Below are 56,443 nucleotides of genomic sequence, written 5' to 3' on the forward strand. Positions count from 1 at the left end.
CCCCCCCCCCCCCCCCCCCCCCCCCCCCCCCCCCCCCCCCCCCCCCCCCCCCCCCCCCCCCCCCCCCCCCCCCCCCCCCCCCCCCCCCCCCCCCCCCCCCCCCCCCCCCCCCCCCCCCCCCCCCGAAGCAGTGGTTCAGGCGGTGACGGTGCCGTCGGCGGCGACCGTCAGGCGCCCGGCCGCCACGGCCGCCTGCAGGGCAGCGTCGAGCGGCGGTTGGGCCGCCGGGGTGAGTCGGCGGTGCCCGAAGACCTCCGCGGTGCGGACCCGCAGCTCGTCGACGGCCAGGCTGCCGGCGGCCCGGGTGAGGGCGACCATCGCGTTGCCGACCTCACGCGGGGCGACCTGCTCCAGCGGCCGCTCCGCAGCGGTGGCCTGCCGGCGGAACCAGGTCCACTCGGCCGGGTCGGTGCCCTTGGGCCACAGGTGCTCGCCCTGCAGCGCGCTGGGTGGCAGCAGGTCCATCAGGGCGTCCCGGCGGGCGGCGCCGACCCGGGTGAGCCCGAAGGCGCCGGCGGTCAGCCGGGCCAGCCGGTCGCGGTGCACCGGCCCCTCGGCCTTGATGCCGGCGTTGAGCACCCGCCGCACGACCCGCTGGACCGCCGGGTCGCCCAGCTGGTCGAGCTGCTTCCTGTCCCCGGCCGGCTTGGGTGCCCAGGCGATGAACGGCAGCTCCTCGTCCAGCGGTGCGCCCGGCTCCGCCGGCCGCGGGCTCGCCGACCGGGTGGTCGCCGGTCGGGTGCCCGCCGGAGTCGCAGCGGCCGGCGTCCCGGTCGCGGTCTCGACCCCGGGTTCCGCGACCGCGACGACGGGCTCGGGGGCGGCGACGACGGGCTCGGAGGCGGTGGGCTCGGGAACGGTGGGCTCGGGAACGGTGGTCGGCTGGGCAACGCGCGCCACCGGGCGGATCGGGATCACGTCGGCCAGCGGGCCCTCGTGCTCGGCCACCTCGTGCTCGGCCGTCTCGATCCCGGTCTCGGCGGTGGTCGCGGCGTCCTCGACCGGTCGGGGCTCCAGAGCCGGCGCGGCCACCGCAGCCGGGGGCTCCGCCGGGACGGCCGGGCGGGGCGGGGGAGTGGCGTCGACCGCGGCGACCAGCCGGTCGACGACGGCACCGGCGTCGACCAGCCATGTCGGCAGCCACACTCGTTCGACCGCGGGCCAGCCGAGCAGGCCGGAGAGCACCTCCACCGGCAGCCCGTCCCGGTCACCGACCGTCCTCCGGCGCGCCCAGGCCGGCCCGTCCAGCAGCACCGCCAGCACCGGGGCATCCGGGGCGGCCGCGCGGGCGACGGTCAGGTCGACCCGGAAGTCCGACAGCCCGACGTCGGTGCGCACCACCAGCCCCCGCTCGCGCAGCGCGGCGGCGATCTCGTCGCGGTGCCGGTCCGGCGCCCCGGCCGGGCGGGCGCCGCGCGGCAGCGCGTCGGTGCCCAGCGCCGCCAGGTCCAGGTAGGCGCGCAGGTGCTGCACGCCCAGCGAGGCGGTCTGCTCGGCGCGCAGCTGCTCCGGGGCGAAGGAGGTGAAGACGACGACCTGGTGACGGGCCCGGGTGACGGCCACGTTGAGCCGCCGCTCGCCCCCGGCACGGTTCAGCGGGCCGAAGTTCAGCGGCAGGTTCCCGCGCTCGTCGGGGCTGAAGCCGGTGGAGAAGAAGACGACGTCGCGCTCGTCGCCCTGCACGTTCTCCAGGTTCTTCACGAACAGGCCCTCGCCGTCGGTGCGGTCGAGGGCGTCGACCACCCGCTGGTCGCCGCTGTCGCGCAGCTGAGCCTCGATCAGCGACCGCTGCGGCGCGTTGAAGGTGACCACCCCGATCGAGGGCACCGCGGGCGCGGCCACCTCAAACCGGCGCAGCACCTCGGCGACCACGGCCGCCGCCTCCACCGGGTTGGTCCGCAGCAGCTTCCCGCCCCCGGTGCGGTGGAAGGTGCCCGCGACCCGCACCAGCGACACCCCACGGCCCCCGGCCCCCGAGGACGCGCGCCCGTGCGCCGGCGCCGGGAAGGTGGCCAGCCGGTTGTCGTAGTACTGGGCGTTGCTGAAGGCGATCAGCGTCTCGTCCTGGCTGCGGTAGTGCCAGGACAGCCACTGCCGCGGCACCCGGGCCTGCACGCACTCAGAGAGGATCGACTCCTCGTCGGCGACGGTGTCCTCGGCCGGCTCGTCGTCGGCCGCGGACGGCTCACCGAACGTCGTCGGCGGCAGCTGCTTGCTGTCCCCGACGACGACCGCGGTGCGGGCCCGGCCCAGCGCGCCGATGGCGTCGGCGACCCGGATCTGCGAGGCCTCGTCGAAGACGACCAGGTCGAACAGGTCGGCGTCGGCGGGGAAGAACCGGGCCACCGAGTCGGGGCTGACCAGCACGCAGGGCAGCACCGAGGTGATCAGGTCGCCGTGCGCGGCCAGCAGGCCCCGCACGCCCAGCCCCCGACGCTGCTTGGCCAGCTCGCGCTGCAGCGCGCCCACCCGGCTGTCCCCGGTCGCCGGGTCGAACGGGCGGGCGGCCAGCACCCCGGCGGGCACGGCGCAGGTCAGGTGCGACCGGACCGCCCGGGACGCCGCGGCGAACCGGGTGATCGTCGCCTCGTGCCGGCCGGCGTCGAAGGCGCTGAGCCCGGTGGCGTCCCGGCGCTCGGCCAGCGACGCCTCGGCCAGCCCGCGGTCGAAGGCGCGCACCGCGTCCTCGGCGGGCAGTTCACCGTGCACCAGCAGCCGGCGGGCCTCGGTGAGCCCGGTCAGCCGCAGCGGCTCGAGGGTGTCCAGCAGGCTCACCCAGCGCCGCAGCGACATCGGGTGGATGTACTCCACGCCCCGCTCGGGGCGGGTCATCGTCCAGTGCAGCACCAGCCCCTGCTCCCCGCTCCACGCCGCGAGCTGCGCCGAGGAGCTGCCGCAGGCGGTCAGCAGCGCGGTCACCGCGTCGCGCAGCCGGAGCACCAGGCGCGCGGCGGCGGGGTCGGAGGCCGGCCCCGCGACCAGGAGCCGGCGCACCGCGCCGGCCAGCCCCACGGAACCGTCGGCGGTCGCCGCGGCCCGCCGCAGCCAGCGGGCCTCGGCTGCCAGCAGGGTGCGCCCGGCGTCGGTGAAGGGGTTCCAGCCGGCGGGCACCTGCAGCCCCGGGACGGCGGTCGCGCGCGCCGCCAGGGCCTGCACGGCCGACTGCACGGTGCGCAGCGACGCGGTCAGCTCCGGCACGTCCTTGGTCCGCACCGTCGCGCCGTCGGCCAGCACACCGGCGAACCGGGCGCGCACCTCGGCGAGCTTGCCGCGCCGGCCCAGGAAGGAGCCGGCGGCCGCCTCCTGCGCCTGCACGAACAGCTCACCCAGCGGCAGGCCGAGCGCATCGGGGGTGACGACGTCGAAGGCGGGGGAACCGGCCTCGGCCAGCGCCTCCACGTCGGCGAGCAGGTCGTCGAGCGCGGCCGCCCAGCGGGGGCTGCGCACCTGGTCGAGCACGTCGAGGCCCAGCGGCGGCCCGGCCAGCAGGTGCGCCAGGTCGTCCAGGTCCTCCGGCGTGCGGACCGCCCGCAGCACCGCGGCCAGGGCGCCCTCGCCGGGCAGCTCGCGGATGGCGCTGTCGACGGCGACCGCCGCCCGCTGCACGGCCTCGATGTCGATGTCGACGGTGTCCAGGAAGGCCCACGCGTGGCCGGCCGAGGGGCGGGCCAGGTCGGCGATGTCCGGCAGCAGCGCCAGCGCCCGGCGCACCCCGGTGACCGTCTCGGCGTCCGCCTGGCCGGCGAAGGCCGGTGGCACCGGCAGCGGCGGGACCGCGTCCCCGGCGGCCAGCACCGCCGTGCGGGCCGAGTAGTACGACAACCCGGCCGGGTTGGGGGCGTGCAGGCGCTCGGCGTAGCGGTCCAGGCTCCGGCGGGCCGAGCGCAGGTCCTCCGCGTCGGCGGCCAGACCCTGCTCGTCGACCTCGACCGCGTGGTCCAGCGCCGCCCGGATCTGCGCCCGGACGACGGCCGGACGGCTGCCCTTGTCGTGCAGGTCGAGCGCGAACGGGCCCATGCCGACGGCGTCCAGCCGGCGGGCCACGACGTCGAGCGCGGCGCGCTTCTCGGCGACGAACAGCACCCGCTTGCCCTCGGCGACCGCCCGGGTGAGCAGGTTGGTGATCGTCTGCGACTTGCCGGTGCCGGGCGGGCCCTCCAGCACGAAGGTGCGCCCGGCGACCGCCTCGGCGACCGCGCGCAGCTGCGAGGCATCGGCGGGCAGCGGGCAGCCGGCGGCCAGCTCGTCCAGGTCGACCGTGCCGGCGGTGTCCGGCGCCGGGTCGGTGAACGGGGCGTTCGGGTCGTGGATCAGGTGGGCGACCAGGGGGTTGCGGGCGAGGTCGGCCCAGTGCTGGTCCAGGTCCTGCCAGAGCCGGTGCTTGGCGAACTGGAGCACCGCGAGGTCGGCCGTCGGCTCCACCCGCCACGGCAGGCCGCGCTCGGCCAGCGCCTCGCGCACCGCCTGCACGGCAGCGCCCAGCCGAACGCCGTCGGCCCCCTCGGCCAGGCCGGGCACGGTCAGCCCGTGCAGCTGGCGCAGCTTCTCCAGCAGGCACCAGTTCGGAGTGGCGGCACCGGCCTCGTCGGCGGTCAGCCGGTAGGCGCCGGTGCGCGAGGCCGGGCTCAGCAGCACCGGCAGCAGCACCAGCGGGGAGCGCAGCGGGCGGCCGTCGGCCTCCCAGACCAGGCTGCCCAGCGCGAGGTACAGGTTGTCCGCCCCGGTCTCCTCGACCACGGTGCGGGCCCGGTGCGCCAGGCCGCGCAGCCGGGAGAGGTACCCGGCCTCGGGCACGTCGGCGTGCACGGCGCGGCGTTCGGCCAGGGTCTCGGTGAGCAGCTCGGCCGGCAGCTCGCGCGCCGACCGCACCCCGCGCTCGCGCTGCACCTCGGAGAGGGCGTCGCCCGGCAGCAGGGTGAGCGTGGTGCCGCCGGTGAGCAGCTCCTCGAGCAGTGGCAGCACGTCGTGCGGCACGGTCAGCGGCACGCCGGCGCGCTCGCCGTAGGAGATGAGCCGGTTGCGCGGGCTCAGGTCCAGCAGGGCGTTCTTCCACTGCTGGACGCGCGCGGGCACCTCGGGGCGGGCGTCGGGTGCCGACGGCGCCGGTTCCGATCCGGCGGCGGCCTCGACGGCCTCCTCGGCGGGACCCGCGGCGGCCCGGTGCTCCAGCACGACGTCGCCGGCGGTGTGCACCGGCAGCGCGCGCACGCCCTCGCGCCGGGCGCGGACGACGTCGGTGACCCCCAGCAGCCGGCCGAGGTCGCCGGTGAGCCAGGCGGCGTAGGCCGGGCGGTGCAGGTCGGCGACGTTGCTCCCGCCGGCGGCCAGCAGCGTCGTCTCCACCAGCCGGATGACGCCGAGGTCGACCAGGTTCACCAGTCCGGCCACGTCGGTGGTGGCCGCGGTCTCGGTGCCGCGCTCCTCGCGCCAGTAGCCGCAGAAGGCGTGGCCGTCGGCCACCCAGACCAGCGGCCGGAGGCCGGCCCGCTCGCAGGCGGCGGCGAGGGTGAGCGTGGTGTCCAGGCTGGTGCCGACACCGCCGTCGAGCACCTCGTCCGGGGTGCGCACCACCTGGCCGACCTCGGTCCAGCTCACCGGCGGCAACGTGGGCCGCACGCTGCGCCGGCGCATCGCCCACACCAGCGCGTCGACCACCTCGTCGACCCGCTCCGGGCCCTCGTCGTAGCCGGAGAGCGCGCGGCTGCCGGTGCCCTCCTCCAGCAGGTCGCAGGCGTCGTCGAGCAGCCGGCCGACCGCCGGGTCGTGCGGCAGCACGTGCGCGGCCAGCAGCTCCAGCGCCAGCGGTGACGGGGTGGCCAGCCACTGGCCCGGGGCCAGCACGTGCACCGGGAGGCGGCGGGACGCCAGCGTGCGGTCGCCGGCGGTCAGCTCGACGCGGACCCAGCCGGACCGGCGCTCGGGCACCTGCAGCAGGGCCCCGGCGTCCAGGGTGAGCCCGACGTCACCGACGACCGTGGTGCGCCCGGCCTCCAGGTCGACCAGCCGCTCGACCGGGGGGCCGACCGGCCCGACGTCGTCGGCCACCGACAGCCGCACGGTCGCGCCGCGGACGGTGGTGGTGGCGCTGTGCACCGCCAGCCGGGAGACGACCGGCACCTCGTTGTACGCCAGAGCCTGGCTGAGCACCGGGGTGGCGGTGAGCTCGAGGGAGACCGGCTGCTCGGTGGGCGGCGGAACGGGCCCCTCGGCCTCGTGGTGCAGGTCGGCGACGTTCCCCATGGGGTCTGTCTACCGGTTCGGACGGACCGGTCCGGCGCACCCGGCCGACAGGTGGTGCGGGTGTGACGACAGGGGTCTGGTGGGGACGGATGGCACCCGTGTCAGAGCAGGGCGAGCTGGCTGCAGGCGGGGCAGAGCGAGTCGCAGACCTCGGGCTGCGGAGGCCAGGGGACCTCCTCGTCCCGGGCGACGTAGACACCGCACAGCGCGGTGCGGCCGCGGGCGCCGCTGAGCCCCAGGGTCGCGTGGGCGGGGCCGATGAGGCGGGCCTGCTGGCCGGCCGGGTCCGACATGGACCCGACCATCATCACGGCGCGCGCCGTGCGGTAGGTGAATCCCATGCCCGCCACCATGTGAGACGGCGACGCCGATCCGCCGATCAACACGCGGACGGTCGGGGGCGGGCCGTCCCAGCCACCCCAGGCGCCTCACCGGACCGGTCCGGACGCGCCACCGCCGCCGGCCCGGTGCGGGCCGACGGCGGGGGAGACGTGCTCGGAGGTGCTGATCAGCCGGTGAAACCGGCCCGGTCGACCTTGCGGTGGAAGCGCTCGCCGAGCTTGCCGCCCAGGATCGCGCCGACCAGCGTGACCACCAGGACGGCGACCAGGGCGATGATGCCGGCGGTGGTGGCGGTGCCCTCGTCGACGGGGATGCGCGGCAGGTTCAGCTGGGACAGCACGTTGTACTGCGAGCCGAGCACCGCGCCGGCGACCGCGAGCGCGATGACCACGAGCAGCCCGACGACCCAGACGGCGATGCCCTGGCGGATGCCGTCGAAGCGCGCCATCCGGCCGGCCACGTAGCCGCCGGCGAGGTAGGCCAGGAACAGCACCACCAGCAGCGCGATGCCACCGCCGATGCCCACGGTGCCGGGCTGGTCGGCGGCCTCGGCGACGTCGGGGTTCTCGGTGAGACCGAGGGCGACGCCGGCGGCGGAGACGAGCGCGATCAGCAGCACGGCCAGGCCGTTGGCGGACAGCCAGCCGAAGAAGGCCGCGCCCCACTTGATCCCGCCGAAGCGGGCGTGCTGGGCGTCGACCGCGTCGCGGGCGGTGCCCCGCGTGGCGCGGGCGCCGGCGGCGGAGTTGTTGCGGAACTCCGTGTCCCGGGCGCTGGTGGCGGCGCCGGTGGGGTCGGGGGACGAGTTGGTGGCCATGGGATCTCCCGGAGGGGTCGGTGGCTGGAGGGATACCCCGGTCGGCGGGCGCGCACCCGCCGACCGGGGGTGGATCAGCGGGTGCCGCGCCCCTCGGTGCGGCCGTCGGTGTCGGCCTCGATCTGCTCCTTGCGCACCGAGTCGCTGACCGTCTCCTCACCGGTGACGGTCTCGGTGTCCAGCCGGACGCGCTCGACCGGGACGGTCTCCTTGGCGACCACGGGGCGCTCGGCGTGCAGCACGACCTCGTGCTCCTCCTCGGAGATCGCCGGGCCGTCGAGGGCGGCCTCGCGGTTGGCGTCGGTGATCGGCTCGCGCTCGAGCCGGACCTCCTCGTGGGAGACCGGCACGGTGGTGGTCACGTTCTCGGTGACGACGTACTTGCGCAGCCGGGCCTTGCCGGTCTCGACCTGCTGGGTGCCGACCCGGAGCTGCTCCTCCGAGCGGGTCATGGCCTCGTCGGTGGTCGGGCCGGAGGTGTCGTGCCCGGTGGTGCCGTGCCGGTTGGTGTCGTCGAAGCCCCCGGTGCGCCCGGCGGTGGTGTCGGTGCGCCCGGCGGTGGTGTCGGTGCGCCCGGCGGTGGTGTCGGTGTACCCGGCGGTGGTGTCGGTGCCGGTGCCCACGCCGTAGTAGCGGTAGAGCTCGGCCTCCTCGTCGGGGCTGAGGTGCCCGGAGTCGGCGTCCATCCGCGGCGCGTCCTTGACCTTGGCCTTCTGGTAGGGCACGCGCAGGGCGCCGTCGGCGAGCTGGGCATCGGCCAGCGGGACGAAGGTCTCCGAGGTGCCGAACAGGCCGGTGCTCACGGTGGCCCACTCGGGGCGGCCGGTCTGGTCGTCCAGGTAGACCTGGCCGACCTTGCCGAGCTTGTCGCCGTCGGCGTCCACGGCGGTGGTGCCGATGACGGTCTGGATGTCCTGCTCGGTGATCACGAGTGCTCCTCAGCAAAGGGGGTGGATGGGCCCGGGCGGCCTCGCGCCGTGCGCGCCGGCCGGACTGGCGGACCTCAGGTAGCCCACCCGTTTACGCCGTAAACAACCCCGGACGTCCGGGGGCGTAGCGGAGCGCGGCGGTCACGCTCCGGCACCACCTCGTGCCCGGATGCGCAGCGGCGCCGCCCCGGAGCGAACCGGGACGGCGCCGCTGGTGGTGACCTGCCGGCGCGTCAGAGGTCCAGCACCGAGCCGTCGTCGGAGTTCTTCGCCTCGTGCAGCACCCGCTCCAGCCGGTCGAGCAGGTTCTCCAAGGCCTCCTCGAACTCCGCGGCCGACTTGTCCTGGGCCAGCAGCGGCTCGGTGCGCATCAGCGCCGGGAAGTCGGTCAGGTCGGTGGTCCGCTGGGCCTGTGCGTCGCCCTCCGGCTGGTCGAGCAGGCTGACCTGCGCGCCGATCTGGGTGACCTCCAGCAGCAGGTGCCCGAGCAGGAAGCTGGAGTAGGCCCGGTAGGCGGCGACGGCGGCCTGGTCGGAGAAGCCGTTGTCGCACAGGGCGCGCAGGAACGACTCGACCATGCGCAGGCTGCGCAGCGGCGGTCGGACCCAGGGCGCAGCCGGCGGGCGGCTGGCCACCAGCGGGAAGACCGCCGGGTGGGCCAGGGCGATCCGCCGCACGCCGTGGGCCAGCCGCATCAGGTAGTCCTGCCACCCGCTGGCGTGCTCCAGGTGGATGTCGTCGGGCTCGTCGTCGTCGTCGAACAGCCGCTCGACCACGCTGTCCACCACGCCGTCGAGCAGGTCCTCGCGGCCGGGCACGTAGCGGTAGAGGGCCATCGCCTCCACCCCCAGCGAGGCGCCCAGCCGGCGCATGGTCAGCGCGGCGAGCCCGTGCTCGTCGATGAAGCTGATCGCCGCCTGCAGGATCCGCTCCCGGTCCAGCCCCGCCGGACGGGTCGTCTCCGTGGCGGCCTCGGTGCCCTCGGTCACCGCCACCAGATCGGGGTCGCGTCCGTCGTCGCTCGTCGTCTCCACCACTGTCCGTCTCCTCGACCTGCCCCCGCGGCCAGTGTCCCCCGTCGGGCGAGGGCACCGGTCGCCTCCCTGGCGGCACTACCCCACCGGGGGGAGCCGATGTGCCCACACGTGCTAGCACGGTGCTTGCAGTTGTTAGCGAGGGAGGGTCTGCGGGTAGCGGTGCCACGTCAGGCCATCCGCCACCCGGGAGTCCTCGTGACCGACCACACCACGCTCATCACCCAGCTACGGGCACTGCTCACCCTCACCCGGACCGAGGAGCAGATCGCCCGGATCCGCACCACCCAGGCGCGCACCGACGCCGTACGCCGTGAGCTGCAGCAGAACGCCGACAACGCCGTGGCGCGCGCCGCGGCGATCACCGAGCAGCTGCGGGCGCTCTCCGGCGTCGGCGACGTCGTCGCCCCCGTCGTCGGCCGGCTGACCGCCCTGGTCAAGGGCACCCTGGAGCAGGCCGAGCCGATCGACGAGGCCCTGCTGCAGGACCTGCAGCTGGAGCACCAGCTGCTCGATCGGGCCACCTACCTGAAGGTGCTGGCCCAGGCCGCCGAGCAGCCGGCCGTGGAGGAGCTCGCCGACCGGCTGGTCACCGCCCACTCCGCGACCGTCGAGTGGCTCACCGTGGTCCTGGCCGAGCAGGCGCTCGGCGGCCCGGCCGCCCTGCAGGCCACCCCGTTTCAGAAGGTGGCCGGCGGTGCCACGAAGCTGGTGAACATGCCGGTCCGGTTCGCGGCCAACACGGTCAACCGGGCCGTGGGCGGCGCTCAGCAGGCCGGCGACTCGGCCGAGGGCAGCCTGGCGGGCGTCGTCGACGACGTGCGTGACCGGGTCACGTCCCTGACCGGTGCGGTGCGGGAGACCCTCACCGTCGGCCGGCTCGCCTCGCTGCGCCGGGCCGAGCGCATCGCCCAGCGCGAGGGCGACATCGAGGCGGCCGAGGCGGTCGCCGCCACCCGGCGCGAGCTCGGCGACGTGACCGCCGACGAGCTGCCGATCAAGGGCTACGACTCGATGTCGGCCGCCGAGATCGCCCGCGCGGTCCAGCAGCTCGACGACCCCGCCGACGTGAACACGGTCATCCGGTACGAGGAGACGCACAAGGCGCGCTCCAGCGTGGTCAGCGCGACCCAGACCCGGCTCGCGGCGCTGGCCAAGGAGGCCATCGGCGTGACCGACTGACCGTCCCGTCCGGGTCGCGCCCGGTCGGTGACCGCGCGCCGGGCGTCCGCGCCCGGTCACCGATCGGAGCGACGGCCCGTGTCGGGGCGGTGTCGCGTGGATCACGGTTATGCAACGGGCGCTCCGGGAAACACAGACCCTCATGAGCACTCCTCCTGAGGTCGCCCTCACCCCCGAGGTGCTGGAGAGCGAGTTCTCGCTCATGACCGCCGTCATCCGGCTGGACTTCCTGAGCCGCCGGGACAACGTCGCCATCGACAAGCCGATCGACGACGCCGACACCGGCGACGACTGGCTGTCGATCAAGGACGTCGGCACCTCCCTGGACGTGGAGGAAGCCCTCGAGCTGCTGGCCCTGGGGGAGGTCGTCGCCCGCAAGGCGCACGGCAGCCGGCACCTGGGCATCCGCGCCGCCCTCCGGGGCGGCGCCGACTGGCAGCAGATCGCCCGGGCGCTGGGCGTCTCCCCGCGGGCTGCGTGGGAGCGTCACATCGCCTGGCTCGACGGGCAGGAGCAGGCCCGGAAGCGTGGCGACGCCGACGCGCTGGACGCCGCGGCGGTCACCGCGGCCCGCGAGCAGGCCGGCCGCCGCCCCGCCTGAGACGCCCGCCTGAGACACCGCGACGACGGCGCCGCCCCGACCGGGGCGGCGCCGTCGTCGCGTCCGGGTGCCGTCGCGCGCCTGGGGAGGTGTCGGGTGCGGACGTGGGCCCGGCAGGTGCGCGGTGGCGGGAGGCGACGGGCCGGACCGGTCAGCGGGGGAGCAGCACCGCGGAGTCGGCGTAGCACCAGGCCCAGTGCTCGGCCCGCTCGGCGGAGGCGACCACCGGGTGCGCGGTGGCGGTGAAGTGCGCCGTCGCGTGCCGGTTGGGTGAGGAGTCGCAGCAGCCGACGTGGTCGCAGCTCAGGCAGCGGCGCAGGTGCACCCAGGTGCCACCGACCGCCTGGCAGTCCTCGCACACCGACGCCGGCCCCGGTGGCTCGGGCAACCCGGTCGCGTGCACGCACGGCACGCCGCCCTGCACCTGCCAGGTCGTCATCGCGCCCTCCTCAGGAGCTCCCGTGCCGGGGGAGGCGCACGCAGAACGTCGTCCCCGCCGGTCCGGTGGTGTAGGTCAGCGAGCCGCCGTGCCGGCGCTCGACGATCCGCTTGGCGTTCTCCAGGCCCAGCCCGCTGCCCTGGCCCGCGGGCTTGCTGGTCACGAACGGCTCGAACAGCCGTGGCTGCAGCTGGGCGGGGATGCCCGGCCCGTCGTCGCCGATCTCCACGAACACCGAGGCGTCGTCGGCGCGGGTGCGCAGCGTGAGCACCCCCGAGCCGTTCATCGCGTCGGCGGCGTTGTCGATCAGGTTGGTCCACACCTGGTTCAGCTCCGCGGGGTAGCCGGGCACGACGGGCAGGTCGGCGGCGTACTCCCGGCGCACCTCGATGCCGGTGAGCTTGCGGGCGAGCATCACCAGCGTGCTCTCGAGGCCGGGCTTGAGGGGCACCTCGGAGTGCTGGGCCTGGTCCATGTGGGAGTACTGCTTGACCGCGCCGACGAGCGCGGAGACCCGGGTGGTGGCCTCCTCGATCTCGCTCATCAGCGCCTCGGTCTCCAGCGTGTAGCGCATCCACCCGAAGGCGGCGTCCCACTTGAGCCCGCCGTCGACCTGCTCGACGACGTCGTCGACCCAGGTCGCGTCCAGCCCGGCGGCGGCGAACACCGGCGCCAGCTCCCAGGCGTGCGCGACGCCGCGCTCCTCCAGCCGGTCGGAGATCTCCTCCTCCAGGTCGCTCTCCTCCAGAGCGGTCAGGTCCGGGCGCGGCTTCGCCGCCCGCTCGACGGACTGCTCCTGGACGGCGACCAGCTTGGCCACCAGCTCCGGTGACAGCCCCTCCTTCGCCAGCAGGCCCAGCTTGCTCCGCATCCCCGAGATCCGGGTGCGCAGCTGCTCGGTCGCGCGCACCGCGGCGGCGGCGGGGTTGTTCAACTCGTGCGCGAGGTTGGCCGACAGCACGCCGAGCTGCACCAGGTGCTCCCGCTGGCGCATCGTCGACTCGGTCGCCCGCACCCCCTCGTAGATGCCGTCGAGCAGGTGCACCGCCATCGGGCACTGCTGCTGGACCAGCTGAGCGAAGTCGGCAGCCGCGATCCGCAGGAACCGGCTGGGCCGGGAGGTGCGCATCGAGGTCTGGTACCGCTCCGGCGGCCCGGCGGTGAAGGCCCGCACGGCGCCGGAGTACGACCCGCGGTGCGACGTCTCGTTGATCACCACGTCCTCGCCGGTGGCGTGCTTGGTCAGCAGGAGCCTGCCCTCCAGCAGCACGAACAGCGCCTCGGCCGGCTCGTCCTCGGCGAAGACCACCGCGTCGGCGTCGAACACGCGCACCTCGGCGCGCTCGGCGAGCCAGGCCAGCACGTCGTCGTCGAGGGACTCGAACAGGAACAGCGACCGCAGCTCGTCGACGCCGATCCGCGGGCTCGTGGTGGTCATCGGGTCCCCTCCAGGTAGCGGTGCACGAGGGTCACGGCCATCGCGCCCTCGCCGACGGCCCCGGCGACCCGCTTGACCGACTCCGACCGGACGTCGCCGGCCGCGAACACCCCGGGCACCGAGCACTCCAGGTGGTAGGGCGCGCGAGGCAGGGGCCAGCCCGCCGGTGGGCGGCCTTCGCCGTCGAGCAGCGCCGGGCCGGTGCGCAGGAAGCCGTGGTCGTCGCGGGAGAAGGCGTCACCGAGCCAGTCGGTGAGCGGCCGGGCGCCGATGAAGACGAACAGCCGGGACGCCGCGACGGTCTCGGTGCCGCCCGTGGAGCTGTCGCTGAGCACCAGCCGCTCGACGTGGTCCGCGCCCTCGACGGCGACGACCTGGGTGCAGGTGCGCACCTCGATGACGTCCGAGGCCTCGATCCGCGACACCAGGTACTCGCTCATCCCGCGGCGGATGTCCGGGCCGCGGCACAGCATCACCACCCGGCGGGCGTACCTGGCGAAGTGCAGCGCCGCCTGGCCGGCGGAGTTCGCCGCGCCCACGACGTAGACCTCCTCGTCCCGGCAGCTCAGCGCCTCGTGGGGGTCGGCGCCGTAGTAGACGCCACGGCCGGCGAACTCCTCCGCGCCGGCGGCCGGCAGCCGCGTCCACTGCACCCCGGTGGCCAGGACGACGGCGTGCGCGGTCACCTCGCTGCCGTCGGCGAACCGCAGCACCCGTCCGTCGCCGTGCGGGGCGATCCCGGTGATCTCGGCGGTGGTGAGCACCTCGACGCCGAACTTCACCGCCTGGTCCCGCGCCCGCATCGCCAGCTCGGCGCCGGAGACCCCGCGCGGGAAACCCAGGTAGTTCTCGATCCGGCTGCTCGTGCCCGCCTGGCCGCCGGTCGCCGTCCGCTCGACCAGCAGGGTGCGCAGCCCCTCGCTGCCGGCGTAGACCGCCGACCCGAGCCCCGCCGGGCCCGCGCCGACGACGACCACGTCGTAGAAGGGGCTGCCGGCGCTGGTCGGCAGGCCGCACCGCTCGGCGACGTCCCGCAGCGCGGGCCGGCTGACCACCGCGCCGTCGGGAAAGACGGTGGCGGGCAGCTGGGCGTCGTCGGCCAGCCCGGCGGCGGAGCGCACCGCGGTCGCGGCGTCGCCCTGCAGGTGCCGGTAGGGCACCTGGTTGCGGGCGAGGAACTCCTTCAGCTCCTGCGTCTCCGCCGACCACTGGTGACCGAGCAGGGTGATGCCCTCGAACGGCGCCGGCGCGGTCCGCCCCCACTGCTCCAGCAGCTCGTCCAGCACCGGGTAGAGCTTCTCCTCCGGCGGGTCCCAGGGCTTGAGCAGGTAGTGGTCGAGGTCGACGTCGTTGATCGCCCGGATCGCGGTGTCGGTGTCGGCGTAGGCGGTGAGCAGCACGCGCTTCGCGGTGGGCACGAGGTCCATCGCGTGCTCGAGGAACTCGACGCCGGTCATCCCCGGCATCCGGTGGTCGGCGAGCAGCAGGGCGGTCACCTCACCCCGCGCGGTCAGCTCGCGGAGCACGGTGAGCGCGTCAGGGCCGCTCTCGGCGCGGACGACGCGGTACTTGTCGCCGTAGCGGCGGCGGAGGTCGCGGGCGACGGCGCGGCTGACGGCGCGGTCGTCGTCGACGGTGAGCAGGACGGGTCGTGCGGGCACGGCACCTCCGGTCGAGGCCGCGAGGGATGGTCGTCCCCGGGTGGGGGCGCCCCCGGTGGCACCGCTCATCCAACCCCTCCGGGCCGTCCACCGGTAGCCGTCCCGGCCTGCTGGCAGGCTGGCCGGGTGGACGGGCTGTGGGGCTGGATCGTGACCGTCGTCGGCGCGCTGGTGGTGCTCTTCGGTCTGCGGGACGTGTTCAAGACGTTGTGGCACCCGACGGGCAGTGGCTGGCTGAGCAGCCACCTGATGGCCGCGGTGTGGCGGCTGACGAGGTCGGGACGCCGGAGCGGGCGGTCCGGCGTGCTGTCCGGGCCGACGGCGATGGTGCTGGTCATCGTCGCGTGGGTGGTGGTGCTCGTGCTGGGGTGTGCGCTGGTCTACGGGCCGCACATGTCCGACGGGTTCCTGCTGGGCAGCTCGCTCGACCCGTCCGAGCGGGGTGGCTGGCTGGACGCGCTGTACACCTCGACGGTCACGCTGGCCACCCTCGGGTTCGGTGACGTCACGCCGGCCGCGGACTGGCTGCGGATCGTCGTCCCGGTCCAGGCGCTGCTGGGCTTCGCGCTGCTCACCGCGTCGGTCACCTGGGTGCTGCAGATCTACCCGGCGCTGGTCCGCCGGCGGGTGCTGGCCCTCCGCCTCGCCGGGCTGCGCCGGGTGGGTGCCGCCCGGTTCACCGGCGACCCGCAGGGGCAGCTCGCCGCACCGGTGCTGGAGGGCCTCGCCGGTGATCTGGTGCACGTCCGGGTGGACCTGACCCAGTACTCCGAGACCTACTACTTCCGCGACGGGGCGGACGAGGCGTCCCTGGCGGCCATGCTCGGCACGGCCGTGGACCTCAGCGAGGCCGCGCGGGACGCGCCCCGCCAGGACGTCCGGGTCGCCGGGGAACTGCTCGGTCTGGCGGTGGAGGACTTCGCCGGAATCCTGGACCAGCAGTTCCTGCACCGCGATGCCCGCGTGGCCGAGGTGATCGAGGCCTACGCCGCCGACCACGGCCACCGGGCGGTCCGGTCGGGCTGACGGTCAGGTCGCGGGGCGCACCGTGCGCGGCATCGCCAGCGCCATCACCAGGCCGAGGCCCAGCACCCCGGTGCTCACCCCGAACGCCCACTGGTAGGACAGGTTGTCGGTCAGCCAGCCGGCGACCAGCGGCCCGCAGACCGCCCCGAGGTCGGAGACCATCTGGAACACCGCGACCACCCGGCCGCTGCGCGCCGGGCTGACGTCGCCCACCACCGCGGCCGGCACGCTGGCCAGCAGCGAGGCGGCCAGGCCGAAGCTGGCCATGGACAGCAGGAACGCACCCGTCGCCGGCGGCAGCACCAGGACGGAGAGAGAGGCGGTGGCCAGCGCCGAGCCGAGGACGAGGGAGGGGCGGCGGCCCCACCGGTCGGCGAGCGTCCCGGCGCGCAGCAGGCCGACCGCCTGGGCGACCGAGCCGGCCAGCAGCCCCGCGCCGGCCCAGGCGACCGTCTTGCCGAGCTCCTCGGTCACGTACAGCGGCACGAGCGAGTTGCGCACCCCGAACAGCACCCAGCCCACGCCGAGGTTGGCCACCAGCGCGGCGAGGTAGGCGCGCGAGCGCAGCGCCGCGCGCAGGCCGCCGCTGGGCGCCTCCGTGCCGGGGTCGGCAGCGGGGTCGGCGCCGCCGCCCTGGTCCAGGCCCGGGGCCACCGGCTCGGCCGGCACCTCGGACGGCGGCTGCCGGGGCACCCGGAGCAGGACCAGGGCGACCGCCCCGGCGACCAGCAGGAAGCCGGCGTAGACGAAGAAGGGCAGCCGCGGCGAGATCTCGGCGAGGAAGCCGCCGGCCCCCGGACCGGCGATGCCGCCGAGGATGAAGCCGCCCTGGTACGTGGCGGCGGCCCGGCCGCGCTGCGCCGGGGGCGCGGTGCGCAGCAGCAGCGACAGGGCGGCGACGGTGAACATCGCGCTGCCCACGCCGCCGGCGGCGCGCAGCGCCACGAACACCGGGTAGCTGCCGGCGAGCCCCGCCGCGCCGGTGGTGAGCGCGACGATCAGCAGCCCGCCGGCCAGCACGATCCGCTCGCCGATCCGCTCGACCAGCGAGCCGCCGGCGAACGCGGAGACGAACCGGAAGAAGGCGAAGGCGCTGATCGCGAAGCCGACCGCCGTCGTGCCGACGCCGTAGGAGCGGGCGAACAGCGGGATCGCCGGCGCGACCACGCCGAAGCCGAGCGCGACGACGAAGGCGACGACGGCGAGCACGCCGACCTCGCGGGGCAGTGCGGTCTCCCCGCGGCGGCGTCGCACGAGGAGCGATCCTGACACGGCCCTCCGACCGCTACGGCGTGAGCACCAGCCGGCCGGCCACGTCACCGGCGCGCAGCCGGTCCAGGGCGTCGTTGACCTGCGCCAGCGGCAGCGTGCCGGCCACCGGGGGAGTGAGCTGGCCGGCCGCGGCCAGGGCCACCGCCTGCTCCAGCTCGGCGAGGGTGTTGCCCACGCTGGAGACCACCCGCTGCTCGGCCACGACCATCGCCAGCGGGCTCACGGTGAGCTGGTCGGCGCTGTACCCGACCAGCGTCAGCCGGCCGCGCCGGCCGAGCACGGCGGTGGACAGCTCCAGCGTGGCGGAGACGCCGGCCAGCTCCACGACGACGTCGGCGCCCTGGCCGCCGGACAGCCGCGCCACGGTGTCGGCCAGGTCGGTGGGGGCCACCGCCGCCGTCGCCCCGGCCGCGCGGGCGGCGGCACGCCGGGCGTCGTCCCGGCTGACCGCGACGACGGTCGCGCCCCGACGGCGGGCCTCCTGCACCGTGGCCAGCCCGACCCCGCCGCTGCCCATGACGACCAGCAGGTCACCGGGTTCGACGGCGGCCTCGGCCAGCGCGTGCACGGCCGTGGTGCCGGCGCAGCACAGCGGTGCGGCCTGCTCGAACGACAGCTCGTCGGGCAGCCGCACCAGGCAGTGCGCGGGGACGACGAGCTGCTCGGCGAAGGCGCCGTCCGCGGCGAAGGCGAGCACACCGCGCGGGGCAAGGCAGAGGTTCTGCCGTCCCCGCAGGCACCAGCGGCACGCGCCGCAGAAGAGGTAGTAGAAGACGGCCACCCGGTCGCCCGGGGCCCAGCCGGTGACCGCGGAGCCGACCGCCTCGACCGTGCCGGCGGCCTCGTGGCCCAGCGTCATCGGCTTCTTCGCCGGCTCGTAGAGCCCGTCGGTGAAGTGCAGCTCGGTGCCGCAGACACCGGCGGCGCCGATGCGCACGCGCACCTCGTCCGGGCCGGGCTCGGGCACCGGGACGTCGTCCAGGGCCAGTGGCTGGTGCGCCGCGTGGAAACGGGCAGCGAGCATCGGGCAGCTCCCTCCGCCGGTGCGAACCGGATCAGGTTGGACGGTCGGCGGGGGTCGTCCGCCGTCTCAGCCCGCGCCCGGGCTCCCGTGTGCAGCGGAGAACCTACCCGGCGTCCTCCAGCGGCTCGACGCGGCGGAGGAACGAGCGGATGGCCAGGTGATGGGAGAGCGGCTCCCGGTGGTCGTCGCACGCCGTCCAGACCTTCTCCCGGTCCGGGGTGTGCAGCTTCGGGTTGTTCCAGACCAGCCGCCAGCGGGCCTGGTTGGTGCAGCCCTTGCCCGAGCAGATCACCGGGTTCGTCGTGTCGGTCACCGGTCGAGTGTGCCGGGCGGCCGGCCGGACGGACCGCCGGTTCCGCGGTCCTCACCGGCCGCTCCCGTGAGCCGCCCCGCGCACGGTTCCGTTCCACGGGACCGGGTACGTGCACGCCCATGACTGAGACCAAGCCGCTCGCCCTGGTCACCGGTGCTTCCAGTGGCATCGGGCTGGAGCTCGCCAAGCAGTTCGCCCAGCACGGCTACGACGTCGTGGTGAACGCCGAGGACCACACCATCGACACCGCCGCTGCGAAGGTGCGCGCCGAGGGCGCCGAGGTGATCCCCGTCCAGGCCGACCTCCGCACCCCGGAGGGCATCGAGCAGCTGTGGGCCCGGGTCCAGGGCCTCGGGCGGCCGCTGCACGCTGCCGCGCTCAACGCCGGCGTCGGCCGTGGTGGCGCCTTCGTCGACACCGACTGGGCCGACGACCTCGAGGTCATGCAGCTCAACGTCGTCTCCACCGCCGCGCTGCTGAAGCTGGTGCTGGTCGAGATGACCGGCCGCAACGAGGGCCGGGTGCTGGTGACCTCCTCGATCGCCTCGACCATGCCCGGGGCCTACCAGCCGGTCTACAACGCGTCGAAGTCCTTCGTGCAGTCGCTGACCGAGGCCGTGCAGCAGGAGCTCAAGGACTCCGCCGTCACCGTCACCTCGCTGATGCCCGGCCCCACGGACACCGACTTCTTCCGTCGGGCCGACCTGGAGGACACCGCGATGGGCAAGGGCCCGAAGGACGGTGCGGCCGAGGTCGCCGAGCAGGGCTTCGAGGCGATGATGAAGGGGGAGAAGCAGGTCGTCGCCGCCTCCCTGATGACCAAGGCGCAGGGCGCGATGAACAAGGTCCTGCCGGATGCCTTCAAGACCTCCGCCCACGAGGCGATGGCGAAGCCGCGCGACTGACCTCCCGCTCGACCGCTCCGCACGACGCCCCTCCCGGTCCGCCGGCAGGGGCGTCGTCCGGTTCGGGCTTCCGCTCAGCGGACGCCACCGCAGCGCCGGAGCGGGGGAGGGCTGGCACAGTGAGTGCATGGACGACGTCGTCATCTGCTCCCCGGTGCGCACGCCCGTCGGCCGCATGGGCGGGGTGTTCGCCGGCCTGAGCGCCAACCAGCTCGCCGCCACCACCCTGCGGGCCCTCGCCGAGCGGACCGGCCTGGCCGAGGGCGAGGTCGACGACGTCGTGCTCGGCCACTGCAACCCCAGCGGCGAGAACCCGGCCATCGGCCGCATCGCCGCCCTCGACGCGGGCCTCGGCGTCCAGGTGCCCGGGCTGCAGATCGACCGGCGCTGCGGCTCCGGGCTCCAGGCGGTCATCTACGCGGCCATGCAGGTGGCCTCGGGCGCCGGGACGGTCGTCATCGCCGGCGGCGTGGAGTCGATGAGCAACGTCGAGCACTACGCACTCGGGCTGCGCACCGGCGCGAAGGGGGACGGCGTGATGCTGCACGACCGCCTGGCCCGCGCCCGCGAGACCGCGGGCGGCGTCGACCACCCGGTGCCCGGCGGCATGCTGGAGACCGCGGAGAACGTGCGCCGCGAGCACGGCATCGACCGGCTCGAGCAGGACGCGTGGGCGCTCCGCTCGCAGCAGGCCGCCGGCGCCGCGATCCGCGAGGGCCGGTTCAAGGACGAGATCATCGGCGTCGAGGTCCCCGGCACGCGGAAGGCCCCCGCCCGCGTGGTCCTCGAGGACGAGCACCCGCGGCCGGACACGACCATGGAGGACCTGGCGAAGCTCCGGCCGGTGATGGGCCGGGTCGACCCCGAGGCGACGGTCACCGCCGGCAACGCCTCCGGGCAGAACGACGGCGCCGCGGCGTGCGTCGTCACCACCCGGGCCGAGGCCGACCGGCGGGGCTGGGAGCCGTTCGTCCGGCTGGTCGGCTGGTCGGTGGCCGGGGTGCCGCCGGAGACGATGGGCATCGGCCCGGTCCCGGCGACCGCCGCCGTCCTGGAGCGCACCGGTCTGACGCTGGCCGATCTGGACCTGATCGAGCTCAACGAGGCGTTCGCCAGCCAGGTGCTGGCCTGCCTGCAGGCCTGGGGGTTGGGTGCCGACGACCGCGAGCGGGTCAACGTCAACGGCTCGGGCATCTCCCTGGGCCACCCGGTCGGCGCCACCGGCGCCCGCATCCTCGCCACCCTGGCCCACGAGATGCGCCGGCGCGAGGCCCGCTACGGCCTGGAGACGATGTGCATCGGCGGCGGCCAGGGGCTGGCCGCCGTCTTCGAGCGGGTGAGCTGAGCCGGACCGGGCCATGAGCCGGGCAGGGAGGGCAGCCGCGTGGCTGTCCGCTCTGCTCGGGCTCGGCTCCGCGGCAGTCAGCGCCTACTGGACCGCCGGGGGCACCGCACTGCTGGACACCGTTGGCGGCTCGATCGAGCAGCTGGCCCGCGAGCGCACCACCCCGGTGGTGCTGGTCAGCGTGGCCGTGGTGGTCGCCAAGCTGGTCGGCGCGGCCCTGGGACCGGCGTTGCTGCGGTGGCGTCCGCGGTGGTTGCGGGGCCTCGCCGTCCTGGCCGGTCTGCTGCTGGCCGGCTGGGGCGGGGCGAACGTGCTCCTGGGCGGCGCCGTGCTCACCGGGGTGCTCGACCTCGGGCCGGTCGCCGACGAGCGTGCCCTGCGCTGGCACGTGCTGTGCTGGGACGCGTGGTTCCTGGTGTGGGGTGCCGCGCTGCTGGTCGCCGTCGTCGCGACGCGCGGTCAGCGGGGCGGTGCCGTGGAGGCCCGCTCGACCAGCACCGGCTCGACGAGCTCCTCCCGGCTCACCGGATAGGCGCTCTCCGTGCCGGTCAGCTGGGCCAGCAGCACGGCCGCCGCCCGCTCCGCGAGCAGGTCGGCCCGGTTGTCGACCGTGGTGATGGGCGGGCTCCACCACGCCCACGAGGGCTCGTCCTCGGTGCAGATCACCGAGAGCTGGTCCGGCACCGGGACGCCAGCGGCGGTGACCGCCTGCAGCACGCCCAGGGACGCCTCGTGGTTGCTGACCAGCAGCGCCGTGGGAGGCGTGGCGAGCCCGAGCAGCGCCGTCGCCGCGTCCTGGCCGAAGTCGGCGACGAACGGCCCGCGCGCGACCAGCTCCGGGTCGACCGGAAGGCCTGCCGCGGCCATCGCCTCCCGGAAGCCGGCGTCGTTGAGCCTCCCGGAGGTGACCTCCGGTTGGCCCTGCACCACCCCGATCCGGACGTGCCCGAGCCCGAGCAGGTGCTCGGTGCCCAGCCGGGCCGAGGTGCGGTAGTCCGACATCACCGACGGGGCCAGCGACCCGGGCACCTCGCGGTTCATGGTCACCGCCGCCCGACCGTCGGCGACCAGTGCGTTGACCAGGTCGGTGTTGGCTCCGGATCCGGCGACGACCACCCCGTCGAAGTGGTGCGCGCGGGCCGTCTGCAGGAACGCCGCCTCGCGGGCCGGATCACCCCCGGTGGTGCAGACCAGCACCTGGTAGCCCTGCCCGGCGGCCCAGTTCTGCAGCGTCTCCGCGATGGTGTGGAACGTCGCGTTGCGGAGGTTGTTGACCACCAGGCCGAGCAGCCCCGAGCGCCGCGTGCGCAGCGCGCTGGCCATCCGGTTCGGCTGGTACTGCAGCGCGGCGGCGGCGGCCTCGACCCGGGCCCGCGTGCTGGGCAGCACCGCGGGGTGACCGGAGAGCGCCCGGCTGGCGGTGCTGGTGCTGACCCCCGCGTAGGCCGCGACGGAGGACAGCGTGGCAGACACGACTCATGACTATAGGTACCGATTCATGATCGTTCCGCAAGTCCCGGAGACGCCCCGGAACCGGGATCGTCGGACCCTGCCCCTAGCGTCGTCGGCAGCTCCTCCGCCGGGGGAGGGAACGGGGGCGCGGTGTACGAGATCGACGGCGGGCTGGTGGTCAGCGCGAGCGACCTGACCGGCTTCCTGGAGTGCGAGCACCTCACCCGGCTCTCGCTGGAGGTGGCGCGCGGCGAGCGCGTCCGGCCTCCCGCCGTCGACCCGATGACCGAGCTGGTCGCCGCCCACGGCATCGAGCACGAGGCCCGGCACCTCCAGCGGCTGCGCGACCGCGGGCTGTCCGTCGCCGAGATCGCCGCCCCCACCGGCAAGGACCCGGCGGCCCTGCGCCGTGCCCAGGCCGAGACGCTCGCCGCCATGCGCGCCGGCGCCGACGTCGTCTACCAGGCCACCTTCACCGACGGCACCTGGCGGGGGCACGCCGACTTCCTGCTCAAGCGCACCGACCGGGTCAGCGACCTGGGCCCCTGGGCCTACGACGTCGCCGACACCAAGCTGGCCCGACGGATCAAGGTGCCCGCCCTCCTGCAGATGGCGCTCTACGGCGATCTGCTGGCGTCCCTGCAGGGCACCCCGCCGGAGCTGCTCACCGTCGTCACCGGCGATCAGCAGGAGCTCGTCTTCCGCTACGCCGACGCGGAGGCGTACACCCGGAGCACCCGGCAGCGCTTCCTCGCCCGGCTGGACGACGGCGAGCTGGCGCCGCCCTACCCGAACGCGCACTGCGGCGTCTGCCCGTGGCGGGAGACGTGCACCGAACGCTGGCGCGGCGAGGACTCCCTGTCGCTGGTGGCTTTCATGCGCCGCGACCACGCCCTCGCCCTGACCGACGCCGGCATCGCCACGGTGCGCGCCCTCGCCGAGCGCGGCCCCGACGAACTGCCCGACGCGATCGGCCGCACCTCCCGGGAGCGGCTCACCCAGCAGGCGCGGCTCCAGGTGGCCGAGCGCGACACCGGCCGGCCCTCCTACGAGTTCCTGCCCCGCGAGCCCGGCCGCGGGTTCGAGCTGCTGCCCCCGCCGAGCAGCGGTGACCTCTTCTTCGACATCGAGGGCGACCCGTTCGCCGGCGACACCGGGCTGGAGTACCTCTGGGGGGTCCTCGACACCGCCGGCGGGTTCACCGCCCACTGGGGCTGCGACCCCACCGGGAACGAGCACGCGGCCGCCGAGCAGCGGGCCTTCGAGGCGCTGGTCGACCAGCTGACCGCGGCGCACGCCGCCGACCCGACGATGCACGTCTACCACTACGCGCCCTACGAGCCGACCCGGCTGAAGACTCTCTCCGCCCGGCTGGGCACCCGGGAGGCCGAGGTCGACCGGCTGCTGCGGGCCGATGTCCTGGTCGACCTCTACGCGGTGGTCCGGCAGGGGCTGCGGCTGAGCAAGGAGTCGTACTCGATCAAGCAGGTGGAGGACTACTACCGCGGCTCCACCCGCGCCCACGGTGCCGAGGTCTCCGACGCCGGGGAGAGCATCGTCGCGTTCGAGCGCTGGCTGGCCACCCGCGACCAGGGGCTGCTGGACCAGATCGAGCACTACAACCGCGACGACTGCGTCTCCACCCGGCAGCTGCGCGACTGGCTGGAGGAGCGCCGCACCGAACTGCTCCGGTCCGGCGCCGAGCTGCACCGGCCCGCCGACGGCGACCCGGACGCGTCCGCGGAGGCCGTCGCGGCCCAGGTGCTGCGCGAGGAGCTCGAGGAGCGGCTGACCGCCGGGTTGCCGCCGGCCGGGCGCACCGCCGAGGAGGAGGCGACCTGGCTGCTCGCCCAGCAGGTGGGCTGGCACGCGCGGGAGGCGCGGTCGGCCTGGTGGGAGTACTTCCGCCTGCGCGACCTCCCCGCCGACGACCTCGAGCGGGAGACCGCCGCGCTCGGGCCGCTGACCGACGCCGAGTTCCTCGGTGCCCAGCGGCGCTCGCAGCACTGGCGGTACGCCTTCCCGCCGCAGGAGACGAAGGTGTCGGCCGGGTCCCGGTTCGAACACCTGCTGCCGGCCGCGGACGGCTCGCGGGTCACCAGCACGGTCGTCGACGTCGACCCGACCGCCGGCTGGGTGGTGCTCGCCCGCGGGACGGCGATGGCTGCCGAGCACCCGACCGGCCTGCTGCCGACCGCCCCGCCCAGCGACGCGCTGTTCCGGTCCGCGCTGGCCGGCCTGGGCGAGCAGGTCGCGGCCACCGGCATCGACGCCGACGGCCCGCACCGGGCCGCCCGTGACCTGCTGCTGCGGCGTCCGCCCCGGCTGGTCACCGGCACCCGGCTGCGCGAGCCGGGGGAGGAGCCGGGTGCCGCGGTGCGCCGGCTGGCCGCGGCCCTCGACGGCGGGGTGCTGGCGGTGCAGGGGCCGCCGGGTGCGGGCAAGACCCACACCGGCGCCCGGGCGGTCGTCGACCTGATCCGGGCCGGCCGGCGGGTGGGGCTGACCGCCTCCAGCCACAAGGTGATCGGCAATCTGCTCGACGCGGTGATGGCCGCCGCCCGGGAGGCCGGGACCCCGGTCCGCGCGCTGCAGAAGGCCGACGACGTGCAGCGCTGCAGCGACCGCGACGTGCAGTGCGTCGGCACCAACGGTCAGGTGGTCGACGCCCTGGACGGCGGCGACGTCGACCTGGTCGCCGGCACCTCGTGGCTGTTCGCCCGCGAGGAGCTCGCCGGCCGGCTCGACGTGCTGGTGGTCGACGAGGCGGGTCAGCTGTCGCTGGCCAACACCCTGGCGGTCAGCCGCGCCGCCCGGAACCTGCTGCTGCTCGGTGACCCGCAGCAGCTGCGGCAGCCCGGCCGGGGCATCCACCCCGACGGCGCCGACGTCTCGGCGCTCGAGCACGTGCTCGGCGCCGACGAGGTGCTCCCGGCCGACCGCGGCGTCTTCCTCGACCGCTCCTGGCGGATGGCGCCCGCCCTGTGCTCGGTGGTGAGCGCCCTCGCCTACGACGGGCAGCTCCAGCCGGCCTGGGTGACCGCCGACAACGAGCTCGACGCGCCACCACGCTGGGCGGCGCCGGCCGGCATCGGCTGGATCCCCGTGGTGCACGAGGGCAACGGCGCCGCCTCGGCCGAGGAGGCCGCGGTCGTCGCGGAGCTGGTCGGTGACCTGATGGGCCGTCCCTGGCGGGCGGGCGGCCGGGAGCGGGTGATGGGCCAGGCCGACGTCCTCGTGGTCACGCCGTACAACGCGCAGGTCAACCAGGTGCGCAGCGCGCTGGCCGCCGCGGGGCTCGGCGGGGTGGAGGTCGGCACCGTCGACAGGTTCCAGGGACGTGAGGCCGCGGTGACGGTGTTCTCGCTGGCGGCGTCCAGCGGTGCCCACGTGCCGCGACGGCTGGAGTTCCTGCTCGACCGGCACCGGCTCAACGTCGCGCTGTCCCGGGCGAAGACCGTCGCCTACCTGGTGGGCAGCCCCGCGCTGCTCACCTCGCCGGTGCACACCCCCGAGCAACTCCGGCTGGTCAACGGTCTGTGCCGGCTGGTGGAGGTCGCCACCGGCACCTCGCCGCCGCGACCTTCGGTGGCCGGGGAGCGCTGAGCGCGAGCGGCCCGGAAGGGGGCCGAGTCGGGCCGTGCGGGTGCAACGGTGGGCAGCGCCGTGGGGGTAGCGGCCGGGGAGCAGCGATTCCGAGCAGACGGTTCCCCCGGCGGGTTGGTTAGGCTAGCCTCACCAACGTCCGGTCGCGGAAGCGCCGGTCTGCCGAACCGGGAGAGCACCATGAGCACGGCGACGACCGAACGTCCCGTCCGCACTGCCTCAGCAGCGGCCTCCGCCCCGGCCGCGGCTCCCGAGTACCGCTTCTTCCCGGTGCGGGTCGCGCGCGTCCAGCGGCTCAGCCCCACCTTCCTGCGGCTCACCCTGGCCGGGCCGGCGCTGACCGGCTTCGGCGTCGGTGGCGCCGACCAGCGGATCAAGCTGGTCATCTCCCGCGACGGCGCCCCCGCCGAGGAGCTGCTCACCGACGGCCCCGGCTGGTACCAGGACTACTGCGCGCTGCCCGACGACCGACGGCCCCACCTGCGCACCTACACGGTGCGCGACGCCCGTCCGGAGCTGGGCGAGGTGGACGTCGACGTCGTGCTGCACGGCATCGACGCCGGCCACGCCGGCCCGGCCGCCTCCTGGGCCGCCGCCGCCGTTCCCGGCGACCGGATCGTCCTCCTCGGCCCCGACCGGCCGGGCACCGGCCGCGCCTGGGGTGTCGAGTGGGCGCCGCCGGCCGACGGCGCGCTCTTCCTGGCCGGTGACGAGACCGCGGTCCCGGCGATCAGCGCGATCGTCGAGGCGCTGCCCGCCGGTCGCCGCACGATCGCGGTGCTGGAGGTCCCGGTCGCCGGCGACGTCCTCTCCCTGACCGTCCCGGCCGGGGTGGAGGTCCGCTGGCTGGTCCGCGGCGGGCGCGCCCGCGGCGAGGCGCTCGGCCCGGCCGTGCACGCCGCGCTGTGCGAGCTGGGCGTCGCCAAGCCCACCGCCGGTCAGGAGCCCGAGGACGTCGACCCGGGGAGCGGGATCCTCTGGGAGGTCCCCGAGACGGGCGCCGACGGCTGCTACGCCTGGCTCGCCGGGGAAGCCGGGATGGTCAAGAAACTGCGCCGCCGGCTCGTGCGCGACCTCGGCGTCCCGCGCACCTCGGTGGCGTTCATGGGCTACTGGCGGATCGGCGCGGCGGAAGGCGGCTGAGCGGAGCCGCTCCGGTGGCTCTACCGTCGGGACGTGCTGCGGACCCTGCTGCTCCTGCTGGCCCTGGTGGTGCTCGTCTGGATCGCGCTGACCGTGGTCGGGTGGGTGCTCAAGGGGTTGTTCTGGCTCGCCGTCGTCGCCCTCGCCGTGGCCGCCGGCACCGCCGTGCTCGGCTCCTCCCGGCGGGGCTGACCCGGTGACCGTGCTGCTGGTCGACGTCGCCAACGTGCTGGGCTCCCGCCCCGACGGCTGGTGGCGGGACCGCGCCGGCGCGACCGCCCGGCTGCTGGACCGGCTCGCCGCGCTGCGGACGGCGACCCTCGACGCGCCGGACGGCGGGCAGGTCACCGTCACCGAGCTGGTCGCCGTCGTCGAGGGACAGGCGCGGGACGTCGAGGCGCCGGGCGGGCTGCGGCTCGTCCGCGCCGCGGGCAGTGGGGACGACGCGCTCGCCGCCACCGCCGGGGGGCTCGCCGACGAGGCCGACGAGCTGCTCGTGGTGACCGCCGACCGGGGCCTGCGCGCGCGGCTGCCGGCGGCGGCCCGGGTCACCGGCCCCGGCTGGCTGCTGGCCGCGGCAGACTCCGCGGCCGGGCAGGACCAGGCGCCGTGACCGACCCCGCCGCCGTTCGATCCGCCGCCGACCTGGCCACCACCGCGCTGGCCGCCGTCCGCCCCGAGCACCTGCCCGCCCGCACCCCGTGCACCGACTTCGACGTCCGCGCGCTGCTGGACCACCTGGCCTGGGCAGCGCTGATCGCCCAGCGGTCGGCCACCCGGATGCCGCTCGACCCGCCGGCCCCCGGCCGGCCGGCGCCCTTCCTCGACGGGCTGCTCCCTGAGCAGTGGGCGGCGGCGATCGCCCCGGAGCTCGACGCCGCCGCCGACGCCTGGGCCGACCCGGCCGCGTGGGAGGGCGACACGGTGCTGGGTGGCGCCCCGCTGCCCGCTGCCGTCGTGGGGTCGCTGATGCTCACCGAGTTCGTGCTGCACGGCTGGGACCTCGCCATGGCCGTGGACGCGCCGCTGGTCGTCCCGGCGGGCCTGGCCCGGAGCACCCTCGCCGCGGTCGAGCAGCTCGCGCCGATGGGCCGGGACGGCGGCTGGTACGGGCCCGCCGTCCCGGTGCCGGCCGACGCCGACCCGCTGGGCCGCGCGCTGGCGCTGACCGGCCGCAACCCCGACCGGCGGGGCTGACCGGCTCAGGCCCAGGTGGGGATGCGCACCTGCCTGAGCCGGGTCGAGCGGCGCCGCCCCGGCAGGCACGCGGCGAGGCCGAGCAGCACGGCCGCGCCGTCCTCGATGGCGGCGGCCTGCCAGTCGGGCATCAGCCGCCCGGCCCACCGCCGCCAGGCGACACCGCCGTAGGAGCCGGCCAGCGCGCCGGCGATCCCGGCGGTCGCCGGCAGGGCGGCGTTCGCCCCGGCCCGCCGGGCCAGCAGCGCCCCGCCGCCGGCGCCGCTGACCAGCCGGGTCGGCAGCGCCTGGGCGCTGGTGCGCGCCGGGATGCCCGGCTGCTTGTCCGCGTAGACCTCCCCGCCCACCGACGCCAGGGAGGCCAGCTTCTTCAGCGCCCCGGTGTCCTGCGCGGTCAGCGTCGGTGCGGCGATCCCGAGCGAGCTGCGGCCTCCGGCGGCCACCCCGAGCAGCAGCGATCGGCACACCAGCCCGGCGCGCGCCCGCTGCCTCGGGAGCACCCGCTCCCGAGGGGTCGGCAGCCCGGACACCACCGCCTGCACGGTCGCCCCGTAGGCCAGGTGCGGCAGCGCGTCGGCGAGCCAGTCCGGGCTGCTCCACGTCGTCGGGTCGTCGACCCCCAGCGCGGCCACCGGGAGGTTCGTGGCCGCGCTGGACGCGGCGCCCTTGACCACCGCGCCCACCGGGAACGACAGCTTCACCCCGGCGGACCGGACGACGCTGGACACGACGCCCAGCGCCATGCCGTTGGCGATCCCGCTGAGGGCACCCAGAGCGGTGCGACGGGACTCCCGCTCGCGGCCGTTGCCGGTGATCGGGGTACCGGCCGCGCGGGCCAGCGCGTCGGCGGTCCGGTCGGGGAGGTCGCTGGCCGGCCGGCCGCGCACGGCCATGTCCAGCCAGGTGACGGCGTTGAGGGCGGTGGTCCCGGCGGCGCCGGCGAGGAGGCCGCGGGTGAAGGTCCCGGTCATGCCCTGACCCTGCGCGGGGATCCGGTGACCGGCAACCGCAGGGCCGGGTGGGCCCGGTGGGGCGGCAGCGTGGGCGCTCTCACCACGCCAGGACCCGCAACGCACCCGTCCGGGTGGCACCGTGGACGACAGCGCCCGAGGTCGTGTGCTCCCCGACCCCCGCCAGCCGTTCCGCGGTGCTGCGCGTCCACTCCCCGAAGGTCTGCCATGGTCCTGCCTGTCCCCACCCGTCTCCGCGATCGGGCCCCTGCTCTGCTGCGCTCGGCGGCGAGCCGGGCCGCGCTGTCCTCCGTCCCGCCCGCGGCACCGCCCACGCTGCGCCGGATGCAGGTCGCCGTCGCCGTCCTGTTCGGCCTCGACGGCTTCGTCTTCGGCAGCTGGGCCGCCCGGGTGCCCGACGTCAGCGCCGCCACCGGCGCGGGCCACACGGCCCTGGGCGTCGCGCTGCTGTGCCTCTCGCTCGGCGCGCTGGCCTGCATGCAGGCCACCGGCGGGCTGTGCGCCCGGTTCGGCACCGGGCGGGTGGCGGCGCTGGCCGGCGTGGCCGCCAGCGTCAGCGCCGTCCTGCCCGGGCTGGCCGGCTCGGTGCCGGCCCTGTGCGCGGGGCTGCTCCTGTTCGGTGCCGTCACCGGTGCGGTGAACGTCGCCGCCAACAGCGTCGGGGTTCAGGTGGAGGGGCGGGCCGGCCGGCCGCTGCTGTCCGGCCTGCACGCGGCCTTCAGCGGTGGCGGGCTGCTCGGTGCGCTGATCGGTGGGCTGGCCTCGGCCGGAACGGGCGTGGCACCGCACCTGGCCGCCGTGGCGATCGCCGGGCTCGTCGCGATGGCGTGGGCCGGACCGGTGCTCGTCCGCGGCGACGTCGTCCAGCCGGTGGCCGACCCGCTCGCCGACGTCGCCGACGTCACGCGCGGGCGCCGGCCGACCGGTGTCCTGGTGCTGCTCGGCGCGGTGGCCGGTGCGACCGCGTACGGCGAGGGCGCGCTGAGCGACTGGGGTGCGCTGCACCTGCGCGAGCAGTTGTCCGCCGCGCCCGCGCTCGCGGCCGCCGGGTATGCCGGCTTCTCCTCCGCGATGGCCGCCGGCCGGTTGGCCGGCGGCCGGCTGGTGCTCGCCCTCGGCGAGCGGCGGCTGCTGGTCGGTGGCTCGCTGCTGGCCGCGGCCGGCGCCCTCGCCGCGGTGACGACGACGTCGCTGCCGGTCGCGCTGGCCGGCTTCGTGGTCGTCGGTCTCGGGCTGGCCAACGTCTTCCCGCTGGCGATCGCCCGGGCGGGTGCGCTCGGCGGCCCCTCGGGCGTGGCGCTGTCCACCACGGTCGGGTACACCGGGCTGCTCGGTGGCCCGCCGGTGATCGGCTTCCTCGCCGAGCACGCCGGGCTGCCCGCGGCGCTGGGCACGGTGGCGCTGGTGGCGGTGCTGGCTGCCGTTCTCGTCCTGGGCATCGAGGGCGAGCAGGTGCGGCGCCCGGTGCTGCCCCGGCGGGGCTGGGCGCAGCCGGTGGCGTTCGGGCGGCGTCCGGTGGCGGTCGTGCTGCGCCCGGTCGGAGGTGTGCTGCGCCCGGCCGCGGTCCGCGCGCACGTCGGTGTCTGCAGCTACGTGCGGGACCTGCAGTTGCTCGAGGTCGGCTGACCGGGGCTCGCCCATCGCGTCCGACCGCGGGTCCGTCGAGCCGTGCGTGAACTCGGTGTTCCGATCTCTCGCACCCCGTTGACCGGCGGGGGCCGGGGGAACACGCTGGCTCCCGCCTCACCCGGGGGCCACGAGCCGGAGGACCGCGATGACCGTCGAACCCGCACCCGCCCGAGCACCGCACGGACCTGGGCGGGGGGTCGAGGCGGAGGCCGTCGACGCCGGCTACCTCGAGCGCAGGCAGCTCCGCGGCGGGACGGCGGGGTGGGTCCTGCTGGCCGGCCTCGGCGTCGCCGCGGTCATCTCCGGTGACTACGCCGGGTGGAACTTCGGGCTGGCCGAGGGCGGCTTCGGCGGGCTGCTGATCGCCGTCGTCCTGATGGCGGTCATGTACTCGGCGATGGTCTTCGGCCTGGCCGAACTGGGCTCCGCGCTGCCGACCGCCGGTGGCGGCTACACCTTCGCCCGCCGGGCGCTGGGCCCCTGGGGTGGCTACGCGACCGGCGTGGCGGTGCTCATCGAGTACGCGATCGCCCCGGCGGCGATCGCCACCTTCATCGGTGCCTACGTGGAGTCGCTGGGGCTGTTCGGCATCACCGACGGCTGGTGGGTCTACCTCGTGGCCTATGCGCTGTTCATCGGCATCCACCTGCTCGGCGTCGGCGAGGCGCTGAAGGTGATGCTGGGGATCGCCGCGATGGCCGTGGCCGGGCTGGTGCTCTACCTGGTCGGGGCGGTGCCCGCCTTCGACGCCGGCAACCTCACCGACATCGCGCCCACCGACGCCGCTGGCGCCTCGGAGTTCCTGCCCTTCGGCCTGATGGGCGTCTGGGCGGCCTTCCCGTTCGCCATCTGGTTCTTCCTCGCGGTCGAGTGCGTGCCGCTGGCCGCCGAGGAGGCTCACGACCCCGCTCGGTCCATGCCGCGCGGCATCGTCGCGGCGATGGGCCTGCTGCTGGTGCTGGCCGTGCTCATGCTGGTGTTCACCGCCGGGGCCGGGGGCGCGCAGACGATGTCGGCCAGCGGCAACCCCCCGGTGGAGGCGCTCGAGGTCGCCGGTGCCTCCAGCGGCCTCACCACGGTGATCAACTACGCCGGCCTGGTCGGCCTGGTCGCCAGCTTCTTCTCGATCATCTACGCCTACTCCCGGCAGACCTTCGCGCTCTCCCGCGCCGGCTACCTGTCCCGTGCCCTGTCGGTGACCAACGGGCGCAAGGCGCCGGTGCTCGCGCTGCTCGTCCCGGGCGTGATCGGCTTCGTGCTCTCGCTGACCGGGCAGGGCGCCATGCTGCTGAACATGGCCGTCTTCGGCGCCACGGTGTCCTACGTGCTGATGATGGTCAGCCACATCGTGCTGCGCCGCCGCGAGCCGCACCTGCCGCGGCCCTACCGCACGCCCGGCGGCACGGTCACCACCGGCGTGGCCCTGGTGCTGGCCGCCGCCGCGGTGATCGCCACCTTCCTCGTCGACCGCACCGCCGCCCTCTGGACCCTCGGCGCGTTCCTCGCCTTCCTGGCCTACTTCGCCCTCTACAGCCGCCACCACCTCGTCGCCTCCGCACCGGAGGAGGAGTTCGAGCTGCTGGCCGCCGCGGAGGAGGAGGTGCGATGACCATCCGCCGGACCACCCTGGGCGGGCACACCTTCGAGTTCCGCTCGCTGGCCGACCTCCTGGCCAAGGCCACTCCGCACCGCTCCGGTGACGTGCTGGCCGGGGTGGCGGCGGAGTCCGCGGCGCAGCGGGTCGCCGCCCAGCACGTGCTGGCCGACCTGCCGCTGACCACCTTCCTCACCGAGCAGGTGGTCGGCTACGACGAGGACGACGTCACCCGGCTGATCCTGGACACCCACGACCCGGCTGCCTTCGCCCCGGTCGCGTCGCTGACCGTGGGGGAGTTCCGCGACTGGCTGCTGGCCCGCGCGGCGGAGCGGGACGAGGCGGCGATCTCCGCCCTGGCCCGCGGCCTCACCCCGGAGATGGTCGCGGCGGTGTCCAAGCTGATGCGCAACGCCGACCTGGTCGCCGTCGCCCGCCGCACCCGGGTGGTCACCGGACTGCGCAGCACGCTGGGGCTGCCGGGCCGGCTCGCCTCCCGGCTGCAGCCCAACCACCCCACCGACGACCCGGTCGGCGTCACCGCCGGCGTGCTCGACGGGCTGCTGCACGGCTGCGGCGACGCGGTCATCGGGATCAACCCGGCCACCGACTCCCCGGCGCAGACGATCGCGCTGCTGGAGCTGCTCGACGCGGTGGTCAGCCGCTACGAGATCCCGACCCAGTCCTGCGTGCTCGCCCACGTGACGACGACGCTGCGGGCGCTGGAGGCCGGCGCCCCGGTCGACCTGGTGTTCCAGTCGGTGGCCGGCACCCAGGCCGGCAACCGCGGGTTCGGCGTCACCCTCGACCTGCTCGCCGAGGCCCGGGCCGGTGCGCTGGAGCTGGGCCGGGGCACCGTCGGGCGCAACGTCACCTACTTCGAGACCGGCCAGGGCTCGGCGCTGTCGGCCGACGCCCACCACGGTGTCGACGGCCCGGTCGACCAGCAGACCCTGGAGTGCCGCGCCTACGGGGTGGCCCGGCACTTCGAGCCGCTGCTGGTCAACACCGTCGTCGGGTTCATCGGCCCGGAGTACCTCTACGACGGCAAGCAGGTGGTGCGCGCCGGGCTGGAGGACCACTTCTGCGGCAAGCTGCTCGGCCTGCCGATGGGCGTGGACGTCTGCTACACGAACCACACCGACGTCGACGGCGACGACACCGACGCCCTCACCCTGCTGCTCGGGGCGGCGGGCTGCGCCTTCGTCATCGCCGTCCCGGGGTCGGACGACGTGATGCTGCACTACCAGTCGCTGTCGTTCCAGGACGTGCTGACCGCCCGCTCGGTGCTGGACCTGCGGCCGGCGCCGGAGTTCGAGGCGTGGCTGGCGCGGATGGACCTGCTCGACGACGCCGGCCGGGTGCGGGAGCTGACCCCCGACGCCCCCGCCGCCCGGGCCCTGCTGGCGGCCGCCCGATGACGACCCCCGAGGCCCGCCAGAATGGCCGTTCTGGCGAACCTGCTGACCGCCAGAACGGCCATTCTGGCGGGGACCCGTGGGGGGTGCTGCGGAATGCGACCCGGGCGCGGGTGGCGCTGGGCCGCGCCGGCGACGCGCTGCCCACCGCCCGGGAGCTGGAGTTCCGCGCCGCGCACGCCGCCGCCCGCGACGCCGTGCACACCCCGCTGGACGGCGGCCGGCTGCGCGCCGCGCTGACCGCGGCCGGCGTCGGCCTGGACGTGCTGGAGGTGCACAGCGCCGCACCCGACCGGACCACCTACCTGCAGCGCCCCGACCTCGGCCGGCAGCTCGCCGCCGACACCCGGCTGCCCGGCGGCGCGCACGACCTGGCGCTGATGATCGCCGACGGGCTCTCGCCGCGGGCGGTGCACGAGCACGCGGCCGGCACGGTGGCGGCGGTGCTGGACCGGCTGCCCGGCTGGTCGGTGGCGCCGCTGGTGGTGGCGTCCCAGGCGCGGGTGGCCCTGGGCGATCCGATCGGCGCGGCGCTCGGCGCGGCGGCCGTGGTCGTGCTGGTGGGGGAGCGGCCCGGGCTCTCCTCCGCCGACAGCCTCGGCCTCTACCTGACCTGGGGCCCGCGGCCGGGCCGGGCCGACGCCGAGCGCAACTGCATCTCCAACGTCCGCCCGCCGCACGGGCTCGGCTACGCGCAGGCGGCCGACACCCTGGCCGGGCTGCTGCACGCCGCCCGCGCGCTGGGCGCCTCGGGCGTCGTCCTCAAGGACGAGGGCGCGGCGCTGCCACCGGAGGCCGGCTGACCGGTCAGTCCGACGGCGTGGCCTCCGGGATCCGGGGGTCCAGCTCGTCGTCCCGCGGCGGGTTCTTCCACTCCACGAGCAGCAGGGACGCGTCGTCGCTCGTCCGCCCGGCGCGGGCGGCCATCAGGGCGTGCGACAGCCGGCGCACGGTCTCCGCGCAGTTCAGCCCGGCCCGGGTGTGCTCCTCCAGCAGCGCCTGCAGCCGGGCCTCACCGAACTGCTCCCCGCCGTCGAGCCGCTCCTCGACCACCCCGTCGGTGAAGAACAGCAGCCGGTCCCCGGGCTCCAGGTGGACCGACCGCGCCTGCGGGCGCCCGGCGCCCAGGCCCACCGGCCGGCTGACCGGACCGGTCAGCTCGCCGATCACCCGCCCGTTGCGCACCCACAGGGCGGCCGGGTGCCCGGCGTTGACCCAGGTGAACTCCCCGGTCCGGGTGTCCAGCCGGCCGAGCTGGGCGGTGGCGAACCGGCCCGGGAACGAGCCGGCGACCACCTCGTCCATCTCGGCGTAGATCCCGTCCAGCGGCGCGTCGGCCCGCCGCCCGTGCCGGTGGGCGCCGACGACGACGGTGGCCATGGTCGCCGCGTCGAGGCCGTGGCCCATGGCGTCGACGACGGCCACCTGCAGCAGGTGCTCGTTCAGGGCGTAGTCGAAGGCGTCCCCACCGACCTCGTAGGCGGGCTCGAGCACCCCGGCCAGGTCGACGTCCGGGGTGGTCATCATCAGCGGGGGCAGGGTCTGCCACTGCAGCTGTGCGGCCAGGGTCATCGGCCGGGTCATGCGCGTCTGGACGAAGGTGTCGGTGTAGTCGGACTTGGTCACCACCAGGTCGGCCACCAGCCCGGCCAGCCGCTGGGTCAGCTGCCGGTCGTGGTCGTCGGGGCGGGGCAGGGTCAGGGACAGCACCCCGACCCGGTCGGAGCCGTCGAGCATCGGGAGGTGCAGCCGCACCGCACCGCCGGGTTGCCGCACCTCGACCGGGGTGTTGGTGGTGAACGCCCGCCCGATGTCGCTGCCGTCGATCCGCACCGGGTCGCCGACCAGGCCCCGGCCGGTCAGCGGCTGGAGCCACACCTGGTCGTAGTCCTGCAGGTGGATGCTCACGTCGCGGGCGCCGGCGACGCCCGCCTCCTGGGCCACGAGCGGGCCCACCAACCGCGGGGGGATGAGGTGCGCCCGGTCGAGCAGCGCGCCCAACAGCCGCTCACCGACGCTCTCGGGGGTCGGGTGCTGCCGTCGGGGTTCGTCGAAGTCGCCGCCGCTCGTCACCCGAAGACCATGATCGCCGGGCAGGCCGGGCAAACACGACCGTCGGTGAAGGCGCGATCACACGCCCGCGGGGTCGGCGGGGGTCGTCCGGGGCAGCCGGCGCAGCGGACCGATGCGCATGACCGAGCTGAGCAGCGCCTCCATCGGGTGCCGCCGGGGCCGCTGCACCTCGGCCGGCCAGTCCGGCACCATGTCCGGGTCGGCCGGTGCGGTCTCCGCCTCGGCCACCCGGCCTTGCAGCCTGGCCCGCACCTCCTCCGCGGTGTACGACCGGCGGTGCCGCTCGTGGCGCAGCAGCACTGCCCCGGTGGCGGCAACCCCGGCGATTCCGGCGACTCCGAGCAGCTTCCCGACCCGCATGACCCCGTACCGTAGTGGTGTGGCTCACAATCGCACCGGGTTCGTGCGTGGCACCTCCGCACGGGCCCTCTCGTTGCACGAGGCCGGCGAGCTGACCCGGACCGGCGACGTGTGGGTGTTCCGCGGTGGCTCGCTGGCCGACCGCGCCGTCCAGACGGTCACCAACGCCCCGGTCAACCACGTCGGCATGGCCGTCGTCCTCGACGACCTGCCGCCGCTGCTGTGGCACGCGGAGCTCGGGCACTCGCTGGCCGACGTCTGGACCGGGCGGCACCAGCGGGGCGTGCAGCTGCACGACCTCGCCGACGCCGTCTGCGTCTGGCGGAAGCGGTACGGGCAGCAGGCCTGGCTGCGCCAGCTGGTCGGCCCCGCCGACGACGGCGGGGTGACCCGGGAGATGGAGGACGCCGTGCTGCGCACCATCGCCCGGCTGGACGGCAAGCCGTTCCCGACCACCCGCGGGCTGGCCCGGGGCTGGGTCAACGGCCGGCTGCGGCGGCACGAGACGAACGACACGGTCTTCTGCGCCGAGCTGGTCGCCGCCACCTACACCGCGATGGGGCTGCTGCCGGCCGACCGGCCGCTGAGCTCCTACGACCCGGGCAGCTTCTGGTCCGGCGACGCCCTGGAGCTCGTCGACGCCCAGCTCGGCCCGGAGATCCGGGTCGACGTCGCGCTCGACGCCCCCTGCCGCTGACGCCGGTCAGTCCGGGAGGCGCCCGGCGACGTCGGCGGGGGTGAGCCGCCCGGCGAGCAGGTCCGCGGCCACCGAGTCCACCGACCGCCCGGAGGCCCACGCGTGCGCCCGAAGCAGGGCCAGCGCCGCGGGCGCGTCGACGTCCCACGCCATCGCGGACCGCCCGACCGCCTCCCAGACCGCCGCTCGCCGGGTGGCCGCCGGGGTGTGCAGCCAGCCCGGGCCGTCCTCCGCCGTCCAGGACGACCACAGCGCCGCGTCACCGAGCGCCGAGGTGATCAGCGCGCCGACCGCGAACGCGTCGAAGACGTCCAGCCGCGGCACGTCCTCGGGCTCGGCGAGGAAGACGTCGAGCACGCCCACGCCGGTCAGCGCGGACCGGAGCGGCAGGCAGACGACGCCGCGGAACGGGGTGCTGGCGAGCACGAGGTCGGCGTAGGCGGGCCAGCGCCGGTGCAGGTCGGCCGGCACCGCGAAGACCGGCTGCCCGGTGCCGTAGACCGCCGCGCACGGCCCCTCACCGGCGGTGAACTGCAGCCGCTCGGCCCGGCCCGCCTCCGGTGAGCTCGCGCCCAGCGGAGTGCGGCCCCGGGCGCCGGCCCGCACGCTGAACCCGACGCCGTCGACGGCCAGCACCCGCGCGGCTGCCCGGGCCAGCCGGTCCGGCAGCAGCTCCAGCTCGCCGGCGCCGGCCGGGTCCGGCGTCTCGGCGGCCACGGCTGCCGAGAAGCGTTCCGCCAGGCTCACCCGGCCAGCCTCCCGGTAGCCGCGCCCCCGGTCCACCCGACCGTGATCGCGCCGTCCCGGGGAGACCCGGGCGGCGCGGCGATGCCGCAGGCGACCCGTCCGGTGTCGGCCCACCGCCGTCAGGCGGCCGCGGGCTCCTCCGGGCGCGCGCCGAGGATCGGCAGCCGCACGGTGAAGGTGCTTCCGGCCCCTGGCTCGGACCGCACGGTCAGCGTGCCGCCGTGCGCCTCCTGGACGACCGCCCGGGCCAGCGGGAGCCCCTGGCCGGTGCCGCGTCCCACGTCCTTCGTGGTGAAGAACGGGTCGAAGATCTTCGCGCGCACGTGGTCGGGGATGCCGGTGCCGGTGTCGCTGATCCGGATCACCACCTGCTCCCCCTCGACGGCGGTGCTGACGGCGATCGTCCCGCGGCGGCCGGTCTCCTCCACAGCGTCGGCGGCGTTGACGATGAGGTTGAGGAAGACCTGGTTCAGGTCGGCGATGTTGCACCGCACCGGCGGGACCGCACCGAGGCCCAGCTGCAGGTCGGCCACGCTGCTCACCTGGTGGCGGGTCACGGTCACCGTCGCGGCGAGCGCCTCGTTCAGGTCCGCCGGCACGTGCTCGGTGTGCCCGGGGTGGCTGAAGGTCTTCATCGCCCGGACGATCGTCGCCACCCGGTCGATCCCGGCCAGCGTCTGGGCGACCGCGCTGGGCACCTCCGCCTGCAGGTAGTCGAACTCGACGCCCTCCTCGGCCGCGTTGATCTGCGCCTGCCGCTCGGACCAGTCCATCGGCTCCGGGTACTCGAGCAACCCGCGGTACACACGCAGCAGCGACATCAGGTCCTGGAAGGCCTCGGCCAGGAACCGGGCGTTGTCACCGACGTACTGGATCGGGGTGTTGATCTCGTGGGCCAGACCCGCCGACAGCCGGCCCAGGGACTCCAGCTTCGACTCCCGGTGGATCTCGGCGTCCCGGGCCTTGCGGTCGGTGATGTCCCGGGTGCACATCTGGATCTCGGCGATCGCCCCGGTCGAGTCGCGCAGCACGGACGAGACGGACTCCACCCACACCCAGTGCCCGTCCCGGTGCCGCAGCCGGAAGGTCAGCTCGCCGCGCCCGGCGTCGGTCCGGAACTGGCCGTCCCGGTGCAGCAGGATGCCGACGTCGTCGGGGTGGACCAGGTCCAGCGCGCGGCAGCCGGTCAGCTCCTCCGGGGTCGTGCCCAGCACGCACTGCACCGACGGCGAGACGTAGCGGATGGTGCTGTCCGGGTCGTGCTGGCTGATCAGGTCGCCACTGTTCTCGGCGAGCAGCCGGTGCAGGGCCTCCGACCGGGCCAGCGAGGACTCGGCCACCCGCCGGCCGGTGATGTCGCGCAGGAAGGCGTGGAACCGCCACTGCCCCGCCCACGGCATCCGCCCGACGGTCAGCTCGATCTCCACCGTCGCGCCGTCCTTGCGCTGGGCGCGCATCTCGACCGGGCCCAGCGGCAGATCGCCGGGCTCGGCGGCGTGCACCCGGGCGATCGCCTCGGCGTACTCGGCGCGCAACGACGCGGGCACGATCGTCGTGAGCAGCGGCCGGCCGATCGCCTCCTGCGCCGTCCAGCCGAGGAGGGTCTCGGCCGCGGCGTTCCAGGCGTTGATGGTGCCGTCGTGGTCGGTGCCGACGAACGCGTCCCCGGCGGTGGCCAGGACTCCGCTGAGCTGGGCGACGCTCTCCCGGTGGCGGCTGACGTCGCTGACCCTGGTGACCGACCCGACGACCGCGCCGTCGAGGAGCACCGGCTGGGTCCGGCGCTCGACGACCAGCCCGGTCCCATCGGCGCGCCAGAGCAGGTCCTCGAGGGCGTCCACCGGGCGGCCGTGGATGACGGCGCGCTGGGGGCAGGCATCCACCGGGAACGGGGACCCGTCGGGCCGGGTGTGGTGCACGAGGCCGTGCAGCTCGACCCCCACCAGCTGCTCCACCGGGTGCCCGAGCAGGGCGGCGGCGGCGGGGTTGGCGTACCGGCAGACGCCGGCCTCGTCGACGGAGTAGATCCCGTCGACGCAGGCGTCCAGCAGCGCGCGGACGTGGTCACGGGGGGCCAGCGCATCGGCCACGGCGGCAGCGTCTGCCGTGCCGACGGTCCCGGTCACGACGCGCCTCCGGTGACCAGCAGCCGGCGGGCGACCGGCTCGTTCCTGAGGAAGTTGGTGAGCCGCTGGATCAGCGGCTCGGTGACGACCGCACCGCGACCGACCAGGAGGACCCCGGTGACGGTGCTGACGTCGTCGAAGACGACCATGCCGGGCTCGAGGTCGCTGACGGCGACCTCCCGAGGGGCCACGGGCGTTGCGTCGTCGTGGAGCTCGTGCGAGCGGGCGAGGGCGTCGAGGACGACCGGGTCGTAGGCCCCCTCGTCAGCGCGCAGGACCGCGATGGTGTCCGCCACCGAGGGCCGCTGCGACAGCCCGCGGTGGAAGTCGACGGCCACCTTCATGATCCGGGACGCGACCGGGAGGGCGGCCCCGGCCGGCACCCCGGGCCCGCTGCCGGCGCCGTCGAACCGGGCCGGCTGCCAGCCGATGGCGTCGGCGACCGACTCCAGGCGTGGGATGGGGGCGACCAGGTCCCGGCTCAGCGCGGGGACGCGGTCCAGCATCGCCTGCTCCTCATCGTCCAGCGGCCGGCCCGACTGTGCCTTGGCGAAGACCGCCGGAGGCACGCTGACGAGCCCCAGGGAGCCCAGCCGGGCGACGATCTCGACCTCCCAGGCGTCCTCCACGCCGAGCGCCTCGGCCAGCTCCGACGCCGTGCCGGTGATCCGGTCGGCGCGGGCGAAGGCCGCCGGCTGGGCGAGGAAGAGGGTGGAGGCGAGCGCCTCGACGGTGCGGCGCAGCGTGGAGGCCATCAGCTCCTTCTCCGCGGTCACCAGCCGGTTGAGCTCCACCGCGCTGCCGAGCTCGTCGAGCAGGACCTCCGGCGGGCAGGGCTTGGTGAGGAAGCGGTAGATGTTCCCCTCGTTGACCGCGGAGATGGCGGCCTGGGTGTCGGCCTGGCCGGTGAGCAGGATGCGCACGACGTCCGGGTGCTCCACGCGCACGCGGGACAGGAAGGTGGCCCCGTCCATCTCCGGCATGCGCATGTCCGACACGACGACGGTCACCGGTTCGACCCGCAGCAGCTCGAGGGCTGCGGCGCCGCCGGTGGCGGTGTGCACGGTGAACTGCCGGCGCAGCTGCCGGCGCAGGCCGTCGAGGATCGCCACCTCGTCGTCGACCAGCAGGATCGATGGGAGTCCCGGCCCGGAGGGGTGGGGGAGGGGTGCGGTCGGTGCGGTCATGGTCCGGCTCCCGTGGGTCGCGTCGGACCGCCGGTGTGTCGGCGGTCACCACGGAGGTCGGCGCGCGGACGTCGTTCGAGGAGCCTGTGGGAGCCGGTCCACTCCTCGGAGTGAGGTGGATCACGTGCGGTCGGCGACCGCCCCCACCCGGGCGAGGTCCACGACGCTGTCGTCGCCGGCGGTCAGCGCCGGGTCGTGGGTCACGCAGACCACCAGCCGGCCGGCCAGCGCGCGGCGCAGGTCGGTGACCAGCGCGGCCGCCGTCGGCGGGTCCAGGTGGGCGGTGGGCTCGTCGAGCAGCACCACCTCCCGGTCGGCCAGCAGCGCGCGGGCGACGGCGAGCCGCCGGCGCTCCCCGCCGGACAGCGACGCCCCACCGGCCCCGACCGGGGTGTCCAGCCCGGCGGGGAGCGAGGCGAGGAGCGGGCCCAGCCCGGCGTCGGTCAGGGCCCGGCGCATCGCCTGCTCGCCGGCCTCGCCGGCGAGCGCTCCGCGCCGCCGGGCCAGGGCGAGGTTGGCGCGCAGCGAGGCGTCGAAGACGTGGGCGTCCTGCGGGCACCAGGCCATCGCCGCCTGCACCTCGGCGCGGGTCAGCCGGGCGACCGGCACCGGACGCCGGCCGTCGCCGAGCACGTACTCACCCGACGACGGGCGCAGCGCGGCCAGCAGCACCGACAGCAGCGTCGACTTCCCCGACCCGGACGGGCCGGTGACCACGAGCCAGCCGCTGCCGGCGGTGGCGACCAGGTCCAGGTCGCGCAGCACGCCCGGGCGCCCGGGCCAGCCGGCCGACAACGACTCGGTGGCCAGCTCGCGGACCGGTCGCGGCGCGGGCAGCCGGTCGGCCGGCGCGGGGTCGGCGGCCACCGGCTCGGCCAGCACCGCCGTGATCCGCGCCCGTGCGTCGGACAGCGCCAGCCGGTGCCGCCGGGCGGCGTTGATCGCGGCCAGCGGCTCCAGCAGCGCCAGCGGCGCGAGCGCCAGGACGGCCGCCACCGGGGCGGACACCTCCCCGGCGCGCACCGCGACCGCGCCGGCGGCGAGCGCCAGGACGGCGGCCGCACCGGTGGCGAACGCCGCGATCGCGTCCCCGACCGCGACGGCGGCGGCGCCGGACCGGGCAGCCCGCCCCTGGCGGCGCCCGAGGGCGTCCAGCCGGTCGACGGAGTCGGGGACCAGGCCGTGCGCGCGCAGGTCGGCGGCCGCCTCGAGGGTGGCGGTGGTCTCCCGGAGGGTCACCGTCTGCAGCTCGGCGGCGGCGCGGGAGGCGCCCCGGTCGGCCCGGCGGTGCACCAGCAGCACGAGGAGCACCGCGGCGGCCAGCACCGCGGCCACCAGTCCGCCGGCCAGCGGGTCCAGCACGGTGAGCACCGCCGTCGTGAGCACGAGCACCGAGCCGGCCACCAGCGGCGGGGTGACCACCCGCACCGAGAGGTCCTGCACCAGGCCGACGTCGCCGACCAGCCGGGCCAGCGCCCGCCCGGGGGTGCGGTCGGCGGCCGGGCCCTGGGCCACCAGCGCCCGCCAGAGCTGCAGCCGGGTGGCCGAGGCCAGCCGGAAGGCGGCGTCGTGGCTGGCAAGCCGCTCCAGCCAGCGCAGCACCGCCCGGCCCAGGCCGGAGGCGCGCACCGCGACGATGGCGACCATCAGGGTGAGGATCGGCGGCTGCTCGGCGGCCCGCACGATCAGCCAGCCGGAGACGGCGGTGAGCGCGACCCCCGCCGCGCTCGAGGCGGCGCCGTAGGCCACCGCCTTCGCCAGCACCCGCCGCGGCCAGCCCGGCCCCGCGACCGCCGTCCCCGGGACCGTTGCGCTTTCCGCGGCGAAAGCAAGGCTCGGCGGTTCGCTTACCGCGCCGAAAGCGGGGGCCGCGGCTGTGCTTTCCGCGCGGAAAGCGGGCGGGGCGGAGGTCAGCGGGGGGAGCGCGGATGGCGCGGGCAGCTCCACGGTGCGGTCGGCGAGCGCGGCCAGCGCCGGCTCGTGCGTGACCAGCACGGTGCACAGCGACCCGCGCAGCCGGTGCAGCACGGCGGCCACCCGGGCGGTGGCGGCGGTGTCCAGCGAGGCGGTCGGCTCGTCGAGCAGCAGCACCCGGGCGCCCCGCTGCACCCGCACCAGGGCCCGGGCCAGGGCCACCCGCTGCAGCTCACCGGGGGAGAGGGTGCGGCAGACCCGGTCGCGCAGGTGCTCACCCTCCACCCACTCCAGAGCGGTCTCCGCCAGCGACGTGGCCCGCTCGGGGGCGAGGTCCCCGGCGTGCCGCCGCAGCTCGTCGACGACGGTCTCGGCGACGGTGCGCGGGAACTGCGGGACGACGGCGACGTCCTCGGGTACCAGCGCGGTGCCGGTGACCTCGCCGCCGGCGCCGTCGAGCAGCTGGCCGGCCAGCACCGCGAGCACGGTGGACTTGCCCGAGCCGCTGGGCCCGCGCAACGCGACCAGCTCCCCGGGCGCGACGGTCAGGACGGCGCCGTCGACCGCGGGGACCCCGCGGCCGGGGAAGCGGACGGTCAGGTCGGTGACGGCGATGCCGCGCGGTTCCCCGGCCGGCGGTGACCCGATGACCGGGCGCGGCAGCGGGGTGGCCAGCACCCCGCGCGCGGCGGCCGCGGCCTCGGCGGCGTCCTCGGCGGCGTGGTGGGCCGAGCCGAGAGCGCGCAGCGGGGCGAACGCCTCCGGGGCCAGCAGCAGCGCGAGCAGCCCGGCCTCCAGGCCGATGCCGCCCTCGACCAGCCGGATGCCGACGGTGACGGCGACCAGCGCGACCGACAGGGTGGCGAGCACCTCGAGCACCAGCGAGGAGAGGAACGCGGTGCGCAGCGTGGCGAGGGTGCGGCGGCGGTGGGTCTCGCCGAGGTCGGCGAGCGCGGTCAGCTGGTCGGCGGCGCGGCCGAGGCCGCTGAGCACCGGCAGCCCGCGGACCAGCTCGGCGACGTGGCCGGCGATCCGGTCCAGCGCGCGGGCGGCCTCGGCGGTCTCGTCGCGGGTGTGCAGCCCGACCAGCGCCATGAACAGCGGCACCAGCGGCAGGGTCACCGCGACCAGCAGGGCGGAGAGCCAGTCGGTCACGCCCAGGACGACCAGCAGCACCGGCGGGACGACGGCGGCCTGCGCCAGCGCCGGCAGGTAGGTGGCCAGCGCCGGGCCAAGGTCGTGCAGCCGGGTGGTGGCCAGCACCGCCGCGGGACCGGTGCCGCCGGCGGCGGTCACCGCCTCGCCCTGCCCGCCCAGCAGCCGCACGAGCAACCGGCGGCGCAGGGTGTCCTCGGCGCGGCGGGCGTCGCGGGTGGCGACGACGGTGCCGAGCCCACCGGCGAGCGCCCGCACGGCGGCACCGAGCAGGGCCACCCCCAGCGCCGGGGCCAGCTCGGTCGTCGCGACCTGACCGGTGAAGACGTCGGCGACCGCCCGGGCGAGCCCGGCGGCCAGCAGCACCACGCCGGTGGTCTGCACCAGCGCCAGGGCGGCGGCGCGGGCGATCGCGCCGGGCAGCCCCGGCACGCCGGCGAGCGCGCCCAACGGCCCCCGTCCTGCGGAACGGCCGCCTGCCCCGGTGACCTGCTCGGTCACCGGGGCCGGAGCCGGCACGGCAGAGCTCACGCGGACACCGGCTCCTCGTGCGGGGTCTGCGGTTCGGCGGTCAGCCGCTTGCGGAACACCCAGTAGGTCCACGCCTGGTAGCCGAGCACGATCGGCAGGCCGAACCCGGCCGCCCAGGTCATGACGGTGAGGGTGTAGTCGCTCACCGACGCGTCGGCGATCGTGACGTCGAACGCGGGGTCAATCGTCGAGGGGACGACGACCGGGTACGCGGCGCCGAAGATCGTCGCGGCCGAGGCGAGCATGACGGCCGCCCACGCGGCGAACGCCGGTCCCTCCCGGTCCACCCGCAGGTAGCTCCAGGTGAGCAGCACCGCGAGCGCGGCGACCAGCCAGAGGGCCGCGGTGACGATCGTGCCCGAGCGCAGCTGGACCAGGCCGGCCCACAGCAGCAGGGGCAGGGCGGCGACCGGGGACCAGCGGGTGGCGAACCGGCGGGCGGCCAGCCGGACCGGGCCGTCGGTCTTCAGGCTGAGGAACACCGCGCCGTGCACCATCGAGAAGGCGAGCACCGCGACGGCGCCGAGCAGCGCCGCCCAGCCGACGCCGGCGAACGCGCCGCCGAGCCGGGTGCCGTCGGCGTCGATGGGCAGGCCGAGGGTGGTGCTGCCCAGCGCTGCGCCGATTCCGAGGGCGGCGATCAGCGACCCGGCGGTGATCACGTGCGTCCAGGTGCTGTCCCACTGAGCGGTGTGGTGCGAGTGGCGCCACTCGAACGCCACCGCCCGGATGATCAGGCCGAACAGCACCAGCACGAAGGGCAGGTACAGCGCGGGCAGCCAGGTGGCGTACCAGCCGGGGAAGGCGGCGAAGACGGCGCCGACGGCGGTGATCAGCCACACCTCGTTGCCGTCCCACAGCGGGCCGATGCTCCGCAGCATCAGGTGGCGGTCGGCCTCGCGGCGGCCGATCACCGGCAGCAGGGCGGCCACGCCGAAGTCGAAGCCCTCCAGCAGCAGGAAGCCGATCCAGAGCACCGCGACGGCGGCGAACCAGACTGTCTGCAGGTCCATCTCGTTCTCTCTCGCGTCTCGGTCAGGTCGTGGGCTGGGTCGGCTCAGTAGGCGAACGAGAGGACGTCGTCCTCGTCGGCGCGGCGGGTGCTGGCGCTGCCCGGCGTGACGTCGGCGCCACCGCTGACGTCGTCGTCCGGGCCGCCCTCGGGGGTGTGCCCAGGGGTGGGGGCGCCGTCGCTGGTGGTCACGCCCCGGCGGACGAAGCGGGTGAGCAGCCACAGCTCCACCACCGCGAGCGCGCCGTAGACCAGGGTCAGCGCGATCAGCGAGGTCCACACCTCGGCGGCGCTGACGCCGGGGGAGACCGCCTGGGCGGTGAAGAAGTAGACCTGGTCCTCGCGCGGGACGTCCGGGTTCGGGTAGACGACGAAGGGCTGCCGGCCCATCTCGGTGAAGATCCAGCCGGCCGCGTTGGCCAGGAACGGCGCGCCCATGGCCAGCAGCGAGCCGTAGACGCCGATCCTCGACGTCGGCACCCGGCCCCGGCGGGTGGCCCACAGGGCGTAGGCGCCGACCGCGGCCGACACCAGGCCCATGCCGATCATGATCCGGAAGTTCCAGTAGGTGACCGCCAGCAGCGGGGTGTAGTCGATCTCCTCGCCGGCCTTGTCGCCGAAGGAGGGGTCGTCGGGGTAGGTGGCGCCGTAGGCGGCGGAGTACTCCTCCTGCAGCTCGTTCACGCCGGGGACGGCGGTGGAGAAGTCGCCGTGGGCGAGGTAGGAGAGCAGGTAGGGGACGGTCCAGGAGTGGACGTCGTCGCACTCGTTGCTGCCCAGCTTGCCGAGGGCGAAGACCGAGAACGGGGCGGGCGCCTCGGTCGTGCAGAGCGCCTCGGCCGAGGACATCTTCAGCGGCTGCTGCTCGTACATCAGCTTGGCCTGGTAATCACCGGTGACCGCGACCAGCACGAAGGCGATCAGCGAGACGGCCCCGCCGAGGCGTGCCGAGCGGCGCCAGACCGAGTGATCGGTCTCCTCCGGGCTCAGCCCGGCCAGCCGGCGCTTGCGCAGGTGGTAGAGGCCGATGCCGACGAGCGCGGCGCCGGCGACCATGAGCGCGCCGGCGATGGTGTGGCTGAAGGCGGCCAGCGCGGTGTTGTTGCTCAGCACCGCGAGGAAGTCGACCTGCTCGGGGCGGCCGGTGGCGTCGTTGGTGACGACGCCGACCGGGTGCTGCATCCAGGAGTTGGCCGCGATGATGAAGTACGCGCTGACGATCGACCCGATCACCGCAGCCCACAGCGACGCCAGGTGCAGCTTCTTCGGGATCCGGCCCCAGCCGAAGATCCACAGGCCGAGGAAGGTCGACTCCAGGAAGAAGGCGAGCAGCGCCTCGAGCGCCAGCAGCGAGCCGAAGACGTCACCGACGAACCGGCTGTACTCGCTCCAGGCGAGGCCGAACTGGAACTCCTGCACCAGCCCGGTCGCGACGCCGAGGACGAAGTTGATCAGGTAGACCCGACCCCAGAAGCGCGTCATCCGCAGCCACTCGGGCTTGTCGGTGCGCACCCACATGGTGTGCATGACCGCCACCAGGATCCCCAGCCCGATGGTCAGCGGGACCATCAGGAAGTGGTAGACGGTGGTGATCCCGAACTGCCAGCGCGCCACGTCCAGGACGTCCACGGGCCTGCCCCTCTTCTCGCGTCGTACGATCGACACGTTCTTCTACGGTTCGTAGAACTCTTTTCTACGCCTCGTAGAACCAAAGTTCTACGACCGGTAGAGACAATCGGCTGTGAGACGCCGGACAGGGGAGGGACCTTTGGCCTCGATGGGAGAGCTGGAACGCACCGTCATGGACTGGCTGTGGGCCGCCGGCGGTCCGGTGAGCGCCGCGCAGGTGCGGGACGGCCTCAATGCGGCCGGTGGCGACCGCGACCTGGCTCTCACCACCGTGCACACGGTCCTCGGCCGGCTGGAGCAGAAGGGCTTCCTCGTGCACGACGACGCGCGTCCCCGCCGGTTCGCCCCGCGGGCCTCGCGCGAGGACCACGCCGCGGAGCTGATGCGCGAGGTCCTCGGGCAGGCCGCCGACCGGCAGGCCGTGCTGGCCCGGTTCGTGGGTGGTGTCGACGCCGAGGAGGCCCGCATGCTGCGTGAGCTGCTGGCCGGCGCCGACCGGCCGGGGCAGGACGCCGGCGCCCGCTGACCGTGCTGCCCGCGACCGCGACCGCGCTCGCCGTCCTCGCCGCGCTGCTGGCCTGGCCGGTGCCCGCGGTGCTGGCCCGGGCCGGCTGGGTGCGGCGCGACCCGCTGGCCGCGCTGGTCTGCTGGCAGGCGATCGGGCTGGCCGGTGGGCTGTCCATCATCGGCGCGCTGCTGGTGCACGGCCTGGCGCCGTGGGGCCACTCGCTGCCCGAGGCGTGGTGGCACTGGGTCACCCGACAGCCGGCCACGGAACCGGTGCGTGGTGACCACTGGGTGGCGCAGACCCTCGCCGCGGTGCTCGCGGTGGAGCTGCTCGGGGTGCTCGCCCTGTCCTGGGTACGCACCGCCCGGACCCGTCGGCGGCACCGGGAGCTGCTGGAGCTCGTCGTCGCCCCCCGCCCGCCCGGCGCGCTCGACCCCGCTGCCGAGACGCTGCTGCTGGACCACCCGGCGCCGGTCGCCTTCTGCATCCCGGGCGCCAAGCCGCTGCTCGTGCTCTCGTCCGGGATGGTCGCCGAGCTGCCGCGGGACCAGCTGGCCGCCGTCGTCGCGCACGAGCGGGCACACCTGCGCGAGCACCACCACCTGCTGCTGCTGCCCTTCGTCGCCTGGCGGGCCGCGCTGCCGGTCCTCCCGGCCGCCGACCGGGCGCACGACGCCGTCCGCGACCTGGTCGAGATGCGGGCCGACGACGTGGCGCTGGACTCGCTGCCCGGCCCGGACCCGCGGCGCACGCTGGCCGCGGCGATCGTCGCCTCGGCGGGCGGCGCCGGCGGCGGGGTGCCGGCCGGCGCCCTGGCGGTCACCGGGGGAGCGGTCGCGGTCCGGGTGCGCCGGCTGCTCGCCCCGGCCGCCCCGCTGCCCCGGACCGGCCGGGTCGCGGCGATCGCCGCCGCGCTCGCGCTGCTCCTGGTGCCGACCGTCCTGCTCCTGCTCCCCGCGCTCGGCTAGCCGTCCTGCTCCGCCGGCATGGCCATGACGGCGACGCACGACGTCGCCATCATGGCCGTTCTGGCGAAGCGGGAGTCAGGACGCGGGGCGGTCGCGCAGCTCCTGGCGGGCGGCGTCGCGCTCGTCGCGGGCCTCGGCGAGCTCGTCCTCCAGGCCGACGATGACCTGGGCGGAGGCCAGCAGGTGACCGTCGTCGAGCAGTCCCCGCACCCGGGCGGCCAGCTGCAGCTGGTGCCGGGAGTAGCGGCGGTGACCACCGGGGGAGCGGTGGGGGTGGAGGACGCCGGAGGTGTCCAGGCTGCGCAGGAACGCGGCCTGCACGCCGAGCAGCTCCGCCGCCTGGCTCATGGTGAGCGCTGGGTGGTCCGGGTCGTCCAGCCGGTCGAGCGGGTCGGCGCTCACGGGTCCTCCAGTGCTCGGGACAGGGGTCGGGACGGCGACGGGGGCGGGGCCGTCGGGCCCCGCCCCCGTCGAGGGTCGGTCGGCGTCAGCTCTGGGCGGGTTCCGCCGACTGCTCCGCCGACTCCATCGCGGGCTGCTCGCCCTCGATGGTGTGCGCCTCCACCGCGGCCGGCGTGTCCGCGCGGGTCACGGTGATCTTGCGGGCCTTCGCCCGCTCGGCGACCGGGATGCTCACGGTGAGCACGCCGTCGTGGTAGCTGGCCTCCAGCCGGTCGGTGTCCAGGCTGCGGCCCAGCACCAGCTGGCGGGTGTAGCTGCCGAACGGACGCTCGGCGACCTGCCACTGCGCCCCCTCGATCTGCGGGACCGAGCGCTCCGCGCTGATGGTCAGCGTGGTGCCCTCGACCTGCAGGTCGATGGAGCCGGGGTCGACGCCGGGGAGGTCGAAGTGGGCGACGAAGTTGTCACCCACCCGGTAGGCGTCCATCGGCATGCCCGCGAGCGGGCGGGCGGTGGTGGTGCCCGATCGACCGGTCAGCTGGTCCAGCGCGCGGAACGCGGCGGACGTGGTCGCGAAGGGGTCGTAGGAGTTCAGCATCATGGCCGAGTACCTCCGGTTCGTGCTGTGTCGCTGTCTGTCGAGGCCGCTGCCCGAGGCGAACCTCCAGCGGCAACTGCAGATTACCTCGGGTGCGCACCTGAGTAAACGTCCCGACGACAGAAATGTTCCAGCCGCCGCTGTAGATCCGGTCAGTTGGCGCCACTCCGGACGCGGCCCCGCACCAGGCCCTCGGCGACCCCGCGGGCCCGGGCCAGCGGGTCCTCGCTCGCGAGCTCCGGCGTCGTCGCGTTCCGGGCGTACCGGGCCAGCGCGCCGTCGTAGAGCAGCAGCAGCTCGCCGGCCAGTGACTCCGGGTCGTCCGCGCCCGCCTCCCGCGCCAGGGTGGACAGCCGCTCGACGAGCAGTCGGGTGTCCGCGGTCAGCCAGGCCTGGCCCGGGTGCGCGCCGGGCAGCTCGGTGGCCGCGGCCAGGAAGCCGCAGCCCCGCCGGTTCCGCTCCCGCGCGCGGTAGCGGGCCACCGCGTCGAACAGTGACAGCAGCCGCGCCTCCGGGTCGCCGCACTCCTCCAGCACCTCGTCCCAGGTCGCACGCCAGTGCTCGTGCCGCTCCTGGAGGTAGGCGGCGACCAGGGCGTCCTTGCCGGCGAAGTGGGCGTACATGGTGGCCGGCGCGACGCCGGCCCGGCGCAGCACCGCGTCCACGCCGGTGGCGGCGATCCCGCCCTCGTAGAAGAGCTCGGCGGCGGCGGCCAGCAGGCGCTCCCGGGCCGGTCGACTGGCGGCGGCGGTGGGCACGGTCCTACTGTAACGGACGTTATGGTGAAACGATCGTTACAGACGATGGGGCGGCCGCGGTCGCTCGTCGGCGCGGGGCTCGCGGTCATCGCGGTCACCTACGGGCTGGCCCGGTACGGCTACGGCCTGTACCTCCCGCAGTTCCGCGCCGAGTTCGGGTTCTCCGCGGGGACGGCGGGCGCCGTCGCCGCGGGCAGCTACCTGGCGTACTGCGCCGCGGCGCTGGCGGCGCCCCGGCTGTCCCGCCGCAGCGGCGGCCGATCGGCGCTGCGGGCCGCCGGGGCCGCGGCGGCGGTGGGGTGCCTGGGCGTGGCCACCGCGAGCTCGGTCCCGGTGCTCGCCGCCGCGGCGCTGGTGGCCGGCAGCGGAGCCGGTGCGGCGACCCCGGCGCTGGTGGCGGCGGTCGCGGCGACGGTGCCGCCGGCGACCGAGCCCCGCGCGCAGGGGGTGGTCAACAGCGGGACGGGCGCGGGCGTGGTGGCCGGCGGCCTGCTCGTCCTCGCCGTTCCCGGAGCCTGGCGGGCGGCCTGGGCGGGGTTCGCCGTCGCCGCGCTGCTGATGACCTGGTGGGCCGACCGGTCCGCGCGCTGGCCGGCGCCGGCCGATCCGGCGCCGGCCGGTCCCGGGTGGGGGCCGGCCGGCGGCCGCCTCGGCCGGCCGCTGCTGGCCGCCCTGCTCGCGGGGGTCGGCTGCGCCGGCGTCTGGACGTTCGGACGGGACCTGCTGACCGGCCCCGGCGACCTCTCGCCCGGGCTGACGGGGGCGCTGTGGTGCGTGCTCGGCGCCGCCGGCCTGGTCGGCGGGGCGAGCGGGGTCCTCGTGCAGCGGGTGGGTCTGCGCGCGGCCTGGGCCGGCACCCTGGTCGTCGCCGCCGGCGCCACCGGACTGCTGGCCGCCGTCCCCGGCGGAGCTGTGGCCGCCGCCGTGGCGCTGGCCCTCTTCGGCAGCGCGTTCGTGGCGATGAGCGGGGTGCTCATCGCCTGGGCCGCGCACCTGCGGCCGGCCTCCGCCGGCCCGGCCGCCGCCCAGCTGTTCGTCGCCCTGACCGTCGGCCAGGCGCTCGGGTCGCTGCTGCTCGGCGCCCTCGCCGACGCGCTCGGCATGCCCGGCGCCTTCCTGGCGGCGGCCGCCGTCGCGCTGGTGGCCGCCACGGTCACCCAGCCCCGGCAGCCGGCGCGCCCCGGCCCGGGCGCGCCGGGATTCCGCGGTCGCTCCGCGGCTGAGGACGCTGCGCCGCCTAGCCTGACCGGGTGACGGCACACTCCCACGGTCACGCACCCGCCGCCGGCGGCGAGCTGCCGCCTCCCGACCCCGCCGCCGTCGCCCGGCGCCGCTGGGCGGTGCGGCTGATGCTGTGGCTGCTCGTCCCCGTCGGGCTGGCCACCGTCGTCGGGCTGGTGGTGTTCTGGCCGGACGACGAGCCGACCGCCGCCGAGCAGGCCGCCGCGGACTACTTCCCACCCGGGCAGACCTACCCGGTGGCCACCGTCTCCTCGTTGCAGCCCTACGACTGCTCCGACGGCACCGGCGAGCCGCTGACCTGCGCCACCGCGGTGATGGTCGTGGGGGAGGGAGAGAGCCGTGGCGACTTCGTCCAGGTCGACCTGCCCCCCGAGGTGGTGGACGCCGGTGTCTCGGCCGGTGACGAGCTGGTGCTCACCCGGGACGAGGTCGACGGCGGGCAGGCCACCTACCAGTTCCAGGACTTCGCCCGGGGCACCCCGATCGTCCTCCTCGCACTGGCCTTCGTCCTGGTCGTGGGCGCGGTGGCCCGGCTGCGCGGGCTTCTCGCGCTGCTGGGGCTGGGGTTCGCGTTCGTCGTGCTGCTGGAGTTCATGCTCCCCGCTCTCCTGCAGGGCGGTTCTCCGCTGTGGGTGAGCCTGATCGGGTCGACGGCGATCATGTTCGTCGTCCTCTACCTCGCCCACGGCTTCAACGCCCGGACGACGACGGCGCTGGTGGGCACCCTGTTCGGGCTCGCGCTCAGCGCGGTGCTCGGCACCGTGGCGGTGGGCGCGGCCCGGCTGACCGGGTTCAACAACGAGGCCAACCTCCAGCTGCTCCAGCTGGACCGGAGCCTGGACTTCAGCGGGCTGGTCATCGCCGCCAGCGTGGTGGCCGGGCTGGGCATCCTCAACGACGTCAGCATCACGCAGGCGTCGGCGGTCTGGCAGCTGAACGAGGTGTCCCCCGAGATGGGCTGGCGTCAGCTGTTCGCCCGGGGGATGCAGATCGGGCGGGACCACATCGCCTCGACCGTCTACACGATCGTCTTCGCCTACGCCGGGGCGGCGCTGCCGCTGCTGATGCTGTTCGAGATCTACGAGCTCCCGTTCTGGAGGACCCTCACCGGTGCCGAGGTGGGCGAGGAGGTCGTCCGCACCCTGGTCGGTGGCATCGCGCTCGTGCTCGCCGTCCCGGTGACCACTCTGGTCGGTGCGCTGGTGGCGGCGACCTCGGCCTCGGCCGCGACGCCGGCGGCCCCCGTGCCGGAGCCCACCCCGGAGGAGCGGGAGGCCGAGCGCCGGCGGGAACGCCTGCGCGCGATGCGCGAGGCCGCGACCGAGCGCGACGGCGGCCGGCCGCCGCAGCCCCGGGACCCACGCTGACCGGGGCCCACGACACCGGGGCCCACGGCACCGGCGATGCTGTGCCGGTGAGCACCGACCTGCTGGCCGCGGCCGCCGCCGCACCCGGCTTCATGCCGCCCGACGAGGGCCGCGCGCTGTACGAGGCCGCCCGTGCGGTCACGGTGCCCGGCCCGCTGCTGGAGATCGGCAGCTGGCTGGGCAAGTCGGCGCTGTACCTGGCCGCCGCGGCCCGGGAGACGCACCGGCACGTGGTCACCGTCGACCACCACCGCGGCTCGGAGGAGCACCAGCCCGGCTGGGAGTACCACGACCCCTCGCTGGTCGACCCCCGGATCGGGCGGATCGACACGCTGCCCGGGTTCCGGCGCACGATCGCCGAGGCCGGCGCGGAGGACGTCGTCGTCGCCGTGGTCGCCCGGTCGGAGGTGCTGGCGCCGCTGTGGTCGACGCCGCTGGCGCTGCTGTTCCTCGACGGCAGCCACACCGAGTCCTCCGCCCGTCGCGACCAGGACGCCTGGGTCGGCAAGCTCGCCGCGGGGGGCACGCTGGCGATCCACGACGTCTTCCCCGACCCGGCCGACGGCGGGCAGGCCCCGTTCGGCGTCTACTCCCGCGTGCTGGCGTCGGGGGAGTTCACCGAGCTGCCCGGCACCGGTTCGCTGCGCCTGCTGCGCCGGGTTGCCTGAGCCCGTGGCCGGGAAGCGGATCACGCCGGGTGTGCGGGCGGCGCCGTCGTCGCGCTGACGCGGGCCGACGGGGAGGATGGAGCGGTGACCGTGCTGGACGAGCTGACCCGCGCCCGGGCGGAGGCGTTCGCCCAGATCGCCGCGCTGACCCGCGAGTTCGACGAGGTGGTGGCGGCCTCGGCCGCCTCGAACGCCGACGACGAGCACGACCCGGAGGGGGCGACGATCGCCTTCGAGCGCCAGCAGGTCGCCGCGTTGCTGGAGTCCGCGCGGCGCCGGCTGGCCGACGTCGACGACGCGCTCGCCCGGGCCGCGGCCGGCGGCTACGGGGTCTGCGAGAGCTGCGGCCAGCCGATCGCGGCCGAGCGGCTGACCGCCCGGCCGCAGGCCCGCACCTGCATCGGCTGCGCGCGCTGAGCCGGGGGCACCCAGCCGCGGTGGCGGTCAGGGCAGCGCGCCGACCTGCTCCAGCTCGGTGAGCACCGCGGGCAGGTCCGCGAAGGCCCGTTCGACGTCGTCCGGGGTGGCGATCGACCAGGCGTTGGCGCGCAGGTACTCGTGCAGCGCCGCGTCGAACGCCTCGGCGCCCACCTGGTCCCGGGCCGCGACCAGGGTCGCCCCACCGACGGTGTAGACGGTGTCGTAGTAGGCGGAGCTGGGTCGCCGGAACTGCTCCCAGTACTGGATCGGCTCGCCCACGCCGTGCCGGGTGGACTCGGGCAGGGCGGCCAGCCCGGCCGAGCCCTGCCCGTGCACGACCATCTGCGCGAAGGTCGCGAACGACTCGTCCAGCCAGGGGTGCACGCCCTGGTTGTTGCCGACCAGGCCGTAGAACCACATGTGCGCCAGCTCGTGGGTCACCAGCGCCCGGCGGAAGTCCGGGTCGGCGTCGCCGAACTGGATCGCGCCGGGGAACTCGATGCCGCTGGTCTGGCTGGACAGCACCGAGACCCAGAGGTCGTCGTAGGGGAAGGGGCCCAGGAGCGAGACCAGGGCCGCCATCGACTTCTCGAGCTGGGTCAGCCACTCCGCCGGGGTCGCCTGGTCCACCTCCTCGTCCACGCCCACGTGCACCCGGACGCCGCCGATCTCCGCCGTCCGCACGTCGAGCTCCCCGACGGTCACCGCGACGTCCCGGACCGACGGGGCGGCGAACTCGTGCACGGTGGTGCCGTCGGGGCCGTCGGAGGTGCCGACCACCCGGCCGGTGCCCAGCACCTCGTGGCCGGCGTCCGCGACGACCTCCAGCGAGGCCAGCTCGAAGTCCTCGCTCACCGCCATCTCGCCGGCGACGGCGACGGCGGGGTTCCGGTCCCACCCCCGACCGCGTTCCCAGGAGAGCAACGGGAACGCGGTGGCGAACCAGGCGACGTCGGCCGCGGAGGAGGTGCCGACCCGCTCGTTGACGTCGGTGCCGAGCTCGACGTCGAACTCGAGCTCGACGGTGACCTGCTCGCCGGGTTCCGCGCACTCGGCCAACGGCACCTCCAGCAGGGTGCCGGCGGGCGCGCTGTCGGGGGCTCCGGCCGGCACGTCGCGCACCTCGGCCGGCTCGCCGTCCACCCTGACCTCGGACACGGTCAGCCCACTGCCTGCCCGTGCGGTGGCCGGCTTGTTGGGCCAGGCGCGGAAGACCAGCACGCAGGTGCTCAGGTCGGGGGTGAAGACGACCCGCTCCGCACCGGAGACCGTCTCCAGGTCCGCCGAGACGTCGAAGCGCAGGTCCACCACGGGCCGGTCCGCCCACGGCTCGGCCCGGGACGGGTCGTCCGGGGAGGCGGTGGACGTGGGCCGGGCGTCCGGGTCGGGTGAGCCGCCGAGGGAGCAGCCGCCGAGCAGGACGACCCCGGCGAGTGCAGCGACCGCGGCCCGTCGACGACCCGCGCGCATCACTGCCCCTCGACCTGGACGGGACGTTCCCGTCGCCGCCATCCTCCCGCGCGGTCGCAACGCGGGCGAACCCGTGGTCATCGGCGCCGGCCGGCCACCGGCGCACCTGCCGGCGAGGTGGGGGTGGCTGGTGTGACGAATGAGGTCAATGTGGACCCTCCGTGACCTTACGGACGCATTGAGTGCGTGCAACGATTCGTTCCGTAATTGGTGCACACCGTCCGGCACTCCGGTGCGGGACGCTCGGAGGGGTCTCTTCTTGTCCAGACGTCACATCCGTGGTGGCCGTCGTCGCCGCTTCTCGTCCGTCCTGTCCACCCGAGGCCGGCGGCACGCGCGGAGCTGTGCGGCCGCCGCCGTCCTGTGCATGACCGCCGCCTTCGGCGCGACCACGGTGACGGAGGCGCCCTCGGACCGGCCGGCGGCGAGCAGTGCCTCCACCGCCGACCCGGCGCGCGCCACGGTCCAGGTCGAGGCCGCTCGGGCCGAGCGGGCGGCGCGCAAGGAGGCCGACCGGGCCCGGCGGGGCACCCCCCGACCGGCCCCCACGACCACCGCGCCGGCTCCCGCACCTGCGCCGACGGTCGTGCCGAGCACGCCCTCGGCTCCGGCTCCCGCCCCGAAGCCGGCTCCTGCTCCTGCTCCGGCTCCCGCCCCGAAGCCGGCTCCTGCTCCGGCCCCTGCTCCGACCCCGGTGCCGGTCACGGCCGCCCCGGTGCACCAGGCACCCACGGCGCCGCTGACCAACCGCACCACGTCCTTCAGCGCCGCCGGGTACACCGCGGACTACCGGGTCTTCGCCGAGGGGGTGGACCCGGCGAAGCCGATCGGTCTGCTGGTGTACGCCGACGGCACCGGTGAGTACGGCATCGAGAACCCGACCCAGTCCTACGCGATCGGTGGGTCGAACGGGCTGGCCGCCGTGGCGCGAGCGCACAACATGGTGCTGGTGGCCCCGTTCAGCCCGAACCGCTCGTGCCAGTGCTGGGAACGGGGCGACGCAGCCGGGTACGCGAACTACCTGGCCGCGCTG

The 56,443-nt window shown here is 75.7% G+C and carries 48 protein-coding genes (1 of these 48 cut by a window edge); 23 read left to right on the forward strand and 25 right to left on the reverse strand.

What is annotated here, in order from left to right; all coding sequences use genetic code 11:
• Window positions 1-135 precede the first annotated feature (135 nt).
• From ACI79A_RS04980 to ACI79A_RS05000, 5 genes are all read right to left on the reverse strand, one after another.
• A complete protein-coding gene (locus ACI79A_RS04980) occupies window positions 136-6,240 on the reverse strand; it encodes a DUF3320 domain-containing protein (protein WP_457080557.1) in 6,105 nt (2,034 codons plus the stop codon).
• A gap of 101 nt (window positions 6,241-6,341) precedes the next feature.
• Window positions 6,342-6,581: a hypothetical protein gene (locus tag ACI79A_RS04985; RefSeq protein WP_457080559.1), complete on the reverse strand. Its 240-nt coding sequence runs from the start codon at window positions 6,579-6,581 to the stop codon at window positions 6,342-6,344.
• Window positions 6,582-6,748: 167 nt separating this feature from the next.
• The gene (locus ACI79A_RS04990) at window positions 6,749-7,399 is read right to left on the reverse strand and encodes a hypothetical protein (RefSeq protein ID WP_457080561.1); all 651 of its coding nucleotides are present in this window, start codon (window positions 7,397-7,399) and stop codon (window positions 6,749-6,751) included.
• Between the two features lie 74 nt (window positions 7,400-7,473).
• Window positions 7,474-8,328 (reverse strand): DUF2382 domain-containing protein, encoded by an 855-nt coding sequence (locus tag ACI79A_RS04995; RefSeq protein WP_457080563.1) that lies wholly within the window; start codon window positions 8,326-8,328, stop codon window positions 7,474-7,476.
• Window positions 8,329-8,561: 233 nt separating this feature from the next.
• A complete protein-coding gene (locus tag ACI79A_RS05000; protein WP_457080565.1) occupies window positions 8,562-9,362 on the reverse strand; it encodes a TetR/AcrR family transcriptional regulator C-terminal domain-containing protein in 801 nt (266 codons plus the stop codon).
• 198 nt (window positions 9,363-9,560) lie between these two features.
• Here ACI79A_RS05000 and ACI79A_RS05005 point away from each other — a divergent pair, with 198 nt between their 5' ends.
• Both ACI79A_RS05005 and ACI79A_RS05010 read left to right on the forward strand, forming a co-directional pair.
• The gene (locus tag ACI79A_RS05005; protein WP_457080567.1) at window positions 9,561-10,544 is read left to right on the forward strand and encodes a ferritin-like domain-containing protein; all 984 of its coding nucleotides are present in this window, start codon (window positions 9,561-9,563) and stop codon (window positions 10,542-10,544) included.
• A 142-nt stretch (window positions 10,545-10,686) separates the two neighbouring features.
• Window positions 10,687-11,145 carry a hypothetical protein gene (locus tag ACI79A_RS05010; protein ID WP_457080569.1) on the forward strand — a complete coding sequence of 153 codons (459 nt, stop codon included), beginning with the start codon at window positions 10,687-10,689 and terminating at the stop codon, window positions 11,143-11,145.
• 151 nt (window positions 11,146-11,296) lie between these two features.
• Here the strand turns inward: ACI79A_RS05010 and ACI79A_RS05015 are convergent, their stop codons facing one another.
• From ACI79A_RS05015 to ACI79A_RS05025, 3 genes are read right to left on the reverse strand one after another with little or no spacing between them, the layout of a single operon-like run.
• Entirely contained in the window at window positions 11,297-11,584 is a 288-nt protein-coding gene (locus ACI79A_RS05015) for a UBP-type zinc finger domain-containing protein (RefSeq protein ID WP_457080571.1), read from the reverse strand.
• Between the two features lie 10 nt (window positions 11,585-11,594).
• Window positions 11,595-13,022 (reverse strand): sensor histidine kinase, encoded by a 1,428-nt coding sequence (locus tag ACI79A_RS05020; protein WP_457080573.1) that lies wholly within the window; start codon window positions 13,020-13,022, stop codon window positions 11,595-11,597.
• Window positions 13,019-14,683 (reverse strand): FAD-dependent oxidoreductase, encoded by a 1,665-nt coding sequence (locus ACI79A_RS05025; protein WP_457080575.1) that lies wholly within the window; start codon window positions 14,681-14,683, stop codon window positions 13,019-13,021. The genes ACI79A_RS05020 and ACI79A_RS05025 overlap by 4 nt, the downstream gene beginning before the upstream one ends.
• Before the next feature lie 126 nt (window positions 14,684-14,809).
• Between ACI79A_RS05025 and ACI79A_RS05030 the strand changes: the two genes are divergently transcribed.
• Entirely contained in the window at window positions 14,810-15,709 is a 900-nt protein-coding gene (locus ACI79A_RS05030) for a potassium channel family protein (RefSeq protein WP_457080578.1), read from the forward strand.
• 3 nt (window positions 15,710-15,712) lie between these two features.
• Here the strand turns inward: ACI79A_RS05030 and ACI79A_RS05035 are convergent, their stop codons facing one another.
• The 3 genes from ACI79A_RS05035 to ACI79A_RS05045 all read right to left on the reverse strand — a co-directional run bounded on the left by ACI79A_RS05035 (window position 15,713) and on the right by ACI79A_RS05045 (window position 18,318).
• Window positions 15,713-16,963, reverse strand: a complete 1,251-nt coding sequence (locus ACI79A_RS05035; protein ID WP_457080580.1) for an MFS transporter — start codon at window positions 16,961-16,963, stop codon at window positions 15,713-15,715.
• Window positions 16,964-16,994: 31 nt separating this feature from the next.
• Entirely contained in the window at window positions 16,995-18,005 is a 1,011-nt protein-coding gene (locus ACI79A_RS05040; protein WP_457080582.1) for an alcohol dehydrogenase catalytic domain-containing protein, read from the reverse strand.
• A 103-nt stretch (window positions 18,006-18,108) separates the two neighbouring features.
• Window positions 18,109-18,318, reverse strand: a complete 210-nt coding sequence (locus tag ACI79A_RS05045) for a hypothetical protein (RefSeq protein ID WP_457080584.1) — start codon at window positions 18,316-18,318, stop codon at window positions 18,109-18,111.
• A 119-nt stretch (window positions 18,319-18,437) separates the two neighbouring features.
• Between ACI79A_RS05045 and ACI79A_RS05050 the strand changes: the two genes are divergently transcribed.
• The 3 genes from ACI79A_RS05050 (at window position 18,438) to ACI79A_RS05060 (ending at window position 21,100) form a co-directional block, all read left to right on the forward strand.
• Complete coding sequence (locus ACI79A_RS05050; RefSeq protein ID WP_457080586.1) at window positions 18,438-19,223, forward strand: SDR family NAD(P)-dependent oxidoreductase; 786 nt, start codon at window positions 18,438-18,440, stop codon at window positions 19,221-19,223.
• 127 nt (window positions 19,224-19,350) lie between these two features.
• On the forward strand, window positions 19,351-20,568 hold the full coding sequence (locus ACI79A_RS05055; protein ID WP_457080589.1) for an acetyl-CoA C-acetyltransferase: 1,218 nt from the start codon (window positions 19,351-19,353) through the stop codon (window positions 20,566-20,568).
• 13 nt (window positions 20,569-20,581) lie between these two features.
• Window positions 20,582-21,100, forward strand: a complete 519-nt coding sequence (locus ACI79A_RS05060; protein ID WP_457080591.1) for a DUF3995 domain-containing protein — start codon at window positions 20,582-20,584, stop codon at window positions 21,098-21,100.
• On the opposite strand, the gene ACI79A_RS05065 is transcribed toward ACI79A_RS05060, so the two are convergent.
• Window positions 21,028-22,041 carry a LacI family DNA-binding transcriptional regulator gene (locus ACI79A_RS05065; protein WP_457080593.1) on the reverse strand — a complete coding sequence of 338 codons (1,014 nt, stop codon included), beginning with the start codon at window positions 22,039-22,041 and terminating at the stop codon, window positions 21,028-21,030. The two genes, ACI79A_RS05060 and ACI79A_RS05065, sit on opposite strands and share 73 nt — an antisense overlap.
• A gap of 129 nt (window positions 22,042-22,170) precedes the next feature.
• Here ACI79A_RS05065 and ACI79A_RS05070 point away from each other — a divergent pair, with 129 nt between their 5' ends.
• From ACI79A_RS05070 to ACI79A_RS05090, 5 genes are all read left to right on the forward strand, one after another.
• Window positions 22,171-25,626 (forward strand): TM0106 family RecB-like putative nuclease, encoded by a 3,456-nt coding sequence (locus tag ACI79A_RS05070; protein WP_457080595.1) that lies wholly within the window; start codon window positions 22,171-22,173, stop codon window positions 25,624-25,626.
• 180 nt (window positions 25,627-25,806) lie between these two features.
• Entirely contained in the window at window positions 25,807-26,769 is a 963-nt protein-coding gene (locus ACI79A_RS05075) for a siderophore-interacting protein (protein WP_457080597.1), read from the forward strand.
• A gap of 33 nt (window positions 26,770-26,802) precedes the next feature.
• Window positions 26,803-26,961 carry a hypothetical protein gene (locus tag ACI79A_RS05080; RefSeq protein WP_457080599.1) on the forward strand — a complete coding sequence of 53 codons (159 nt, stop codon included), beginning with the start codon at window positions 26,803-26,805 and terminating at the stop codon, window positions 26,959-26,961.
• Between the two features lie 4 nt (window positions 26,962-26,965).
• Window positions 26,966-27,382 carry a hypothetical protein gene (locus ACI79A_RS05085; protein ID WP_457080601.1) on the forward strand — a complete coding sequence of 139 codons (417 nt, stop codon included), beginning with the start codon at window positions 26,966-26,968 and terminating at the stop codon, window positions 27,380-27,382.
• Complete coding sequence (locus ACI79A_RS05090) at window positions 27,379-27,966, forward strand: TIGR03086 family metal-binding protein (RefSeq protein WP_457080603.1); 588 nt, start codon at window positions 27,379-27,381, stop codon at window positions 27,964-27,966. Before ACI79A_RS05085 ends, ACI79A_RS05090 begins: the two co-directional genes overlap by 4 nt.
• 5 nt (window positions 27,967-27,971) lie before the next feature.
• Here ACI79A_RS05090 and ACI79A_RS05095 read toward each other — a convergent pair whose 3' ends face one another.
• Window positions 27,972-28,937 (reverse strand): hypothetical protein, encoded by a 966-nt coding sequence (locus ACI79A_RS05095; RefSeq protein ID WP_457080605.1) that lies wholly within the window; start codon window positions 28,935-28,937, stop codon window positions 27,972-27,974.
• A 207-nt stretch (window positions 28,938-29,144) separates the two neighbouring features.
• Here ACI79A_RS05095 and ACI79A_RS05100 point away from each other — a divergent pair, with 207 nt between their 5' ends.
• The 4 genes from ACI79A_RS05100 to eutC all read left to right on the forward strand — a co-directional run bounded on the left by ACI79A_RS05100 (window position 29,145) and on the right by eutC (window position 34,381).
• Window positions 29,145-30,563, forward strand: a complete 1,419-nt coding sequence (locus ACI79A_RS05100; RefSeq protein ID WP_457080607.1) for an MFS transporter — start codon at window positions 29,145-29,147, stop codon at window positions 30,561-30,563.
• 148 nt (window positions 30,564-30,711) lie between these two features.
• Window positions 30,712-32,175 carry an ethanolamine permease gene (gene eat / locus ACI79A_RS05105; protein ID WP_457080609.1) on the forward strand — a complete coding sequence of 488 codons (1,464 nt, stop codon included), beginning with the start codon at window positions 30,712-30,714 and terminating at the stop codon, window positions 32,173-32,175.
• Window positions 32,172-33,581: an ethanolamine ammonia-lyase subunit EutB gene (locus tag ACI79A_RS05110; RefSeq protein WP_457080611.1), complete on the forward strand. Its 1,410-nt coding sequence runs from the start codon at window positions 32,172-32,174 to the stop codon at window positions 33,579-33,581. Before eat ends, ACI79A_RS05110 begins: the two co-directional genes overlap by 4 nt.
• On the forward strand, window positions 33,578-34,381 hold the full coding sequence (eutC, locus tag ACI79A_RS05115) for an ethanolamine ammonia-lyase subunit EutC (RefSeq protein ID WP_457080613.1): 804 nt from the start codon (window positions 33,578-33,580) through the stop codon (window positions 34,379-34,381). The genes ACI79A_RS05110 and eutC overlap by 4 nt, the downstream gene beginning before the upstream one ends.
• Before the next feature lie 4 nt (window positions 34,382-34,385).
• On the opposite strand, the gene ACI79A_RS05120 is transcribed toward eutC, so the two are convergent.
• Entirely contained in the window at window positions 34,386-35,651 is a 1,266-nt protein-coding gene (locus ACI79A_RS05120; protein ID WP_457080615.1) for a PP2C family protein-serine/threonine phosphatase, read from the reverse strand.
• Between the two features lie 57 nt (window positions 35,652-35,708).
• A complete protein-coding gene (locus ACI79A_RS05125; protein WP_457080617.1) occupies window positions 35,709-36,011 on the reverse strand; it encodes a hypothetical protein in 303 nt (100 codons plus the stop codon).
• Between the two features lie 19 nt (window positions 36,012-36,030).
• Between ACI79A_RS05125 and ACI79A_RS05130 the strand changes: the two genes are divergently transcribed.
• On the forward strand, window positions 36,031-36,708 hold the full coding sequence (locus ACI79A_RS05130) for a hypothetical protein (RefSeq protein WP_457080619.1): 678 nt from the start codon (window positions 36,031-36,033) through the stop codon (window positions 36,706-36,708).
• A 6-nt stretch (window positions 36,709-36,714) separates the two neighbouring features.
• Here ACI79A_RS05130 and ACI79A_RS05135 read toward each other — a convergent pair whose 3' ends face one another.
• The 6 genes from ACI79A_RS05135 to ACI79A_RS05160 form a co-directional block, all read right to left on the reverse strand.
• Window positions 36,715-37,455, reverse strand: coding sequence for a GAF domain-containing protein (locus ACI79A_RS05135; protein WP_457080621.1), 741 nt, complete (start codon window positions 37,453-37,455; stop codon window positions 36,715-36,717).
• A 119-nt stretch (window positions 37,456-37,574) separates the two neighbouring features.
• The gene (locus tag ACI79A_RS05140) at window positions 37,575-39,581 is read right to left on the reverse strand and encodes a PAS domain-containing sensor histidine kinase (RefSeq protein ID WP_457080623.1); all 2,007 of its coding nucleotides are present in this window, start codon (window positions 39,579-39,581) and stop codon (window positions 37,575-37,577) included.
• Window positions 39,578-40,768: an HD domain-containing phosphohydrolase gene (locus tag ACI79A_RS05145; protein ID WP_457080625.1), complete on the reverse strand. Its 1,191-nt coding sequence runs from the start codon at window positions 40,766-40,768 to the stop codon at window positions 39,578-39,580. Before ACI79A_RS05145 ends, ACI79A_RS05140 begins: the two co-directional genes overlap by 4 nt.
• Before the next feature lie 120 nt (window positions 40,769-40,888).
• Complete coding sequence (cydC, locus tag ACI79A_RS05150) at window positions 40,889-44,368, reverse strand: thiol reductant ABC exporter subunit CydC (RefSeq protein WP_457080628.1); 3,480 nt, start codon at window positions 44,366-44,368, stop codon at window positions 40,889-40,891.
• On the reverse strand, window positions 44,365-45,381 hold the full coding sequence (gene cydB, locus ACI79A_RS05155) for a cytochrome d ubiquinol oxidase subunit II (RefSeq protein ID WP_457080630.1): 1,017 nt from the start codon (window positions 45,379-45,381) through the stop codon (window positions 44,365-44,367). Before cydB ends, cydC begins: the two co-directional genes overlap by 4 nt.
• Before the next feature lie 44 nt (window positions 45,382-45,425).
• Window positions 45,426-47,009 carry a cytochrome ubiquinol oxidase subunit I gene (locus ACI79A_RS05160; protein ID WP_457080632.1) on the reverse strand — a complete coding sequence of 528 codons (1,584 nt, stop codon included), beginning with the start codon at window positions 47,007-47,009 and terminating at the stop codon, window positions 45,426-45,428.
• A gap of 148 nt (window positions 47,010-47,157) precedes the next feature.
• On the opposite strand from ACI79A_RS05160, the gene ACI79A_RS05165 reads away from it, so the two are divergent.
• Both ACI79A_RS05165 and ACI79A_RS05170 read left to right on the forward strand, forming a co-directional pair.
• A complete protein-coding gene (locus ACI79A_RS05165; RefSeq protein ID WP_457080634.1) occupies window positions 47,158-47,535 on the forward strand; it encodes a BlaI/MecI/CopY family transcriptional regulator in 378 nt (125 codons plus the stop codon).
• Window positions 47,536-47,537: 2 nt separating this feature from the next.
• A complete protein-coding gene (locus ACI79A_RS05170) occupies window positions 47,538-48,485 on the forward strand; it encodes a M56 family metallopeptidase (protein WP_457080636.1) in 948 nt (315 codons plus the stop codon).
• Window positions 48,486-48,560: 75 nt separating this feature from the next.
• Here the strand turns inward: ACI79A_RS05170 and ACI79A_RS05175 are convergent, their stop codons facing one another.
• The 3 genes from ACI79A_RS05175 to ACI79A_RS05185 all read right to left on the reverse strand — a co-directional run bounded on the left by ACI79A_RS05175 (window position 48,561) and on the right by ACI79A_RS05185 (window position 50,243).
• Window positions 48,561-48,887 carry a MerR family transcriptional regulator gene (locus ACI79A_RS05175; protein WP_457080638.1) on the reverse strand — a complete coding sequence of 109 codons (327 nt, stop codon included), beginning with the start codon at window positions 48,885-48,887 and terminating at the stop codon, window positions 48,561-48,563.
• Window positions 48,888-48,972: 85 nt separating this feature from the next.
• Window positions 48,973-49,488 (reverse strand): Hsp20/alpha crystallin family protein, encoded by a 516-nt coding sequence (locus tag ACI79A_RS05180; protein ID WP_457080640.1) that lies wholly within the window; start codon window positions 49,486-49,488, stop codon window positions 48,973-48,975.
• A 149-nt stretch (window positions 49,489-49,637) separates the two neighbouring features.
• Window positions 49,638-50,243 (reverse strand): TetR/AcrR family transcriptional regulator, encoded by a 606-nt coding sequence (locus tag ACI79A_RS05185; RefSeq protein WP_457080642.1) that lies wholly within the window; start codon window positions 50,241-50,243, stop codon window positions 49,638-49,640.
• A 45-nt stretch (window positions 50,244-50,288) separates the two neighbouring features.
• Here ACI79A_RS05185 and ACI79A_RS05190 point away from each other — a divergent pair, with 45 nt between their 5' ends.
• The 4 genes from ACI79A_RS05190 to ACI79A_RS05205 all read left to right on the forward strand — a co-directional run bounded on the left by ACI79A_RS05190 (window position 50,289) and on the right by ACI79A_RS05205 (window position 53,937).
• Entirely contained in the window at window positions 50,289-51,497 is a 1,209-nt protein-coding gene (locus ACI79A_RS05190; RefSeq protein WP_457080644.1) for an MFS transporter, read from the forward strand.
• Window positions 51,494-52,852 (forward strand): YibE/F family protein, encoded by a 1,359-nt coding sequence (locus tag ACI79A_RS05195; RefSeq protein ID WP_457080646.1) that lies wholly within the window; start codon window positions 51,494-51,496, stop codon window positions 52,850-52,852. The genes ACI79A_RS05190 and ACI79A_RS05195 overlap by 4 nt, the downstream gene beginning before the upstream one ends.
• Before the next feature lie 47 nt (window positions 52,853-52,899).
• Entirely contained in the window at window positions 52,900-53,520 is a 621-nt protein-coding gene (locus ACI79A_RS05200) for a class I SAM-dependent methyltransferase (protein WP_457080648.1), read from the forward strand.
• Window positions 53,521-53,604: 84 nt separating this feature from the next.
• Window positions 53,605-53,937: a TraR/DksA family transcriptional regulator gene (locus ACI79A_RS05205; protein WP_457080650.1), complete on the forward strand. Its 333-nt coding sequence runs from the start codon at window positions 53,605-53,607 to the stop codon at window positions 53,935-53,937.
• A 27-nt stretch (window positions 53,938-53,964) separates the two neighbouring features.
• Here ACI79A_RS05205 and ACI79A_RS05210 read toward each other — a convergent pair whose 3' ends face one another.
• Window positions 53,965-55,410, reverse strand: coding sequence for a M1 family aminopeptidase (locus ACI79A_RS05210; protein WP_457080652.1), 1,446 nt, complete (start codon window positions 55,408-55,410; stop codon window positions 53,965-53,967).
• Window positions 55,411-56,125: 715 nt separating this feature from the next.
• On the opposite strand from ACI79A_RS05210, the gene ACI79A_RS05215 reads away from it, so the two are divergent.
• Window positions 56,126-56,443, forward strand: partial view of a hypothetical protein gene (locus ACI79A_RS05215; protein WP_457080654.1) — the start only. Its footprint extends 402 nt past the window's final position; only the first 318 of its 720 coding nucleotides appear in the window; it begins with the start codon at window positions 56,126-56,128; its stop codon lies off the right edge, out of view.

This window comes from Modestobacter sp. SYSU DS0657, from assembly GCF_054050925.1.

What these genes read in the sequence shown, in the direction of transcription:
- ACI79A_RS05055 (WP_457080589.1), top strand. Translation starts at nt 19,351, where the DNA reads ATGGACGACGTCGTCATCTGCTCCCCGGTGCGCACGCCCGTCGGCCGC.
- ACI79A_RS05050 (WP_457080586.1), top strand. Translation starts at nt 18,438, where the DNA reads ATGACTGAGACCAAGCCGCTCGCCCTGGTCACCGGTGCTTCCAGTGGC.
- cydB (WP_457080630.1), bottom strand. Translation starts at nt 45,381, where the DNA reads ATGGACCTGCAGACAGTCTGGTTCGCCGCCGTCGCGGTGCTCTGGATC.
- ACI79A_RS05095 (WP_457080605.1), bottom strand. Translation starts at nt 28,937, where the DNA reads ATGACCGGGACCTTCACCCGCGGCCTCCTCGCCGGCGCCGCCGGGACC.
- ACI79A_RS05020 (WP_457080573.1), bottom strand. Translation starts at nt 13,022, where the DNA reads ATGACCACCACGAGCCCGCGGATCGGCGTCGACGAGCTGCGGTCGCTG.
- ACI79A_RS05075 (WP_457080597.1), top strand. Translation starts at nt 25,807, where the DNA reads ATGAGCACGGCGACGACCGAACGTCCCGTCCGCACTGCCTCAGCAGCG.
- ACI79A_RS05015 (WP_457080571.1), bottom strand. Translation starts at nt 11,584, where the DNA reads ATGACGACCTGGCAGGTGCAGGGCGGCGTGCCGTGCGTGCACGCGACC.
- ACI79A_RS05190 (WP_457080644.1), top strand. Translation starts at nt 50,289, where the DNA reads ATGGGGCGGCCGCGGTCGCTCGTCGGCGCGGGGCTCGCGGTCATCGCG.
- ACI79A_RS05110 (WP_457080611.1), top strand. Translation starts at nt 32,172, where the DNA reads ATGACCATCCGCCGGACCACCCTGGGCGGGCACACCTTCGAGTTCCGC.
- ACI79A_RS05060 (WP_457080591.1), top strand. Translation starts at nt 20,582, where the DNA reads ATGAGCCGGGCAGGGAGGGCAGCCGCGTGGCTGTCCGCTCTGCTCGGG.
- ACI79A_RS04985 (WP_457080559.1), bottom strand. Translation starts at nt 6,581, where the DNA reads ATGGGATTCACCTACCGCACGGCGCGCGCCGTGATGATGGTCGGGTCC.
- ACI79A_RS05100 (WP_457080607.1), top strand. Translation starts at nt 29,145, where the DNA reads ATGGTCCTGCCTGTCCCCACCCGTCTCCGCGATCGGGCCCCTGCTCTG.
- ACI79A_RS05010 (WP_457080569.1), top strand. Translation starts at nt 10,687, where the DNA reads ATGAGCACTCCTCCTGAGGTCGCCCTCACCCCCGAGGTGCTGGAGAGC.
- ACI79A_RS05125 (WP_457080617.1), bottom strand. Translation starts at nt 36,011, where the DNA reads ATGCGGGTCGGGAAGCTGCTCGGAGTCGCCGGAATCGCCGGGGTTGCC.
- ACI79A_RS05180 (WP_457080640.1), bottom strand. Translation starts at nt 49,488, where the DNA reads ATGATGCTGAACTCCTACGACCCCTTCGCGACCACGTCCGCCGCGTTC.
- ACI79A_RS05165 (WP_457080634.1), top strand. Translation starts at nt 47,158, where the DNA reads ATGGGAGAGCTGGAACGCACCGTCATGGACTGGCTGTGGGCCGCCGGC.
- ACI79A_RS04990 (WP_457080561.1), bottom strand. Translation starts at nt 7,399, where the DNA reads ATGGCCACCAACTCGTCCCCCGACCCCACCGGCGCCGCCACCAGCGCC.
- ACI79A_RS05040 (WP_457080582.1), bottom strand. Translation starts at nt 18,005, where the DNA reads ATGCTCGCTGCCCGTTTCCACGCGGCGCACCAGCCACTGGCCCTGGAC.
- ACI79A_RS05210 (WP_457080652.1), bottom strand. Translation starts at nt 55,410, where the DNA reads ATGCGCGCGGGTCGTCGACGGGCCGCGGTCGCTGCACTCGCCGGGGTC.
- eutC (WP_457080613.1), top strand. Translation starts at nt 33,578, where the DNA reads ATGACGACCCCCGAGGCCCGCCAGAATGGCCGTTCTGGCGAACCTGCT.
- ACI79A_RS04980 (WP_457080557.1), bottom strand. Translation starts at nt 6,240, where the DNA reads ATGGGGAACGTCGCCGACCTGCACCACGAGGCCGAGGGGCCCGTTCCG.
- ACI79A_RS05145 (WP_457080625.1), bottom strand. Translation starts at nt 40,768, where the DNA reads ATGACCGCACCGACCGCACCCCTCCCCCACCCCTCCGGGCCGGGACTC.
- eat (WP_457080609.1), top strand. Translation starts at nt 30,712, where the DNA reads ATGACCGTCGAACCCGCACCCGCCCGAGCACCGCACGGACCTGGGCGG.